General features: G+C 61.5%; 56 protein-coding genes and 7 pseudogenes (1 of these 63 running past the window's edge). 34 read left to right on the forward strand and 29 right to left on the reverse strand.

Annotated features, from left to right (window positions below; genetic code table 11):
• Positions 1-38 precede the first annotated feature (38 nt).
• Both FJ972_RS27980 and FJ972_RS27985 read right to left on the reverse strand, forming a co-directional pair.
• A complete protein-coding gene (locus FJ972_RS27980; protein ID WP_140523095.1) occupies positions 39-632 on the reverse strand; it encodes a type II toxin-antitoxin system VapC family toxin in 594 nt (197 codons plus the stop codon).
• The gene (locus FJ972_RS27985; RefSeq protein ID WP_140523092.1) at positions 622-918 is read right to left on the reverse strand and encodes a hypothetical protein; all 297 of its coding nucleotides are present in this window, start codon (positions 916-918) and stop codon (positions 622-624) included. Before FJ972_RS27985 ends, FJ972_RS27980 begins: the two co-directional genes overlap by 11 nt.
• 246 nt (positions 919-1,164) lie before the next feature.
• Here FJ972_RS27985 and FJ972_RS27990 point away from each other — a divergent pair, with 246 nt between their 5' ends.
• Positions 1,165-2,292, forward strand: coding sequence for a site-specific integrase (locus tag FJ972_RS27990; RefSeq protein ID WP_140523089.1), 1,128 nt, complete (start codon positions 1,165-1,167; stop codon positions 2,290-2,292).
• Between the two features lie 44 nt (positions 2,293-2,336).
• Here the strand turns inward: FJ972_RS27990 and FJ972_RS27995 are convergent, their stop codons facing one another.
• The 5 genes from FJ972_RS27995 to repA form a co-directional block, all read right to left on the reverse strand.
• Positions 2,337-2,855: an RES family NAD+ phosphorylase gene (locus tag FJ972_RS27995; RefSeq protein ID WP_140523085.1), complete on the reverse strand. Its 519-nt coding sequence runs from the start codon at positions 2,853-2,855 to the stop codon at positions 2,337-2,339.
• Positions 2,852-3,241: an MbcA/ParS/Xre antitoxin family protein gene (locus FJ972_RS28000; protein ID WP_140523083.1), complete on the reverse strand. Its 390-nt coding sequence runs from the start codon at positions 3,239-3,241 to the stop codon at positions 2,852-2,854. Before FJ972_RS28000 ends, FJ972_RS27995 begins: the two co-directional genes overlap by 4 nt.
• 413 nt (positions 3,242-3,654) lie before the next feature.
• On the reverse strand, positions 3,655-4,860 hold the full coding sequence (repC, locus tag FJ972_RS28005; protein WP_140523080.1) for a plasmid replication protein RepC: 1,206 nt from the start codon (positions 4,858-4,860) through the stop codon (positions 3,655-3,657).
• Positions 4,861-5,015: 155 nt separating this feature from the next.
• Positions 5,016-5,981, reverse strand: a complete 966-nt coding sequence (repB, locus tag FJ972_RS28010; RefSeq protein WP_140499711.1) for a plasmid partitioning protein RepB — start codon at positions 5,979-5,981, stop codon at positions 5,016-5,018.
• 77 nt (positions 5,982-6,058) lie between these two features.
• Positions 6,059-7,261, reverse strand: coding sequence for a plasmid partitioning protein RepA (gene repA, locus FJ972_RS28015; RefSeq protein ID WP_140499712.1), 1,203 nt, complete (start codon positions 7,259-7,261; stop codon positions 6,059-6,061).
• Positions 7,262-8,212: 951 nt separating this feature from the next.
• Here repA and FJ972_RS28020 point away from each other — a divergent pair.
• Complete coding sequence (locus FJ972_RS28020; protein ID WP_210239470.1) at positions 8,213-8,842, forward strand: HipA domain-containing protein; 630 nt, start codon at positions 8,213-8,215, stop codon at positions 8,840-8,842.
• 490 nt (positions 8,843-9,332) lie between these two features.
• On the opposite strand, the gene FJ972_RS28025 is transcribed toward FJ972_RS28020, so the two are convergent.
• Positions 9,333-10,214 (reverse strand): LysR family transcriptional regulator, encoded by an 882-nt coding sequence (locus FJ972_RS28025; protein WP_140499714.1) that lies wholly within the window; start codon positions 10,212-10,214, stop codon positions 9,333-9,335.
• A gap of 117 nt (positions 10,215-10,331) precedes the next feature.
• Here FJ972_RS28025 and FJ972_RS28030 point away from each other — a divergent pair, with 117 nt between their 5' ends.
• The 3 genes from FJ972_RS28030 to FJ972_RS28040 all read left to right on the forward strand — a co-directional run bounded on the left by FJ972_RS28030 (position 10,332) and on the right by FJ972_RS28040 (position 13,412).
• Positions 10,332-11,078 (forward strand): SDR family NAD(P)-dependent oxidoreductase, encoded by a 747-nt coding sequence (locus FJ972_RS28030; protein WP_140499716.1) that lies wholly within the window; start codon positions 10,332-10,334, stop codon positions 11,076-11,078.
• Positions 11,079-11,166: 88 nt separating this feature from the next.
• Positions 11,167-12,567: a mercuric reductase gene (locus FJ972_RS28035; protein ID WP_140523077.1), complete on the forward strand. Its 1,401-nt coding sequence runs from the start codon at positions 11,167-11,169 to the stop codon at positions 12,565-12,567.
• A gap of 593 nt (positions 12,568-13,160) precedes the next feature.
• Positions 13,161-13,412 (forward strand): helix-turn-helix domain-containing protein, encoded by a 252-nt coding sequence (locus FJ972_RS28040; protein ID WP_224646664.1) that lies wholly within the window; start codon positions 13,161-13,163, stop codon positions 13,410-13,412.
• Positions 13,413-13,875: 463 nt separating this feature from the next.
• Here FJ972_RS28040 and FJ972_RS28045 read toward each other — a convergent pair whose 3' ends face one another.
• The 7 genes and pseudogenes from FJ972_RS28045 to FJ972_RS28075 form a co-directional block, all read right to left on the reverse strand.
• Positions 13,876-14,079, reverse strand: a complete 204-nt coding sequence (locus tag FJ972_RS28045; RefSeq protein ID WP_140499719.1) for a CsbD family protein — start codon at positions 14,077-14,079, stop codon at positions 13,876-13,878.
• Between the two features lie 135 nt (positions 14,080-14,214).
• Positions 14,215-14,505, reverse strand: a complete 291-nt coding sequence (locus FJ972_RS28050; RefSeq protein ID WP_140499721.1) for a hypothetical protein — start codon at positions 14,503-14,505, stop codon at positions 14,215-14,217.
• A gap of 61 nt (positions 14,506-14,566) precedes the next feature.
• Positions 14,567-15,013 (reverse strand): annotated as a pseudogene (locus FJ972_RS28055) (MucR family transcriptional regulator).
• A 633-nt stretch (positions 15,014-15,646) separates the two neighbouring features.
• Positions 15,647-15,868 (reverse strand): hypothetical protein, encoded by a 222-nt coding sequence (locus tag FJ972_RS28060; protein WP_140523075.1) that lies wholly within the window; start codon positions 15,866-15,868, stop codon positions 15,647-15,649.
• A 273-nt stretch (positions 15,869-16,141) separates the two neighbouring features.
• Entirely contained in the window at positions 16,142-16,543 is a 402-nt protein-coding gene (locus FJ972_RS28065; protein ID WP_181165400.1) for a hypothetical protein, read from the reverse strand.
• Between the two features lie 24 nt (positions 16,544-16,567).
• Positions 16,568-17,449, reverse strand: a complete 882-nt coding sequence (locus FJ972_RS28070; RefSeq protein ID WP_140523070.1) for a GHMP kinase — start codon at positions 17,447-17,449, stop codon at positions 16,568-16,570.
• A gap of 225 nt (positions 17,450-17,674) precedes the next feature.
• Entirely contained in the window at positions 17,675-18,376 is a 702-nt protein-coding gene (locus tag FJ972_RS28075; protein WP_140523067.1) for a response regulator transcription factor, read from the reverse strand.
• Positions 18,377-18,890: 514 nt separating this feature from the next.
• On the opposite strand from FJ972_RS28075, the gene FJ972_RS28080 reads away from it, so the two are divergent.
• Positions 18,891-19,028 (forward strand): DUF982 domain-containing protein, encoded by a 138-nt coding sequence (locus FJ972_RS28080; RefSeq protein ID WP_140499769.1) that lies wholly within the window; start codon positions 18,891-18,893, stop codon positions 19,026-19,028.
• A 70-nt stretch (positions 19,029-19,098) separates the two neighbouring features.
• Positions 19,099-19,692: an SOS response-associated peptidase gene (locus FJ972_RS28085; protein ID WP_140523065.1), complete on the forward strand. Its 594-nt coding sequence runs from the start codon at positions 19,099-19,101 to the stop codon at positions 19,690-19,692.
• Positions 19,693-19,712: 20 nt separating this feature from the next.
• On the opposite strand, the gene FJ972_RS28090 is transcribed toward FJ972_RS28085, so the two are convergent.
• The gene (locus FJ972_RS28090; RefSeq protein WP_140523062.1) at positions 19,713-19,976 is read right to left on the reverse strand and encodes a hypothetical protein; all 264 of its coding nucleotides are present in this window, start codon (positions 19,974-19,976) and stop codon (positions 19,713-19,715) included.
• 15 nt (positions 19,977-19,991) lie between these two features.
• The gene (locus tag FJ972_RS28095) at positions 19,992-20,579 is read right to left on the reverse strand and encodes a hypothetical protein (RefSeq protein ID WP_140499772.1); all 588 of its coding nucleotides are present in this window, start codon (positions 20,577-20,579) and stop codon (positions 19,992-19,994) included.
• Positions 20,580-20,700: 121 nt separating this feature from the next.
• Between FJ972_RS28095 and FJ972_RS28100 the strand changes: the two genes are divergently transcribed.
• Together FJ972_RS28100 and FJ972_RS28105 are read left to right on the forward strand one after the other, a co-directional pair.
• Positions 20,701-20,913 (forward strand): hypothetical protein, encoded by a 213-nt coding sequence (locus tag FJ972_RS28100; protein WP_140499774.1) that lies wholly within the window; start codon positions 20,701-20,703, stop codon positions 20,911-20,913.
• Positions 20,910-21,371 (forward strand): hypothetical protein, encoded by a 462-nt coding sequence (locus FJ972_RS28105; RefSeq protein ID WP_140499776.1) that lies wholly within the window; start codon positions 20,910-20,912, stop codon positions 21,369-21,371. Before FJ972_RS28100 ends, FJ972_RS28105 begins: the two co-directional genes overlap by 4 nt.
• A 28-nt stretch (positions 21,372-21,399) precedes the next feature.
• Here FJ972_RS28105 and FJ972_RS28110 read toward each other — a convergent pair whose 3' ends face one another.
• The 3 genes and pseudogenes from FJ972_RS28110 to FJ972_RS28120 form a co-directional block, all read right to left on the reverse strand.
• Positions 21,400-21,891: a thermonuclease family protein gene (locus FJ972_RS28110; RefSeq protein WP_140523060.1), complete on the reverse strand. Its 492-nt coding sequence runs from the start codon at positions 21,889-21,891 to the stop codon at positions 21,400-21,402.
• A gap of 438 nt (positions 21,892-22,329) precedes the next feature.
• Entirely contained in the window at positions 22,330-22,863 is a 534-nt protein-coding gene (locus tag FJ972_RS28115) for a MucR family transcriptional regulator (protein WP_140523057.1), read from the reverse strand.
• 274 nt (positions 22,864-23,137) lie between these two features.
• Positions 23,138-23,353, reverse strand: a pseudogene (locus FJ972_RS28120) (hypothetical protein); the annotation flags it as partial.
• A gap of 561 nt (positions 23,354-23,914) precedes the next feature.
• On the opposite strand from FJ972_RS28120, the pseudogene FJ972_RS28125 reads away from it, so the two are divergent.
• The 4 genes and pseudogenes from FJ972_RS28125 (at position 23,915) to FJ972_RS28140 (ending at position 27,729) form a co-directional block, all read left to right on the forward strand.
• Positions 23,915-24,875: pseudogene (locus FJ972_RS28125) on the forward strand (ArdC family protein).
• A 254-nt stretch (positions 24,876-25,129) separates the two neighbouring features.
• On the forward strand, positions 25,130-25,387 hold the full coding sequence (locus FJ972_RS28130; protein ID WP_140523055.1) for a hypothetical protein: 258 nt from the start codon (positions 25,130-25,132) through the stop codon (positions 25,385-25,387).
• A complete protein-coding gene (locus FJ972_RS28135; protein ID WP_140523052.1) occupies positions 25,387-26,442 on the forward strand; it encodes a toprim domain-containing protein in 1,056 nt (351 codons plus the stop codon). Before FJ972_RS28130 ends, FJ972_RS28135 begins: the two co-directional genes overlap by 1 nt.
• Before the next feature lie 357 nt (positions 26,443-26,799).
• The gene (locus tag FJ972_RS28140; RefSeq protein ID WP_140523050.1) at positions 26,800-27,729 is read left to right on the forward strand and encodes a DUF2493 domain-containing protein; all 930 of its coding nucleotides are present in this window, start codon (positions 26,800-26,802) and stop codon (positions 27,727-27,729) included.
• Between the two features lie 549 nt (positions 27,730-28,278).
• Here FJ972_RS28140 and dinB read toward each other — a convergent pair.
• Positions 28,279-29,379 (reverse strand): DNA polymerase IV, encoded by a 1,101-nt coding sequence (dinB, locus tag FJ972_RS28145; protein ID WP_140523046.1) that lies wholly within the window; start codon positions 29,377-29,379, stop codon positions 28,279-28,281.
• Between the two features lie 48 nt (positions 29,380-29,427).
• Here dinB and FJ972_RS28150 point away from each other — a divergent pair.
• Positions 29,428-29,614 (forward strand): annotated as a pseudogene (locus tag FJ972_RS28150) (hypothetical protein); the annotation flags it as partial.
• A 29-nt stretch (positions 29,615-29,643) separates the two neighbouring features.
• Here FJ972_RS28150 and FJ972_RS28155 read toward each other — a convergent pair.
• From FJ972_RS28155 to FJ972_RS28165, 3 genes are all read right to left on the reverse strand, one after another.
• A complete protein-coding gene (locus FJ972_RS28155; RefSeq protein WP_140523044.1) occupies positions 29,644-31,350 on the reverse strand; it encodes a DNA polymerase/3'-5' exonuclease PolX in 1,707 nt (568 codons plus the stop codon).
• 103 nt (positions 31,351-31,453) lie between these two features.
• Entirely contained in the window at positions 31,454-33,325 is a 1,872-nt protein-coding gene (gene ligD, locus FJ972_RS28160; RefSeq protein ID WP_140523444.1) for a DNA ligase D, read from the reverse strand.
• 83 nt (positions 33,326-33,408) lie between these two features.
• The gene (locus FJ972_RS28165) at positions 33,409-33,594 is read right to left on the reverse strand and encodes a DUF3606 domain-containing protein (RefSeq protein WP_140523042.1); all 186 of its coding nucleotides are present in this window, start codon (positions 33,592-33,594) and stop codon (positions 33,409-33,411) included.
• A gap of 617 nt (positions 33,595-34,211) precedes the next feature.
• Between FJ972_RS28165 and FJ972_RS28170 the strand changes: the two genes are divergently transcribed.
• Positions 34,212-34,538, forward strand: coding sequence for a DUF736 domain-containing protein (locus FJ972_RS28170; protein WP_042643545.1), 327 nt, complete (start codon positions 34,212-34,214; stop codon positions 34,536-34,538).
• Between the two features lie 69 nt (positions 34,539-34,607).
• Here FJ972_RS28170 and FJ972_RS28175 read toward each other — a convergent pair whose 3' ends face one another.
• Positions 34,608-34,868: a helix-turn-helix transcriptional regulator gene (locus FJ972_RS28175; protein ID WP_224656332.1), complete on the reverse strand. Its 261-nt coding sequence runs from the start codon at positions 34,866-34,868 to the stop codon at positions 34,608-34,610.
• A gap of 95 nt (positions 34,869-34,963) precedes the next feature.
• On the opposite strand from FJ972_RS28175, the gene FJ972_RS28180 reads away from it, so the two are divergent.
• The 6 genes from FJ972_RS28180 (at position 34,964) to FJ972_RS28205 (ending at position 39,094) form a co-directional block, all read left to right on the forward strand.
• Positions 34,964-35,644, forward strand: coding sequence for a hypothetical protein (locus tag FJ972_RS28180; RefSeq protein ID WP_224656331.1), 681 nt, complete (start codon positions 34,964-34,966; stop codon positions 35,642-35,644).
• A gap of 127 nt (positions 35,645-35,771) precedes the next feature.
• Complete coding sequence (locus tag FJ972_RS28185) at positions 35,772-35,966, forward strand: transcriptional regulator domain-containing protein (RefSeq protein WP_140523040.1); 195 nt, start codon at positions 35,772-35,774, stop codon at positions 35,964-35,966.
• Between the two features lie 55 nt (positions 35,967-36,021).
• A complete protein-coding gene (locus FJ972_RS28190) occupies positions 36,022-36,522 on the forward strand; it encodes a DUF2285 domain-containing protein (protein WP_140523038.1) in 501 nt (166 codons plus the stop codon).
• 287 nt (positions 36,523-36,809) lie between these two features.
• Positions 36,810-37,175, forward strand: coding sequence for a YybH family protein (locus FJ972_RS28195; protein ID WP_140523036.1), 366 nt, complete (start codon positions 36,810-36,812; stop codon positions 37,173-37,175).
• A gap of 60 nt (positions 37,176-37,235) precedes the next feature.
• Positions 37,236-37,850 carry a 2-hydroxychromene-2-carboxylate isomerase gene (locus FJ972_RS28200; RefSeq protein ID WP_140523034.1) on the forward strand — a complete coding sequence of 205 codons (615 nt, stop codon included), beginning with the start codon at positions 37,236-37,238 and terminating at the stop codon, positions 37,848-37,850.
• 68 nt (positions 37,851-37,918) lie between these two features.
• A complete protein-coding gene (locus tag FJ972_RS28205) occupies positions 37,919-39,094 on the forward strand; it encodes a CynX/NimT family MFS transporter (protein WP_140523020.1) in 1,176 nt (391 codons plus the stop codon).
• Between the two features lie 705 nt (positions 39,095-39,799).
• Here FJ972_RS28205 and FJ972_RS30400 read toward each other — a convergent pair.
• Positions 39,800-40,210: a class I SAM-dependent methyltransferase gene (locus FJ972_RS30400; RefSeq protein WP_411908946.1), complete on the reverse strand. Its 411-nt coding sequence runs from the start codon at positions 40,208-40,210 to the stop codon at positions 39,800-39,802.
• On the opposite strand from FJ972_RS30400, the gene FJ972_RS30215 reads away from it, so the two are divergent.
• Positions 40,121-40,441, forward strand: a complete 321-nt coding sequence (locus FJ972_RS30215) for a hypothetical protein (protein WP_246672802.1) — start codon at positions 40,121-40,123, stop codon at positions 40,439-40,441. The genes FJ972_RS30400 and FJ972_RS30215 overlap by 90 nt on opposite strands.
• 570 nt (positions 40,442-41,011) lie before the next feature.
• On the opposite strand, the pseudogene FJ972_RS28215 reads toward FJ972_RS30215, so the two are convergent.
• A pseudogene (locus FJ972_RS28215) lies at positions 41,012-41,388 on the reverse strand (VOC family protein).
• Positions 41,389-41,440: 52 nt separating this feature from the next.
• Between FJ972_RS28215 and chrA the strand changes: the two are divergent.
• The 3 genes from chrA (at position 41,441) to FJ972_RS28230 (ending at position 44,948) form a co-directional block, all read left to right on the forward strand.
• Positions 41,441-42,667, forward strand: a complete 1,227-nt coding sequence (gene chrA, locus FJ972_RS28220; RefSeq protein WP_140523016.1) for a chromate efflux transporter — start codon at positions 41,441-41,443, stop codon at positions 42,665-42,667.
• A gap of 1,089 nt (positions 42,668-43,756) precedes the next feature.
• Complete coding sequence (locus FJ972_RS28225) at positions 43,757-44,638, forward strand: hypothetical protein (RefSeq protein WP_224656336.1); 882 nt, start codon at positions 43,757-43,759, stop codon at positions 44,636-44,638.
• Positions 44,550-44,948: an invasion associated locus B family protein gene (locus FJ972_RS28230; RefSeq protein WP_224656334.1), complete on the forward strand. Its 399-nt coding sequence runs from the start codon at positions 44,550-44,552 to the stop codon at positions 44,946-44,948. Before FJ972_RS28225 ends, FJ972_RS28230 begins: the two co-directional genes overlap by 89 nt.
• Before the next feature lie 602 nt (positions 44,949-45,550).
• Here the strand turns inward: FJ972_RS28230 and FJ972_RS28235 are convergent.
• Together FJ972_RS28235 and FJ972_RS28240 are read right to left on the reverse strand one after the other, a co-directional pair.
• A pseudogene (locus FJ972_RS28235) lies at positions 45,551-46,743 on the reverse strand (IS91 family transposase).
• Positions 46,744-46,745: 2 nt separating this feature from the next.
• Positions 46,746-47,656, reverse strand: a pseudogene (locus FJ972_RS28240) (site-specific integrase).
• 549 nt (positions 47,657-48,205) lie between these two features.
• Here FJ972_RS28240 and FJ972_RS28245 point away from each other — a divergent pair.
• The 9 genes from FJ972_RS28245 to FJ972_RS28285 all read left to right on the forward strand — a co-directional run.
• Positions 48,206-48,532, forward strand: a complete 327-nt coding sequence (locus FJ972_RS28245) for a DUF736 domain-containing protein (protein WP_140523014.1) — start codon at positions 48,206-48,208, stop codon at positions 48,530-48,532.
• Positions 48,533-48,819: 287 nt separating this feature from the next.
• Positions 48,820-49,101, forward strand: a complete 282-nt coding sequence (locus FJ972_RS28250) for a helix-turn-helix transcriptional regulator (protein WP_140523012.1) — start codon at positions 48,820-48,822, stop codon at positions 49,099-49,101.
• Positions 49,102-49,118: 17 nt separating this feature from the next.
• Entirely contained in the window at positions 49,119-50,174 is a 1,056-nt protein-coding gene (locus tag FJ972_RS28255) for a replication initiator protein A (RefSeq protein ID WP_140523010.1), read from the forward strand.
• A complete protein-coding gene (locus FJ972_RS28260; RefSeq protein ID WP_140523433.1) occupies positions 50,171-50,662 on the forward strand; it encodes a DUF2840 domain-containing protein in 492 nt (163 codons plus the stop codon). Before FJ972_RS28255 ends, FJ972_RS28260 begins: the two co-directional genes overlap by 4 nt.
• Positions 50,659-51,204 (forward strand): S26 family signal peptidase, encoded by a 546-nt coding sequence (locus FJ972_RS28265; protein ID WP_140523008.1) that lies wholly within the window; start codon positions 50,659-50,661, stop codon positions 51,202-51,204. The genes FJ972_RS28260 and FJ972_RS28265 overlap by 4 nt, the downstream gene beginning before the upstream one ends.
• A 35-nt stretch (positions 51,205-51,239) precedes the next feature.
• Positions 51,240-51,569 (forward strand): DUF736 domain-containing protein, encoded by a 330-nt coding sequence (locus tag FJ972_RS28270; RefSeq protein ID WP_140523006.1) that lies wholly within the window; start codon positions 51,240-51,242, stop codon positions 51,567-51,569.
• Positions 51,566-52,342: a lytic transglycosylase domain-containing protein gene (locus FJ972_RS28275; protein WP_140523004.1), complete on the forward strand. Its 777-nt coding sequence runs from the start codon at positions 51,566-51,568 to the stop codon at positions 52,340-52,342. The genes FJ972_RS28270 and FJ972_RS28275 overlap by 4 nt, the downstream gene beginning before the upstream one ends.
• A gap of 243 nt (positions 52,343-52,585) precedes the next feature.
• Positions 52,586-54,325: a relaxase/mobilization nuclease domain-containing protein gene (locus FJ972_RS28280; RefSeq protein WP_140523002.1), complete on the forward strand. Its 1,740-nt coding sequence runs from the start codon at positions 52,586-52,588 to the stop codon at positions 54,323-54,325.
• 21 nt (positions 54,326-54,346) lie between these two features.
• Positions 54,347-55,399: the 5' portion of a conjugal transfer protein TraG gene (locus tag FJ972_RS28285; RefSeq protein WP_140523000.1), read on the forward strand. Its footprint extends 939 nt past the window's final position; the window shows 1,053 of its 1,992 coding nt (coding positions 1-1,053); it begins with the start codon at positions 54,347-54,349; its stop codon lies off the right edge, out of view.

Here is a 55,399-nt window from a genome sequence, read left to right on the forward strand (position 1 = left end):
ACGGCTAACGATAGCGCTGGTGCATCCCACTGACGCTTTTACGCCTGCGGGCGCAAACCTGGCGCTGCCCGGTAGAAGATCACCCGCACCGACGGAACAAGCTGGCTGAGGTAATCGAAATCGCCAACATTGCCGGTCAGGACCGTCGCCCCAAGCATACCGGCCTGGTGAAAGATCAGCGCATCGTTGAGGAAGCGGCGCTCATGCCCCTCCCCTTTCGGCAGATGGTTCAGCCGGAACAACAGGCCGGCCAGCATGCCGGCGCGTTCCCAAGCGTTGGCGTCGGGTGCATGCAGCCGGTGCGCCGGAATATCCTCAATCGTATCTGCAACGGCTCCCGGGACCGACTTTGTCGTCGGGTGCGCCGGATCGAGCCGGCCGAACACATGGCTGAGCTCGGCAAGGCAGACGGCCGAGTGGTGACAGAGCCGATAGGTCAGAAGGTTATCGACCGCTTCGGGCGTGCGTCCCTGCAGGACATCCAGATAGACGCTGGTGTCGAGGAGCAATACGCCGCCGACGGGCGACTGGTCACCTGCCCAGGACAGGGCGGAATCCGGTCGCCGTTCCAGCCCAGCGCTGCGCCGCTGAGGTTTTAGGGACCGCAGTGCGCCGCCTAGATCAAATGCCAAGATCGATGTCCGCGGAGATGCTGCCCTTGCGGCCGACGAGCCGGGCGCCGAAATCATCCTCGAGCGCCAGCCGCGACAAGGCGAGCTCAAGCAGTTCGGTGTCTGAGCTCACATGGGCGCGCTTCTCTGCCGCCTCGATCAATTCCGACGACACCCTGCCGGAAAGGCGGGTGTTCTTGGCCGCGCCAAGCAGGCCGACCGCCCTCGCCTGCTCAAGCACCAGACGGTTGCGGGTGTGGGCGATCCGCTCCTCGCTTGCGGCTGTCGCTGCGCCACGTATGGTCATCTTGGGATCTCCATCTGTTGAACGGAATAGGATGTTGAACATGAAAACAAGGAGAGACCACCCTTGAGAGGCCATCCCTGGATCGGACAGGCCCGTTGCGCTCCCGCTGATGCGATACCAAGACCGGAGCGGACACAATTCCCTCAGCTATTCCGTCACACAGCTCGCGGTGGACAATTCCGGACTTTGGCCGCACCTTCGCTCGCAAGAATCGCATTGCTGCGACATTAGAATGGACGAGGCTGGATGGGCAAAGCCCGTAATTTGATGGTGTCCACCGACGCAATCGACGCCGATGACCTGCCGGACATTGTCGACGTCGTCATGGAGATGGGGCGGTCGGATGAAGGCCCCTCCCCTCTCCCGTCGGTCCTTGACCCGCGACAGACATCGTTGCCTACGCATCTCGAAAAGCTCGCCGACCGTGCGCGCGATTATGTCGAGGCAGCAAGTTCGGCGAACACCCGTCGCGCCTACGCAGCCGACTGGAAGCATTTTTGCGCCTGGTGCCGGCGCCAGTCTTTTGATCCATCGCGGCCGGACCCGCAGACCGTCGGCCTCTATATCACCGCGCAGGCTTCGGGCACTGGAAGGGACAAAAAGGCGGTAGCGACGATCGAGCGCCGCCTGTCATCCCTGACCTGGAACTACACGCAGCGCGGCCAGCCGCTGGACCGCAAGGATCGGCACATCGCCACCGTGATGGCCGGCATCCGCAACAAGCACGCCGCCCCGCCCCGGCAGAAGGAGGCGATCCTTCCCGAGGATCTGACCGCTATGCTAGAAACACTCGACCGCGGAACCTTGCGCGGCCTGCGCGACCGCGCCATGCTGCTCTTGGGTTTCGCCGGCGGCCTGCGGCGCTCCGAGATCGTGGCTTTGGACGTCGGCCGCGACCAGACTGAGGACGGCCGCGGCTGGATCGATATCCTCGACAAGGGCATGCTGGTTTCGCTTCGCGGCAAGACCGGCTGGCGGGAGGTTGAAGTCGGGCGCGGGTCGTCCGATGCCACCTGCCCGGTTGTCGCGGTGCAGACCTGGCTCAAGCTCGCCCGTATCGCGCACGGTCCCCTCTTCAGGCGCGTCACCAAGCAGGGCAAGGCGGTCGGCGCCGATCGGCTCAACGATCAGGAGGTCGCGCGCCTGGTCAAGCGCACTGCGCTGGCGGCCGGCGTGCGCGGCGATCTGTCGGAAGGTGAACGAGCAAAGCTCTTTGCCGGACATTCGCTACGCGCTGGCCTCGCCTCCTCGGCCGAAGTCGATGAGCGCTATGTGCAAAAGCAGCTCGGCCATGCCTCGGCTGAAATGACTCGCCGCTATCAGCGCCGACGCGATCGCTTCCGTGTCAACCTCACAAAGGCGAGCGGACTATAGGCCGGGCTCGCCCCTCCCCTGCCCTTCGGATGCGGAAAAGTGCGTTATCTCCAGGACAGCTGGTCCTTCGGCAACCGGCCGCTTGGGTCGAATACGGCTACCTTGTGCGGCAGACCCGGACCCCAGTCCCAAAGGACCAGGTTACGATCCTCCTTCTCGGCGCTCGGCGCGAAACTTGGGACCACAATGCCGGCAATATTCCGAGGCCGCAGCCTGTCGTAGACGGACCAGGACGCCGGGCGCTCTCCGTCGCTAAGCGCCGTCGCCCAGGCGCAGGCCATGTCCTCGAGCGCGATAGAAAATTCTCCCCTCGCCTCGTCCGTTGTCAAATCCACGATGTCATCGAAGTCGATCTCATAGGAACACAGCACGCAAGGATCGATCCGGTGCGCGAACCCCTGGTTGGCTTCCTTGACCGCTGTCATGATGGTCAGCGCCAAATAGAGCGCCGGCACGCCTTTGGGATTTAATCGCGCACCTCTGATCGCCGCCCCTTCGCCGGAAGTCGGCTTGAATGCCCAACGTGGATCGTGTGCCCGGTAGCAGGTTCCAACGAACCTCAAGCGAAACCACCGACGGCCATATGATCGAGATAATCACGGACCGCTGCGGCCTTGCCATCCTTCACCAGCGCCTCAGCGGTGCGTCCGCCAAATGCTGGAAGCGGCTGAGCCCGATACCAAGCCATCGCCTGCTCCTTGCCACCCGCCCAATCCGTCACGCGACTGATGATCTCGAGCATTTCCCGCAGACGCCCCTGTGTCTTTACCGCAGCGCTGCGCTCTGAGCGATAAAGGGTCTCGCGCGCAAGACCGGCGGTCTGGGCCAACTGGCCCTTGGACATGCCAAAACCGTCCGCGACCTGCTCGATCGCAATCTTCCCGTTCCGGTCCATATAGGACAAGATGAGAGGTCCATTCTGCTCGAGGATCTTGAATGCAGGGGCCACAGAATTCGTCCTACCATATTGAGAGGCATATTTCTTGTGCAAAAGATATGGCAGTTCTCGGCAGCTTTCAAGCCCGGGCTGCTGCCACCGCCCGAGTACGGACGCCGATCGAGCCGACCGTGCGCGCGAGCATGTCGAGGTAGCGAGTTCGGCAAACACCCGTCGCGCCTCTGCCGCCGGCTGGAGCATTTTTGAGCCCGGTGGCTTCAGGACTGTAACGCCCCTCCCCTGCCCTGATCAGGAGCCAAACAGCCGCGGCCCAGTAAAAAACGGCATAAGCTGGGTTGATCAGAATGTTGCCCGGTCGTGCGATGACATGCAGGGGGCAAGGTCTCACACGACAAAGTCGGCTAAGCATCTACAGGCAGAGCGGTCGTTTGGTCGAGCGCCCGCACAAATTGTGGTGCTCATCATCATCCGGTCATTCTTGCTGTTGCCCCATTGGCCTTCAGGGCTGCCATGAGCATCGGTCCGACCGAAAACTCTCCCGCCCTCGCCTTGTCGGTCAGCACACGCAAGTAGCCGCCGGCCGAATTGATGTGCTGCGCCCTTTGCAGGATGCACGCAATCACGATCGCGGCAACCTCCTGGCCCATCACATGGCAGGCCTCCTCGTAAGCTGAGGGCGAAACGCCAAGGTATCCCCGCACCTGGGCGGCAGTCATCATCAGATCGCGCCAGTTTCCGATCCCGTTAACGGCATAGTCCGCAATTTCGGGACAAGCGCGCAGCACCAGTCCAATTGGGTAGCCTTTCGGCTTCTCAGCCGGAGGAGATGCTGGCTCGGCCGCCGCCCTGCTTTTTTCGAAAGCTGGTTCAAATACAAAAGTAGAGTCTGTGTTTGAATCAGATTGCTGCCGCTCATTATGGGATTCATTGGCGCTAGGATTCGTGGAATTCATAAAGCTTTCCAACATCCTATCCACTTCATCGTGGAGCTCGGCGAGATCTGCAACGATGCTCTCCAGATCGGACAGGCCGGCCCTGCGCGGTATTGCCTCCACGATAGCCCTAAACCGTCTCCAGACCGCCCCCCAATCGCCCGCGGCGCCCTCCTCGATCGCGGCCTCGACAAGCTTTTGAATATCGCGTCGATGGAGCGTGATCCGTTCGCGCATCAACTTGAGCGCCAGAGCGTCGGACCGGACCTGCTCCGCCGCTCGCTGGAATTCCGCTGCCCGTGTCAGCAGCGGCGCCAGCGAGAACCCAAATGCCTCCGCAATATTCCCGCCATGCCCCTTGCGAGCAAACCTTTTGCCGTTCGGACTGTCGCGGCGGACAATCAGCCCGCAACTCACCAGCTCGGCCAGATTCCTCCGAAGCGTGGACTCGGCCATGCCGTGCGCGCGCAGCGACAACTGTGCGTTCGACGGAAAAACCATCAAGCCGTTTTCTTCACTGACCTGGTCATCCGGGTAGAAGGACAACAGCCCGTTCAGCACTGCCAGGGCGCGGTCACCCACGCCGATGATGGACTTACCTTCACATAGCCAACGGTAGACTTGCCATTTTTCGACAGCAGATCCTTGCGGGATCTCCCGTGATGCCGCATTCGCCTGCACCAGCGCAAGCGTCATCGGCCGCCGCCCAAAGGGCGTCGTCGCGTACCCACTCTCCATTTCCCTCACCTTTCAATCAGGCAAAAGAAATCTGCTCGCCGAAACGGCGCCACGACTCTTGACAGTGATTCGGGGAAATGCGATTCTCAGCTTGCTACAGACGTGAGAAGGGCTTCCGCGACGGTGACGTTCGGGGGCCTTTTTCTTTTGCGGTCTTAGTCTCCTGTTTTCTTCGCCATTTCCGACTCCCGAAATGCCTCGAAAAGCTCATCGAGTTTGCCGGCAATGAATGTACCGAAGGGCAATGCTTCCTTGGACTTAAAGGCAAGCGTAAACACTTTTCCCGTGTCGGTGATCTTGGCCTGAACGGATTTGTCCTGGGGCATCCACGCCCGCTCCTTGGGCTTCGCTGCTGCGCGTGGGCGCTTTTCTAAGGCGCTCACAAGGTCGAACAGACGGGCAAAACGGGCCTCACTGCCTTGCTGCGCGAAATCGGCGCGGCTCACGCACTCCATGGCCTTCGCCGCCGCACCAGGATGTTCCATAAGCTTGGCAAGCTGCCACCAGCGGTCTCGGCCAACGCCTTTGGCAGCCCCTACCGCCAAAATGACCTGTTCTGGAATGGTGCTGGTCACGGAGCGCATCTTCGAGAAGGTCGTATCGTCGAGCGCGAGGGCCGACTTCACCGTATCAGGCGAATGGCCCCGCTTGAGGATGCGGTCGGCAAAAAGCGTCCGTTCGATGAAGGACAGATCAGCTCTGGCGGCGTTCTCCTGGCCTTGGGCGATGACATGGTCCCTATCGTCCATCTTCTTGACGACGGCGCGCACAGGCCGTTCCAGCTGCCGGGCAACCCTGACGCGCCTGTGGCCAAAGACAGTTTGAAAACGTCCCGAAATGTCAGGGTGGGGCCTGACCAGCACAGGAGAATCCTGGCCACGTTCCCGAATTGCAACCAGCAGCTCCTGAAACGCTTCATCGTCATCGTCGATACGGTCCGACACGAATGAGGTGTCGACCAAATCCGGATCGAGATCGACGACTGAGCCCTTCGAGAGCTCCTGGAACGACTGTATGATCGACCGTGATGCACCACGAACGGCGTAGCTCGAGACGTCCTGGGCATCGGCGACTGCCGATGCGGGACCCATGACACTTCCGAAAATGTCCTTGCGTGCCATTCAATCGCTCCGATTCGCGGCTAATGGACTGAATTCACGGCAAAAATTGCCACTATTTACTGCCGTAAACCGCGTCGTCATGTCCGTCCCCAGGCGCGGTGAATAAGTGTCGTGATCTCCGAATTCACCGCGTCGAGCGATTCAATCGCCCGGTCATAGGTTGAGCGGGTAAAAGACGACTTCTCCACCTCATAGAGCGTCTGTTTCGTCAGGCCCGCATCCGAGATCGCTGTCGATTTGAGCATGGGATTTTCGAGGATCTGGCCAGCAAGCATGGACTGCATGAAGCCGACCATCTGGGCTTGCGGAATGTCTGTCGGTTCGTACCGCGTGATCAGATAGCGGAACCAATCGAGTTCGATCGCCGCGCCAGCGGCTTTGATGGTCTTCAAGATGCCGCCGAGCATCAAAAGGAACTGGCTCATCGACATCAGGTCGAGCATTTGGGGATGAACGGTGATCAGAACGGACGTCGCCGCCGACATGGCCGTTAGAGTCAGATAGCCAAGTTGCGGAGGACAGTCGACGACGACCACGTCATAGCGGTCGTCCACCTCGGACAAGGCGTTTGCAATCCTGACGAAGAACTGCCGGCCGGCAGCGGAGGATTTGTCCTGCATAGCGAGCGGCGTGTCATACTCGTACTCTTGCAGCTCGAGATTGGCCGGAATGATATCCAGGCCAGGAAAATTCGTCGGCACGATCACATCGGAGATCGGCCGGCGCTCGTCATCGTAACGGATCGCCTCATAGAGCGAGAGGTTGCGGTCGAGTTCCGGTTGAAATCCATGCAGAGCAGACAGCGAGGCTTGCGGGTCGAGATCGATCGCGAGGACCCGGTGACCTGTCAGAGCCAAGTGCTGGGCAAGGTGGGCGGCAGTCGTTGTCTTGCCGCTGCCCCCTTTGAAATTGACGACCGCAACGACCTGGAGCTTGTCGCCGGGTTTGCGGTGCGGGACATACTTCTTGACCTCGGTCCTGCCATGCTGGTCCAGAAAATGGCGAAGTTCGAGTATCTGCGCGGCCGTGTAGGAGCGGCGCCCGGAAGGCATCTGTTCCGGCAAAGGACCCTTGCGCTCAAGGTGTAGCCGCTTCAGATTGTTTTGCGACACACCGAGATAGTGGGCGACTTCTGCCATCGAAAATGAACGCAGCGTCTTGGTCGCGTTGGGTGGAAATTTCTCCATGCGCAACTGATTGAGGCGTCGCGATATCTCAGCACCCTGCTCGAGGATTTTGTCATCGAACTCGAAGCGTGGTAGCCGCATGGCGATATTCATTCTTGTCGAAACCTGAATTGGCGCTTTTTGCGAAGAAACTATTCAACAAGCGCCATTAAGCTCCGATTCGGACAGCCCGGCAAGAAGTTTTGGGTTAACAGAAGGTTAACGCCACCAGCAGGCGTCTTACTGCCGAATAGCGAGATCATAGCGGCTGCTTGTCGTCTGAACCCAGGACTCTGCCGCTGCGTGGCTAAATGCATGTTTTCTCTGCGACAAGGGCAAGTTTTTACCGCAGTAAAGATCGCGCCAGTCAAAGGTCGAGGGTGGCACAAGCGGACCGGTGCCTGGCAGGGCGGTTCCAACCCGCCCAGCGCTGACGGACGCCATCCGCCAAGCGCTGCTCAAACCGCACAGGGGCGCTGCAATTTTTGATCCTCATTGGCGCGCCCGATTGCGATCGATCCACGGGAATCCAGTTTTACATGTCGTAAAGGGCTCTGTCGGAAATCGAGCCACTGAGATCATTGGGCAGCTCACATTGCAGCGATCCTGGTAGGGCAGGGCGGCTGCCCTTGCGACTTCAGCGATGCCGGTCGAGTCTGCCTGCCATTGCCGACCGCAAACCCGGATGGCGACGCAGGCGCAAGGGCGCCGTGACAAGCAACTTCAAGAGGCCGCAATCGTCGATCGCGGCGCGACCGGTGTTGCGTTGAGAGAAGGAGTTGAACGGCTGCGTTGAGCAGCCTGCACTCTAGACGTGCCGATATGAATGGCTCTCGAATTGGCAGAGGATAGCGAGGTGGGGTTGCCCCGCCGGTGGAGCACTCTGCGTCTGCCTGCCGAGACTGCGCTGGATCGGTACGAGAAGCCAAGTCAGGGCTGGACCACGGATCGGGCACCGCCGCCCGCCTTGCAAACATGCCTCGGCGTTTTCGAATGCGCGCACGACCAATTGAAACGGCCCATGCCACAGCTGTACGTCAGAGGAGCCAAGTTTCTGAAGGCCTCGTGAAGTCGCACGATGCCCATCTGCGCTCGCAAGCAGGCGAATTGGTTCAGCTCGTTCGCGGTATCTATGTCGATGCTGCCGATGACATCGAGACCACGATCCTGAACCATGCCGTTCGGATCGCACGTTATCTCTATCCAACGGCGTATCTGTCATCGGCAAGTGCGATTCTGCTCGGACCTACGCCGGACGGGCGGCTTTTTATCAGCGGGCGACGCAACCAGCGCACCCGCCTACGCACCCTCGAGATTATTCAAAATGAGGCGCCAGCCCACCCGTCGACGATGGGCGTTGTTGTTGGAGATGACATGGGGGAGTTGCGCACCGATGCTTCGTCCCCACGACAGGGGTTTTTGGAAGCGTTCCGGCTGCGCGGCGACCATGCGAGTGCGATACCCGGGCAGATGCGGGCACAACTTGCTGTGCGTCTCATCGGTGAGTTTGGATCGCCGCAAGCAGCCGCGGACGCGGTTTGGGCGCTCGCCCGTGAGAACAGCTGGTGTCGGGAAGGGCAGGGGCAGAACGCTATCTTTCGGCGCGGGCCGACGCCGGCAAATCGCCGGCAACAAGTCCGCATTGGAGTTTCTCGTTGCCTGGCACGGGATCTCGCTTGGACAGCTGATCCATGACGGTTTCGAGAGGCGGTGGAAGCCTGCTCACCGAACAGGCGGCACGCTGCTCATTCGCGAGACGATCCCAGGCAACTTGCCACCGTTCATCGTGTCGCTCTTGCCGGAGGAGTGGCTCGCCCACATTGCGTCAGCGCGATGGAGCGCGACGTCCTCAGAAAGCGCTGAATGTCCAAAAAACTGAAGGACCGTGCGGAGCTTGCCGATCTTCGTCGAGACACCGCAGGGCGAGCTTCTGGCCTTCTTGAAGGCCGGCCTGTTCACCGGTTCCTATGCAGGCCGGCGAGGAGGTCTCGCTGGGTCAGTAGCGGCCGTGAAGTGCCGCCAAGAGGAGTTCAGCGTTTCGGCCGGTTGACCTCGATTTATCATGAAGGCGCCGGATCTGCTCCTAGGCTCCAGCGCGTGCTGAACGCGCGCCAGAAGCGGCTCTCAATGGCGGCAAAGTGCCAGGCGAACAGTCGATCTCAGCGTAGCGGCTGCACTCTGCCTTTTAGCGCAGTGCCTGCTCCAGATAGTCGCTGAAGGCGCGGGCTTTCTGCGAAGGGCGTCGCCCGGCGGGGAACACGACAAAGGCGGTCACCGGCTCGAGGCTGTAGTCAGGAAGGATTTCAACCAGAGCTCCCGAGACAAGCTCGTCCGCGCACATCCACCTCGATGCGATCGCAATACCGAGGCCGGCGCTCGCACAAGCGATAGCACCTGCGGCAGAGCGGGTTCGCACGCGCGGGCTGACGGGCTGAACCTCGGTAACGCCTTCGCGATGGGCGGTCCAATTCTGATCGCCCGTATCACTGGGACCGCCAATGAGATGGTGCTGACTAAGCTCGGCGAGTTTTGTCGGTGTGCCGCGTCGTGCGAGATAGGTAGACGCGGCCACGAACAAACGGCGGCTAGCGGCAAGTTTACGCGCCACGAAACTGGAGTCCGGCTGGTTGCCCAGGCGGAGCGCCATGTCTGCGCCTTCTGCGACGAGATTCTCGTAGCGGTCGGACATCATGAGATCGACCTTGAGCAAAGGATGCCGCTCCAAGAAACCATGCAGCAGCGGTACGATCTGCCGCACCCCATAAGTCGCCGGCAGAGCCACCCGCAATATCCCCGACAACTGATCCGCCCCACGCGCTGCGCTCTCCGCCTCTTCGATCCCAGCAAGTGCCTCGCGCGCCCGGGAAAGCAGCGCCTCGCCGGCATCAGTTAGCGAAAGTTCGCGGGTCGTACGCGTGAGTAGCTTGACGCCCAGCCGTTCTTCCAGCGCCGCGACCGTCCGCGAGACGGAGGGTTGCGACAATCCGAACTCTCGGGCCACTTTCGAGAAGCTGCCGGTTTCCACCGTGCGAACGAACATCGCGAGTTGCTGGAGCCGATCATTCATACGGAATACGTATACATTATATGAGATCGGCAGCGCTACTCGCCGATTTGCGCATGATTTAACTCCTGAGCAACACGCCACTCAACGGCGGTTCACAAAGCTGAAAGGAGTAAGACCATGGACAATCTCAGGGGCAAAGTAGCAATAGTGACCGGCGCATCGAAGGGCATAGGCGCGGAAATCGCCCGGCAGTTCGCCGAGGCGGGCGCGGCCGTTGTCGTCAACTACGCGTCGAACAAGAGCGATGCCGACAAGGTGGTGGGCGAGATCCTGGGCGGCCACGGCAAGGCCGTTGCGATCCAGGCGGACGTAAGCAAGAGCGCCGACGTTAAGCGGCTGTTCGCCGAAACGAAGACCGCGTTCGGAAGGCCCAGTATCCTCGTCAACAATGCGGGCGTGTACCGCTTCGCCCCTTTGGAGGAGGTGACGGAAGCAGAATTCCATCGCCAGTTCGACACCAACGTGCTGAGCATCCTCCTAACGACGCAGGAAGCCGTAAACGCCTTTGGCCCTGCCGGCGGCAGCGTAATCAATCTTAGTACGATTTCGAGCACCAATCCTGTGCCGAATTCGGTCATCTATTCCGCCTCGAAGAGCGCGGTGGATACAATCACCAAGGCGCTCGCCAACGAGCTCGTGGGCCGCAATATCCGCGTCAACGCGATCGCACCCGGCATGACCGAGACCGAGGGTCTGGCGGTGGCAGGCATCGAAGGTGAGACTGCCAGAAATATCGGAGCAACCTTGCCGATGGGCCGACTGGGACGGCCCGATGACATTGCGCGCGTCGCAATCTTCCTCGCTTCGGACCAATCCGCCTGGCTGACAGGCGAACGCATCACGGCCTCCGGCGGCCAGCGTTAGGCGGCCGGCCTTTCTTCGACGGCACTGCGGGAGCGTCTTGGAGTCGGCCTCCCTCATATCCTTCATCCAGAACTGACGGAGAGAACTCATGTCTGAGCCCGAACAATATGACGTGGTGATCCTCGGCAGCGGCCAAGGCGGCAAGCTGCTCGCATGGCACCTGGCCCGCGCGGGAAAGAAGGTTGCGGTCGTGGAACGCCGATGGATCGGCGGCTCCTGTCCAGCCGTCGCTTGCCTGCCGAGTAAGAATGAACTCTGGAGCGCGCGGGTCGCACACCTCACCCGTCACGCCGCGGAGTTCGGAACGGTCATCGGACCCGCTGTGACCGACATGGCGCAGGTCCGCCGCCGCAAGCAGGACATGATCGACCGGGAGGTCGCCTTCCATCTCAACGCCTACGAAACCAGCGGCGCGGAGCTAATCATGGGGAGCGGCCGTTTTGTGGCGCCAAAGACGCTCGAAGTGGCTTTGAACGGCGGCGGCACGCGACTGCTCGTTGGTGATAAAGTCGCAATCAATGTCGGGACGCATGCGGCCATTCCGAGCATTCCCGGCCTTGAGGCGGCACGACCGCTTACACACATCGAAGCCCTGGAGCTCGATGTCTTGCCACCGCATCTGATCGTGCTCGGCGGCGGCTATGTCGGCCTTGAGCTGGCGCAGGCCTACCGCCGTTTCGGCAGCCGCGTGACCGTAATAGAAGCCGGTCCTCAACTCGTCGGCCGCGAAGATCCTGACGCCGCCGATGAGATGCGTCGGCTTCTTGCTGGCGAAGGTATCGAGTTCCTTATAGGGGCGGAGCCTCTCAATGTGCATGGCCGCTCTGGCGAAGGCATCAGCGTGGCCGTGCGCACCTCATCAGGCGAGCCGACGTTGGAGGGCAGCCATCTCCTTGTTGCGGCGGGGCGCGTGCCGAACACTGCCGGAATTGGTCTCGAAAAACTTGGCGTCGAAATCGACGGACGCGGCTACATTCGGGTCAACGAGCGGCTGGAGACGAGCGCGCCTGATGTTCTGGCGCTAGGCGAATGCGCCGGCAGCCCGCAGTTCACGCATGTCTCCGTCGACGACTTCCGCATCGTCAGGGACAATCTGGCAGGCGGCAACCGCAGCACGCGCGATCGGCTGGTGCCCTACACGATGTTCACCGACCCGCCGCTTGCCCGTGTCGGGCTAAGCGAAGGCGAAGCACAACGCCAGGATGTCAGCGTGCGCGTCGCAAAGTTGCCGATGAGCAGCGTCTTGCGCACCGAAGCAACTGAGGAAACCCAGGGGTTCATGAAGGCTGTCGTGGGCGGGGATGATGACCGTATCCTAGGGTTCACGATGATCGGTTCCGAAGCCGGCGAGGTCTTGGCTGCCATCCAGACTGCCATGCTGGCGAAGCTGCCGTACCCGAAGCTTCGCGATGCCGTCATCACGCACCTGACGATCGCAGAGGGACTAGGAGCTCTCTTCTCCAACGTGCCGCCTAGGTCGAATCAATAGCGATGAAAACATCACAGGCAGGTCCAGTTGATATGACGGGATCTGCCTGCGTCTGACCTGCACATTAAAAATTGACGCTCGAGCGACGCAGCCAACGGTCTGCATCGGATCGGTCCCGACTATGCAACCGGGCACCTCAACGTTCTCCCCGGACTGATCTGTATTTCGAAGCTGCGGGTTCGTTCTCCGGTGCGGTCCTTGAACGGTTCTGTAATCAGAAGCAGCCCGGCCACGAGACTTTTCCTGCAAAGAAACGTCGGAGGGCCATAGCGACAACAACGCAGAGGGAAAGATCGCCTATCGTAACGGCCGAGGTACCGTTGCAAGCATCTGGATCTTGGATGTGAGGCGGTCGATATCTCTTCGACCTGATTTCGAGAAGGCTACCGCGCGGGGTTCTCTGGATCGCCAATGTGCGTATGCTATGCGCGGACTATCGAACAATAACGAATTGTTTTTCGTGAGGGAGCTGAGAGGCGCCACAGGGTGTTCCCACCGGGAGGTAACAAGGTCGAAGATGCGGCGCAATGATGATTTTCCGGAATGGATTTCCGTAACTGATGCAGCGCCGCATCCACAGATGAACGAAAAAGGTGGGCTTTCTGCCCGCAATGCCCGGGGTGCAGGAATTCCTGAGCGCGAACTTCTCGCGCAAATTAGCGCTTGCCGATATGGCCGCGGTTTGCGGGCTTTCATCCTCTCATTTTGTGCGGGCTTTCTCCAGGACAGTCGGGGCGCCGCCGCATCACTACGTTCTCAATCTGCGGCTCGACTTGGCGGAGAGACTGCTTGCCGACAAGCGCATGGCCATTGCGGAGATCGCCCATGTGAGCGGGGTTCTCTAGCCAAAGCCACTTTACGACCGTCATGAAGAAATGCCGGCATCTAACGCCGGCGCAGGCGCGGGTGGGCAAGGTTATACGCGAAGCTTAGGCTGCATGCTGGAAGGCGGCTGGGCGCGAGGAGATGGAGGACGGCGTGTCGAGCGTTAACATAAGCGTCGGGCCATTGCACGTCGCTCGATGCGTGACTGGATGCGGGCTTCCGCTGGCTGGCTGAAATTTGGTTGGCCTTTACCGCCGCAAGGCGCGCCGCAAGCTTGGCAGGGGCGCAGGAAGAACCAACCCATTGGGATCTCCAGAGCTTCAGCTTCGGCGGAGGCAAAGGGTCGACGTGGTGCGCGGCTCGACGCACCGTACAGGGCCAGCAGCGGCATGCGGCGAAGCGCAGGCCAGTCTCCCTGGTTCGATCCCGGAAGTCCATCTAGATCGATTGAGACAAGCGGAACCTAATTCCATAACCTGGTATCTACCAGCCCTGCCGACCATACCAGTCATCGACATCTCGGCGTACGCGATCCTTCTCGATGCCGTAGCGTTCCTGGATCAGGCCCTCGAGCTGATCGCGTTTGCCGCCAATGCGGTCGATATCATCATCAGTGAGCTTGCCCCACTGTTCCTTGACTTTACCTTTGACCTGCTTCCAATTTCCTTCGACGCGGTTCCAATCCATCGTGGCTTCTCCTTCGAATCACACATCGGAAGAACGGACAAATCGCCCTCGAGTTCCGCTATAATCGGGAGAGGCGGGCTGGGAAGATGGTGGCGCACGTTGGTTTGATCGGCGCGATGATCATTGCGGAAGTTTCTAAGCGCTCCCATCCGTTTCGCTATCCTCATCGATTTGGCGCACCGGCAGGTAGGCGTTGGTTTCCAGCCACTCGCGCAACACAATCTGAATGAGATCTGACCGGCCGATCTTCATCTCTCCGGCGATCGAGTTCAGCGCGTCTTCTGTTGCCGGCTCCAGGGGAACGCCAGCGACGTTTCGCAGCATCAAGGCGGCGCGGCGAAGGATAACTTGAAGATCCGGCCGCGGCATGTCCGCGATGCGGTCGGCGGCACGCTCAAGCTCTTCGGCAATGGATGCGCGGGTCATGGCTCCATTTTTGCCACACCGGCGGTGGCCTGCCCAGTACAAGGGCAGGATTTAGTTCGCGTCAGGCGACTTTGGCCGTGGGTTTGGCAGGAGGTTTCTTCCGAGGGACCGGCTTCCGCCCCAGACCCGACGCCTTTGCCAAAGCGGACCGCTGTTCCGCATAGTTCGGCGCCACCATCGGGTAGTCGGCTGGCAATTTTCACTTGGCACGGTATTCATCGGCCGTCATGCCAAGGTAACGAAGGTGGCGTTTCAGCGATTTGAACTTCTTGCCGTCGTCAAGACAGATGATGAAGTCCGCAGTAACCGACTTCTTTGGATTGACCGCGGGGACCTGCATCTCAACTGCCGGCGCGGCAGGCTTGCTCAGACCAGGCAGGGAAGCGTGTAGAGACGCAATGAGGTTTGGCAGTTCGCCGGCCGGCACGGGGTTGTTGCTGACATATGCGGCGACAACACCCGCGGTTAGCTCGACAATCTCAGTGACACTATTGGTCCGCTCCGGCAATTATTGGAACTCCTATTGCTTCGGCACCTTCTACTTGGGATTTGCCTCTTCGCAATTCGCGAAAGAGCAAAACGTTCTGCGGTTGTAGATTGGCGCGATCGTATACGACCGCGCTGGCGGGTGTCCCGGTGTTTCATACTCTCAAGATGATGCAAAGCCAGGCGACCAGAAGATCGCGCCAAAGCCTCGAAATTGCGGCCTAATTCGGCTTCACGTCGCGGTGCAGGCAGTCCTGCACTTCAATCGACGTTCAGGGGCCGCATCTCGAACGCTGGCGACGCGGATGTCCGTCGCGCGCTCCACGATGCTGACGGCGGCGAACCGCCGGTCCGCATTTCGCGGCAGGAGCGGCGCAGCCCGGTTGCCGTGCTGTTTCATCATATTCGGTCATCAGCGAAAGTCGCTGACCTGACCTTGGTCGTGTGTGACGCGTATCGACATCATACCGGGTTGGCGTCCGGTCGTCACCGTCGACCCTTCGATGAGGACGCCGCCTGAATGGCGCTTGGCGCCCCAATCTTGTCAACTCCTCCACGACAAATTCGGCCATCGATGGCTCCTGAAAGCCCGCCCAGCGCGTCAGCCGTATCCCGCGGTTTTCTGGATCCAGTGCTCGGCCTCTAGTGCTGCAAATTATTCTGGAGACTTGAGGTTCCGGTAACTTGCGAATTCGAACTCACTGATCTTGCGCGTGCCGAGATCGGTGACGCGCACCCAGGGTTTGCCGGATGTTCGCCCGGGCTTCAGTGGTCGCTGGACGACCTTCACAACGGCATGAACATGGCTGTGGGCTTCCACTGTGGTGGTGCTGATCACCTTCGTGCCGTTCATCGCCTCAACTTTGAAACTTGCCATCGGCCCGATCTCTCCGAGGCGATCCTAGCCAAGTCCGAATTCGAACGGAACTGTCGTGGCTGTTGCTGGTGAACAGGAATTGCTTGCTAAGGTGCTGGTGCACGAAGGCGGCTATTCGAAAGATGGGCGGCCTTGTTCGCTTAGATGCAACTGATGGTTTGGGGAGCGTTGCTACCCTTGGCCAGCATCGTCCTCCGCTGGCCGGCTCCGATGAAGCCCGTCACTGTTTCCGCAGTGGCGGGCTTTTTAACATCCGCTGACTGTGCGTGACGCCTATCCCGCCATTGCCGCCATTGCCGCCCGTGGTGGGAGCCGCATTGTCGTTGCCACCGCTGCCGCCATTGCCGCCGGTGATCGTCCCGAGGTTAGTGAATGTGGCTCCGGAGACAAGCGAAACGCCGGCGCTTCCATTGCCGCCATGACCGCCGAGCACCGGGATCGTTTGCGTCGAGCAGCAGCCGACGTTGTTGCCGCCGTTGCCGCCGTTCCCGACGAGGATTCGCAGATCGTGGCTTCAGGCTTCAACTGATCGCGTTCCACAGCCCGCTCGAGCATGAACCGGGCTGGCAGCAGCTTCATCAGGAAGAAGCTGGCGCCGAAAAGAGCTCCGCCGAGCGCCACAAGGCGCGGGCCCTCGAAATCTTCCAGCTTTCGCATCAGCGCACGGGTCGACATGGGTTACTCCTGCGTGCCAGGCGTTCAATGGCGAAAGATCGTCGGCTCGAAATTGGACTGACGCAGAGCGCCTGCCGCGCGATCGATGTTTACGGATGCATTCTGGTCTCTAGCGTCGAACATCAGTCCGACGACCGTGCCGCTGTGAGCGACCTGAACGCCAATGGCGCCGAAGCGGTCACCGACGGTTTCGATCTCTCTCAGCCGTGGTTTGGCAAGAAACCGCTCGTTGATCCGCGCGCTCGCCGTCGCAACCCTGCCCAGCATGCGGGCGTCCGCATTCTTGATGGCTGTTCGCAACAGGCTTCGAAGCGGCCGAAAGGTCTCGATCTCCAGGTGACCGTAACGCGCCGGCTCGAATTCAAGCGTATCGACCGTGAGCTGGGGGGTGGTATCGATGCTGATGAAGTCGATCGGCGGCAGCGGCTTGCGGAATGCCTCCATCACGATGCCGTCCCGGTGCGCAAACAGCACCGCTTGCTGCCTGAACAAAGTGGAGTCACAGGCCGTTTCCGCGCTGACCGCGAGCTGCATGACCTCATCCGACGCCGCATCGATCTCCAACCAATTCAATACCGCCAGGATGCTTGCCAGAACGTCGGCGGTGGAGGAGCCCATGCCACGGCCAATGGGGATGTTGCTATCCATCGAGAGATGGCCGCCGCTGCCGGGCCGGCCGAATGCATTGATGGTCAACTCGGCCGCGCGTCGAGCCTTCTCCCGCGAGGCTGGCCAGACAGTCACGTGATCGCTATCGTTTGCGCTGAACCTGGCTTTGGACCTCAGATGACGACAGGGCAGCGAGACCAGCGCGCGTCGCAACCGCGCGCCCTCATCCTCGAAAACGCCTTGAACCAGTTCCCCGTGATGGCCAATGGCTTCAGCGTATCCCGAGCCCTCAGACATGGGCATTCCTCCATATACTTTAGCAACCACTTAAGTTACTCGGTGAATACTTTCGCAGGCCGGATCGTCTACAGCAACAACCAAGTTGATAATCTTTTGTATTCCAAAACGTTGCGAGTACATGACGCGCATTTATTTCCTCTTACATATTGGTCACAAATGTAGAGCCCGACCAGGCGGGCAGGGGCGGCTGCCGGCGTTCCTCGATATGTGCTGCGGGAATGATCAGGCCGACTGGTCTTCGAGCGCGTATCCGGCGAGCCTTACAGTGCGAATGGCAACGCTTCGTGATGACCGCCTGAGTAACTTTCGCAACTGGCTCATGTGAACATCGACCACGCGCGTGCTTACACTGGCGCTATTTGTCCAGGCCACGGCGATCAGCTCATCGCGGCTGAGCACCTTTTCCGGATTTTCCAGCATGTGGCGCAGCAACTTGAACTCGATTGGCCCGAGCGATATCTCCTTGCCGGCGCAGCGCACGCGATGGGTATCAAGCTGCATCTCGATATCGCTATATGCCAGCGACTTGCCACGCCGGGATCCCTGTTCCGATGCTTGGCCCACCGCCAGCCTGGCCCGCAGGTATTCGAGCAGCTTGGCCGGGGCAAACGGCCGGACAAAGCATTCGTCAATGCCAGACCTCAGCAGCTGAATGTGCTGAGCTTCCGCGCCGGGCGACACCAGAGCGACACAGGGGAGGGCGCCTGTGCGAGCATCCTGCTTGAGCCCGGCACTTTTGGCCCCCAGCTGGTTGTCCGGTCGACAATCCAGCACCACGGCCCGAACCGGCATGCCCGCTGCAAGCTCCAGCACTTCATCGATGGAACCGGCCAGCGTACTGGCGAAGCCGTCGACCTCGAGAATGTGGCTGAGGAGCAGATAAAATTCCGCGTCCTTCGAGCAGATCACTATCAATGGCTTCATATGCGCAGCGTTAGGATCTTTCAGCTGCCATCAAGACGGGCTGGCTATATTCGAATCCCGCATTCCCAAAGGCCAGCATGCCAGAACAAGCCACCCAAAACAACAAAGCCCAAAAACGAGCTTGGCGTCGCAGCAAACATGCCGGCGGCCGGTCCGTGCTTCCCTCTACGGCAAATTCGAGTCCAGCGGCGGCCGCCGCCAAAAAAGACAAAGGGCGTATAAACCGAAATCCCGCGCGCGTCCGCAACGGCGGACAAGCCTCGCGCGTGGGATGGAGGAATTCCGCCTCGGCCGCGGTGGTGAACGGGACAGCCTAAGGAGCGTCAGCATAGCGACGGCTGAAAGCCTGGACGCGGGACTGACTGTCCCCGCCAAGGCGGTCCGCACACTGCACGATGGTCGAGGTAGGCCGTGGTATCTGTCATCGGCATCCCGCCGCAACGGATCTCGCCGGCGAACCGGAACCTATCGCCTGATCATTAATCTACTCCCAGGGGGAGCCCGATGGCCGGCGATGACCAGTTCGAAAGATGTTGCGGCCCGGAAAGCCTTACCGCGTGTTCTCGAAGGGCTGAAAGAGGCCCATCACGCCCGCAGGCTATTCATTGAGGCCGCGACGAAGGGGATATTCTGGCTAAATGGGGCCCGCTGAGTTGAGCGGCAGCCGCCTTTTCATCGAGAGCCAGATAGGCTTACTCTAAGAAGGTCGCCCGGAGCCTTCCATGTGCAACGATTATGAACAGCATGTCCTGTGGGGTGAATACTGTCGGATGATGGCGTCGCTGGCGCTCAAAATCCCGGCGCACCAAACCGAACTCGATTTGCCGCAGGCGGATGACATCCGCATTAATGACCCGGCGCCAATAATGCGCGGCGCCGGCGATGCGATTGAATTGGCATCGATGACGTTCGGATTTCCGCCGGCGGGCCCAAAGGGGGGACCGGTGTTCAACTTTCGCTCCGAAGGGAGGCAATTCGCAAACAGCAATCGATGCCTCATTCCGGCCTCCGGGTTCTTCGAGTTCACTGGTGCGAAATATCCGAAGGCGAAACATCGCTTTACGCTCAACGGCTCTCCATTTATGGCCATCGCAGGGCTTTGGCGTGAGGCCGCCGGCAACAAGCCGCCTACCTTCACCATGCTGACGACTGATCCCGGGCCCGATGTCGCACCATTTCATAATCGGCAGGTCGTTGTTCTTCAGCCGCAGAATTGGGCTGCCTGGATCAACCTGACGAAGCCCGAATCTGAACTCTTGCGGCCGCTTCCGGCGGGGTCGCTTAGAGTGGAAACGGTGCGCCCGCAAAGCGCGTAACACGAGGCCGATCCTGACGATCATTCCATGTCGGGTACGTCACCGCTGACGAAAAGCGTTGTAGGCGGGCCGTAGTCCCCAAGCGCTGGATCGGCATCGCGGCTCCATGCGATGACGCCGACATGCCTGGTAGCCAGCGCCTTGGCTATGCGAACTGCCCTTTCCTCGCTTTGCTGATCCGCCGGGCCGTAGGCGGCAAACAGATCGCCCTCGTTGCCGCGATCAAAGGCAATGACGACGATCAGCTTTGGCTTCTTCTGGCCAGGCAGGACATGGTCGGACATCATCTCTCCTTCGCATCAGCGCGAGGCCTGCTTTTCCGTCGCCGCTTCAAGCGCGTTTATTGCATCACAGACGGCTTGGCGCTTGGGTTCGACCGGCTCGTCAGGGTGGAAATGAGAAAGCGAAAGAGTGGTGAAGACGACGGTTAGGTCGCCGATGAGGTCTCGCATTTTGAACCGATCTTCGACATCGGCCGCAATGCGCCAGGCCAAGATGGAATCCCTTCCGCTAAGCGTGTCTTTGCCGCCTCGCTCAACATCTGCACGAAGCATCGCCAACGCGGTGACGCGGTCGACGAGTTGGGTTTCCGGATCGATCAGTAGCTCCAGATCCACGCTTAGAGGCTTGCGTTCTTCAGGCCAGCCGGCACAGCACGCCTCCAGGGCGGCGGTATGGGCTTGGCCCCAGGCTTGTGCGCAGGCGCCGGCTCGACCGTCCAATCCATCTTCCGGAAAGCCGTTTATATCCCAGCCTTCGAGTGCAAAGGCGCCTTGTGCCGCTTCCTCGGCTGTGAAACCGGCGCGCTCCAAAGCCGTCTCGGCGGCCGCGATGCCGCGCGAAATCTCCTCAGGCGATGCGCCTGGGACGGTCAAAACCAGGTCCATGTCTGTCTCCGGTAACTATTTTAGCTACAGTGAACGAAAAGAGAACATTGAGTCAAGACTGCTCTTGACGAGGAAGGAATATGTTCCTTATTCCTGAATGACATCTGAGCAGGAAAGAGGCATGGGAACGCGCCAGAACGCGCCGGCCGGCGAAGCTATGTCCGAACTGGAAGAGGTGGCTGAGCAGGCCATAGCCGCAGCCGGCGGCGATGTCTTGGTCGCGTTGCTGAATGTCCTTGCCAGGAACAACGACCTTGAACGGGAACTGGGCTTGTCGCGGGCCGCAGTCTCGAACGGCTATTCTCGCGGCTGGCATAAGGCGCGGGTTCAATGACCGAGACGGCGGAAGACAATTTCCGGATCGAAGTCTGGGATCGAGAGGAGAAAACCCATCTAGAAACCATATGCCGATCTCCGGACGCGGTGGTCAGCCAGGCAGCTTGGCAGGCGGCCATTCGGCGTCGGCCCGGAATGCTGCTGATTCACTACAACAGCCGCCATGTCATGGAGAAGATTATCACTCCGGGCGAGGTGAAGGTTCCACCGCAGACTGTCATCAACGGCAGCATTCATGCCGGGTTGGACGTTTCACTTGGCGATCTGCGCGAATGGCACACGTTGCGAGCTTGGTGCAAACGCTGCTCGCACTATGCCGAGGTGAAGCCAGCCGCGCTTATTCGGCGATACGGCAAGGACGCGCTGTTCAGCTCCGTTGAGAGGGCGCTTGTCTGCACGAGCTGCGATCGAGGCGGTCCGGTGAGACTGGAGATTCACAAGCTGCCGCGGAATTGAACCGGCTCCTGAGGGAACGGCGAAGGTCCTAGTGTTGCCTGCGCCAATTCCAGGGCTTGTCGAATGAGCCGGCCCACAGGCCGCGCTTTGCGGTCCTGGCTTCCTGCTCGGCTCCAACGTAGAAGCCGGCACTGTATTTCGGCCAATCAAGCGCATAGCCCTGCCTGACCATCCATTCGCCGATATCGACGCCTGCGGCGGTGCAGACAGCGACCATGCGCCTGTAGCGATCGCGGTCGACTCCAATGCACGATGTTGGGCGATGCGCATCGAGGAAATCCGCCAACACCAGAGACGCCTGCTGGCCGCAACGGTACTTCTTGCCAGAGGCGATGGCGCAGATCTGAGCACTCTCCGGCGCGTCCATGCCATTGAGGCGAATCCGCTGTCCATGAATTTCGATCGTGTCGCCGTCCACGACTGATGGAATGCCCACCAGTGGTTCGGCCACGGAAGGCAAGGTGAGGCAGAGCAAGGCGGCCGACAAGCGGCAGACGCCAAGGGCGGGAAATCGCGGCATCTCAGCCATCGCACGCGCAGCCGGGCGCTTTGTGGCATCGCTTCTCTCGCGAGATGCAGCTATCGCCACATGCCTGACCGGCCGAACAAGTCTTGCAACATCCCTCGACATAAACCGTCGACCAGGGCACCGGCGCCTGTGGGCGCCGCACGACCGACGCAGGATCCACCGGCATGAAAACGCCGCCGATCGCCAATGCGGCGATAATCCGAAACATAACTGCGCCTCCCTACGACACCCCGGCTCCGTGCCAGCGACCTCGGTGATCCAAGACCCAGGTCCTTAGTTCTCTTCTTTACCTTCTTGGTCGGGGCAGTTCTTCCCTCATCCGGTTCCGCTGTGCCGCAGACTGAACCGACATGCAACTGAGCCCCGCCACGCGGCGGGGCTTCATCAAGGTCAGGCCGCTACAGCCTGGCACCTTGCCAGGGCAGTCCCTCAGGCTTTGACGGATGCCTTGCGCGTCTTCTTCAGCGGTGACTTGATTGACGCCGCAGGTGTTCTTGCGGCTGCTAAGCGCGCTGGTTTTTTTGTTTTCTCGTTCGCGGTTGGTGCGGGCACCACCGCCTTTCGTCCAAGGCCTGCTGATTTCGCCAATGCCGAGCGCGTGGCCGTATAGTTCGGCGCGACCATAGGATAGTCGACTGGAAGGTTCCACTTCAGGCGATACTCATTAGGGCTCAGATTGTAGTGAACTCGGATATGGCGCTTGAGCGATTTGAACTTCTTCCCATTCTCAAGGCAGATAATAAAGTCTGGCGTCACCGACTTTCTGATCGATATTGCCGGTTCCTGCTTGACCACAGGCTCTATCGCCGTCGTGCCGATGCCTTTCAGAGCGGCATGAATATCGCCAATCAGCTTCGGCAACTCGCCAACCGGCAGCGGATTGTTCGAGACATACGCGGCGACGATGTCGGCCGCTATCGACACAGTATCCAGTTGGCCGTCATGTTCGAGAGCAGTGGTCATATAGTTTCCTCTTACCGTATCGGACGAATTGATCGAGCTTTGATTTGCCATACCGCCAGCGAGACAAATAGTTTATTTCCCTCTACAAGCCACATGTTTTTTCCCAAAACATGCCGAAAATACTACACCTAGGCGAGTCAACCTAGCCAAGCAGAGCCGGCAAGGCTGCCATGAACGAAACGCCGAGAGGTCGGTGTAAGAGGAGAGGCCGGGACATTTGTCGATCATGGCGGAATGAATCTATTCCCTGCGGTGATTCCCTTGCAAACAGGAAGTCGACGATATTCTCGTCATCGTCTCCAGGTAGTTCGGTAAACGCCGCTTCGAGTTTAAGGCGATCCCAAATCACGCGGCCGTCAACTTTCTTCGGCTTCGGCATGCGCCGGTCAGCAACCATCTGGTCGAATTTTGTCATGGCCGCGCCAACATATCGGGCAGCTTCTTCGCGTGAGAGACCCCGAGAAGGATAGGAAAGGGAGTCGCTTTTCATAACCTCGCCCCGGTATGTGTCCGCCCTTGTGCGTGGGCTTCCCATTCATGGATCAAGATCTGGATTGTATAGCCACTGCCGGAAGGGATCCGATCAAACGGTGCGGTGAATTGCGGTCAGGGCGTGTAAATAGGATGGTTTGCTGGTTGAGCGCCGAGTTGGTGTACTGGAAATAGACCGTCGGAATCACGCGACGACCGGTAAAAACGGTGCCCCCTTCTTCGAAGAGTGTCTTATTTTACGCAGGCATGGCACCAATCGTTTTTGATCCGGCGCCCTTCGCCGGGGGCGGTCGGTCCCGCATCCCGCCTGGCGGCGGCGCTATGCTGATGCTCCTTCGGCCGCCTCTGTTGAACCGGTCTCAGGGCCACGAACTTGCTCCAGCACCGAACTGACTTGGTCGCAATGACGGACATTTCGGTGCCTCCGCCTTGTACGCCGTTTTTCATTTGGTCGGGAAAGCAGAGCTCTCCCGACGGAGAGTTAGAGGATGGGAGGGGTTTTTCGCGACGGGTTGAAAGCGGAAGGAGAGGCCTTCGGCGCCCGTCGCGGAGAACCGCGATGTATGTCCGGACCAAACGAACCCACGCCGCCGACCGGTCGAACCTCTACGACGAGATCACCGGCAAGATAATTGCCGAGCTGGAAGGGGGTCGTTTTCCCTGGGTTCAGCCATGGGGAACTTCCGCCGCAAACGCGTCGCTTTCCCTGCCGAAGAATGCCAGGACGCATCGCGCGTATAGCGGGATCAACGTGCTTATTCTCTGGGGCGCGGTCGTTGAATGCGGGTTCCCAACGCAGAGTTGGATAACTTATCGACAGGCTTTCGCGCTCGGCGGGAATGTCCGTAGAGGCGAGCGCGGGACAACGGTCGTTTATGCCGATCGTTTTGTCCCGGGATCACGAGAAGAAGCGCGCTCGCGAGACGGGTGAGGATGCTCAAGCCATCCCGTTCCTCAAGCGCTTCACCGTTTTCAACATTGAACAATGTAAAGGGCTACCTGACGAAATCGCAGCTTCGGCTGTACTGCCGGTGGCTAGCCCGATCGAACCGCGTGTCGAGGCGCTGATCAAGGCCACCGGCATCGACTTTCGTATCGGCGGCGATAGGGCGTTTTACGTGCCGGCCCACGATTATATACAGGTGCCTCCGCCCCAAGCCTACTTCGAGCCGATCAATTGGCATCGGACAGCCTTGCATGAGCTCGGTCATGCCACCGGCCACAGTTCACGTCTCGATCGCAAATTATCCGGCTCTACCGCCTCCAGGAAGTATGCGTTCGAGGAACTCGTGGCAGAAATCAACGCGGCCTTCTGCTGCGCCGCCTTGGGCATAGTGCCCACGGTTCGGCATGCCGACTACATCGGCTCATGGCTGGAGGTTTTGCGCGAGGACAATCGCGCCATCGTTCGCGCCGCCAGCCTGGCCAGCAAGGCGGCCGATTGGCTTCTTGGCCACGTGCCGGTGGAGGCCGAAGCATCCATCGGGCTGAGCGCAGGCAACGACAAATGGGCGGCATAATTTCGCTGACCCGAACAGCGCATGCACCGTTCCGCCGATCGGCATAGGTATCAAGTGCCAGCCGCACTTCGTCTGTCCGCTCCAACCATCGGCTCACGCGGAGACAACGTACAGGCCGACATGCGTGCGCGCTCGGCAGTCGAGCAACGGTGTGCCGGATTGTGCAGGCAGGAGAGGGAGAGGGTTGGAGGGATCTTGTGACGGGTTCAAGGCTGAGAGAGAGGCTCTCGGCGGCCCGTCGCGGAGACCTTCAAATGACCACTGCCGTTCAAAAGATCACGCTGTCGTCCTCGCGCGATATCCCTTTCAACAAGCTGGTGCTCGGCCAGTCCAATGTGCGTCGCATCACCGATACCATGCGCGAGCGGCTCACCGCCTACGGACTCTTCCATGAAATCATATCCTGGAAGCTGCGCATGTTTGTGCCGGCGGACGCCAGCGGGCCTGCGGTGCCGGCCAAGGTTATCGAGTGTTGGCCAGTGCAGCGCATCAGTGAGAGGGAGGCCCGCTGATGCTGCCTCGCGATGCATCCGAACTGGCAAGCCATCTTGCTCGGCAGGCTGAGGCTGTTTGCCGCCGTTACCTTTCCAACGGTCGCCGTGAGGGCCGCTACTGGCTGGTTGGCGACGCCCGCAATGCGCCGGGGCGCTCGATGTTTGTGCGTCTCAAGGGACCGGATTGCGGCAAGGGTGCCGCCGGGAAATGGACCGACGCCGCCACCGGCGAGCACGGCGACCTTCTGGACGTCATCCGTGAATCGCTTGGCCTGACGGACTTCAAGGATGTGTCCGGCGAGGCGCGCAGCTTTCTGTCCATGCCGCCCACGAACGAACCAAAGGGCCAGTGGGAGCAAGCCGTTCCCGCTGCCGGCGGTTCCCCTGAAGCGGCGCGGCGGCTGGTCTCCATGTCGCAGCCGATACGGGGAACTCTTGTGGAGACGTATTTGCGCGCACGCGCGATTACAGCCGTGCATGAGACTGGGAGCCTACGGTTTCATCCTCGCTGCTACTACCGTTCAGACCGCGGCCGGACTGAAACCTGGCCGGCAATGGTCGCGGCGGTCACCGACCTCAAAGGCAAGCTTACCGGGGCCCACCGCACCTGGCTCGATCCGGGCGGATTTAGCGAAGCCCATCTCGGCCGCGCTCCGCTCGAGACACCGAGACGGGCCATGGGCGAACTGCTCGGACACGCTGTCCGCTTCGGCTGCTGCTGCGATGTCATGGCCGCCGGTGAGGGCATCGAGACCATGCTGTCGCAACGCACTGTCCTGCCCGCCATGCCGGCACTCGCAGCCTTGTCGGCGGCGCATCTGTCCGCAATCCTGTTTCCTGACACATTGCGGCGCCTCTACATCGCCCGTGACAATGATCCGGCAGGCGACGCAGCAGTGGCAACCCTGATTGAACGCACCAGCGCGGCCGGTATCGAGGCCATGGTTCTGACGCCGAAACTTGGCGACCTCAACGAGGATCTGCGTCTACTCGGCGTCAATGCGCTGAGGGGGATCCTGCGGGTTCAGATCGCGCCACAGGATGTCGAGCGCTTCGTGAAGCTGGCGGCCTGACCGGAAGGGGAAGGGAGGGGTGGCATTTGCTAGGCGTACCTCGGTGCGCAGGGGGGCCTTCGCTGAGGCGAGGGCCGGCCCACCGGCCTTCCAGAGGGCGATCGGGCACCAGCCGGTCCGGACAGGCAATGGCTGCGCCCCGTTATTTTCCGGCGGCCCTTGCCACCCCGTGCGGCGAGCCGCCCGGGACCTCGTCTTCGGGCCTTTCCATCGCGAACCAAAATAGCCGGGCTTCGCCATCCTTCACTCCCGTTCCGGCCCTGCGCTGGCGCTTCGGGTGCAAGTCCGGATCGTCCATCGCCTTCGTCGCCATGAAGGCCGCGATGGGCGCGGCCGGTCCCACGAAGGCAAGCCGCCATGAGCACCGAGCACGATACCGACTTCGAGCCGCAACCCGCATCATCATCCATCGACCACATCCTGCACGAGCTTCAGCTCTACGGCTACCGTCCCTTCGACGATGAACCCGATCCGCGCCCGCTTCCCGAAGGCCGGGTCATAGCCGCCAGCATCGCCGACATCTTCGACGCTCTCCTGGTGGCGATGGCCGACACACGCCTTGAGCCCGACCTCGAGGAGTTGCTGTGGGGGACGGTCAATCTGTTCCATCGCGCGACCAAGCGGATCGAACGCGAGCTCGATGAAAACGAGCTTGGCCAGCAACGGCTACAGCGCGAACAAGACGGATCCGAGGTCAAGTCGGTCGAGCTCGAGCGCCTCATCGCCCAAGGTCAGACGCTGCTCGAACGCCGCAACGCCTTCGAATTGATGCGCGATCAGGCCGCCGAGCATTACGAGCGCCACACACACTCGATCTGGCGCCCGCGTTCGGGCTCTGTCGTCAACCATCGCAACCTGACCGCGGCTCTGATCGACAGCCGGGACTTCGTTGCCGCGAGGAAGCATACAGACAGTCAGGTGCTGTTGCCTCCGGGCCCGAAAGTCGCCTTCACCGGCGGGCTCGATTTCAACGATCATTGGCTGATCTGGGCCAAGCTCGACCAGGTCCATGGCAAGCATCCGGACATGGTCCTGCTGCACGGCGGGTCACCCAAAGGTGCCGAGTTGATCGCGGCCAAATGGGCTCACAGCCGCAAGGTGCCACAGATTGCCTTCAAGCCGGACTGGACCAAACATGGCAAGGCCGCGCCCTTCAAGCGCAACGACGCCATGCTCGACACCTTGCCGATTGGCGTCATTCATTTCCCCGGCTCAGGCATTCAGGACAACCTCGCCGACAAGGCCCGCAGGCTCGGCATTCCGGTGATGAGGTTCGGCGCCACATGACGGCGCCACAAGGCCAGTCGCCTCCAGTCATTCGCTTTGTTTTTCGTCGCTCCCGGCGCGTTGATCGAACGATCGCTCCTGCCGATTTGGCGGCGGTGAATGCGAAGTGGCGAACCATGAGGTTCACATCCCATCCCGTCCTGGAATGGAGAACAGGGACCCTATCCCCGCGTTTGTCGGCGCAATTCCTTGGTCCGGTCCGAGGGCCTGATGCCATCAATCCATAAAGGGTCGGACTACGCAAAGCGTGCCGCCGTTTCGGCTTTGCCTTCACGGTGATTGCGGCCCTCGGCCGGATACATCGGGCGTCTGTCACGCGGGGATCGCTCCCCGCTTCCAGAACAGGAGCCGGGAAAATGTCCCTCGTCGAAGCCAACGCCTTCGCCTTCAGCCTCGCCACCAGGCGCCGGCGACGGTACACTCACGGTCGTGCGGCCGACGAATATGAAGGAGAGGTTTCCCAGATCGTCCGCGACGATCGATCCACCCGAGCGATGATCCGGACAAGATGCGGCCGGACGTCCTTTCCGTCCTGGCCCCAGGGCAGTGCTAAAGCTCGAAGCGCAGTTGACGTTGATCCGGCGGCAACACATCGCCTAGGGAGGAAAGCGTGACGCCCAACAGGCGGATTCCCTTCCGCACCGGAAACACCGATTGAAGGAGATCGGCTGCGAGATGTTCGAAATCCGGAAGTTCGATCGGCACCGCCACCGTGCGGCTGCGCGTGATCTGCTGGAAGTCGGCGAACTTGATCTTCAGCGTGACGGTCCGGCCCCGAACGCCTTTGCCCTCACAGTAGCCCCGGACCTTGGCGACCAGCGGCTTGAGTTCGGCGATTGATGCATTGAGGTCGAATATGTCGACTGCGAACGTGTCCTCGGCGCCGATTGATTTGCGCGGCCGATCTGGTTCGACCTTGCGTTCGTCGATGGCGCGCGCGATTTGATAGTACCAGAGCCCCGCCTTTCCGAAATGCTGCTGCAGGAAAGGGAGCGACTTGCCCTTGAGATCGGCGCCGGTCTCAATTCCGAGCGCCTCCATCTTCGCGGCGGTCGCAGGACCGACACCATGAAATTTCTTGACCGGCAAACCCTCGACAAACGCCGGCCCATGGCGTGGCGTGATGACGAACTGGCCGTTCGGTTTGTTCTGGTCGGACGCCATCTTGGCGAGAAATTTGTTGTACGAGATTCCGGCGGAAGCGGTGAGACCGGTCACCATCAGGATCTTTGTCCTGATCGTCTCGGCGATCGTCGTGGCCGACGAAATATTGAGCCGGTTCTGCGTCACGTCGAGATAAGCCTCGTCGAGCGAGAGCGGTTCGATGAGATCGGTATGTTCGGCGAACACCTCGCGGATCTGAGCCGAGACTGCCCGGTAGACGTCAAAACGAGGCGGCACAAAGATGAGTTGGGGGCATTTGCGCTTTGCCGTGACCGAAGGCATGGCGGAGCGAACGCCGAAGGCGCGGGCCTCGTAGCTTGCGGCAGCCACCACGCCGCGGGCGGCCGCTCCACCGACGGCAAGCGGCTTGCCGCGGAGTTCTGGATTGTCGCGCTGTTCGACCGACGCGTAGAACGCATCCATGTCGACATGGATTATCTTGCGCGGGTCAGCGCCGCGGCAGGGGCCATTTGCCTGCAATGTCATTCCGCCAGGATATAAGCTTCGTGCTGCCGGATCCTACAATCTTCAGTTCCGGACATCGCCCCTTATCATGACCGTCAAATCGTCATTCAAGGATTGGGCCGCGTGGCTCGATCCGTCGGTCTCCGCCAAATCATTGACCAGACCGTTGCCGGCAGGGACATTGTCGGTCGAACAGCTCGGTCAGCTGGACCGTTGGCTCGATTCCAATATCATATACGCAGCGTGCACCTGTTGAAGGAGGCCGCACCAGACCAGCCAATTGAATTACAGCATAGCGTCCCTCGCCATCAGGCGTGGTCGACCGATCCTCTTGGATGCGCGCTTGCGCTTTTCCAGATAGGAAAGCAGAGCCGGCAGGCGCATCGCATTGAGGACTCGCTGCGCAGGGACGCCGCCCTTGCGCGACATCTCAACGCCCCAGTGCATGTGATCGAGCTCGCGAATTGAATGAGCATCCGGATTGACACTGAAGATGCAGCCGTATTCGAGTGCCTCCTGATGCCAGCGCCAGTCGAGATCGAGACGCCATGGATGTGCGTTGACTTCGACGGCGACGCCAAATTTGGCGCAGGCCCGAAGAACTTTGGCGATGTCGAGATCGTAGCCCGGGCGCCGCAACAGCTGGCGGCCTGTCATGTGGCCGATGATCGTCGTCCGGGGGTTGCCGATCGCCTCGATGATGCGCTCAGTCTGCTCCTTCCTGGGCAGTTTGAAGCGGCTGTGCACGCTGGCGACGACGAAGTCGAACTGCTCCAGGACATGATCCGGATAGTCGAGCGAGCCGTCCGCCAGAATGTCAGCCTCAATGCCTTTCAGGATACGGAATCTCCCACCATACCGCCGGTTCAACCGGTCGGCCTCGCGATGCTGTTCAGTTATCTCCTGCAGCGAAAGGCCACCCGCATAGTGAGCGGACTGCGAATGATCGGCGACACCATAATATTCGAACCCGCGCTTGCGCGTGGCTTCGGCCATCGTCTCGAGCGTCTCGGTGCCGTCGGACGCTGTCGTATGGGAGTGCAGGATGCCACACAGATCTTGGTCTCGAACAAGTGCGGGCAGCTCGTGGCTGGCCGCCCGTCTGATCTCATCCCTGCCTTCGCGCAGTTCGGGCTCGACGAACTGCAGGCCTATGGTCTCGTAGATATCCTCTTCTGTCGCTGAGGCGACCAGCTTTCGGCCGCGATAGAGCCCGTCACCCTTCAGGACAAATCCCTTGACGGCCGCGAGCGTCTTCAGCTGCTTGAGGTGATCTGCCGAACCGGTCGCGTCGAGGAGCCTGGCGCCAAAGTGCTTCTTGTCGGTGATGACAACCCGCAGGGTCGCATCCGCGAGCTCGGCCTGCTCCGTGCCTTGCGCTACCAGCGCGAAAGCGGAAACGAGCTCGCACCCGCGCCGGAAGTCACCGGCGATCTCGACGCGGGAGAACTCCGGATGTTCTTGCTGCAACGATGCCATTGCATGCTCCAGGAGAGCAGCAGCCTTGTGGAGATGAAGCTGCATCTGACCGCTTCGCGCGATAGCCAGGTTCTCCAGGATCTTCGTCTGAAGCGCGGCACCAAGCCCCTTGACCGGCCTGATGCGATCTTCCTTCGCCGCGGTTTTGAGCTCCGCCAGCGAACTCACGCCGAGCGCCTGGTGAAGCTTCAATATCTTGTCGGGCCGAAGACCAGGGATTGCAAACAGCTCCATCACGCCTGCCGGCACCTCTTCCCGCAGTTTGTCGAGGCTTGGGTGCGTGCCGGTCTGATGGAGCTTCGTCACGATGTCCGCGATGGCGTCCCCGATCCCCGGGATACTGGTGAGGGCGCCGGCGGCGATGATGCGATCAAGTGGTTGGGAGAGTGCCGCCAGGCTGTCAGCGGCACGTAGATACGCCTTTGCGCGATAGGGATTACCGCCGCGCAGGGATGTCCTATGCGCGTATTCCCTCAGAAGATTGGCGATGGTCCTCGTGTCGGTTTTTGCCATGGCTTCAGGCAAACGAGGCCGGTCTTGGCAGGTTCCAAAGAATCCTGGCGGGCCATGGCGCCGGGTTGGAAAAACGGCGTGGCTTCTCCTCTGCCCGCTGGCGCTACAGATGTGGCAGGGATTGATCAGCGCGCCCCCAGCCCGCCAGAGCCTTGGAAGCCGCTCGTTTCTTCAATTCGGGAGCGTCGCCGACATGGAAATGCGAGGGTGCATTGATGGTCTTCATCTCCGCCCAGGTGATCGGCGCCGCCACCGGAGCACTCGGCCGGGTTCTCGCGCTGTACGGCATGATCGCGGTCGCTCCGCGCTGGTTGCGCAGATAGTCTACGAATATGCGACCCTTGCGGCGGGCCTTCGACAACGCGGCGGTAAAATGGGCCGGATCGCTCTGGGCGACCGCCTGAGCCAGGCGGGACGCGAAATCCTTTACCTCCGGCCATTCTGCCTGTGGGGTCAGCGGAGCGATCACATGCACCCCCTTGCCGCCCGTCAGCATCGGGAAAGTCGTCAGTCCCAACGATTTGAGGATGTCGCGGAATTGAAAGGCAGCCGCGCGGACGGCTTCAAAATCCAAGCCCTCGTCCGGGTCCAGATCGAACACCAACCGGTCGGCCTTTTCGACGTCCTCGATGCGGGCTCCCCATCCATGCAGCTCAATCGTTCCCATCTGGACGCAGGTCATCAGCCCGTCGGCATCGTCCACATAGAGGTAAGGCTCCTCGTGTCCGTCCTTCTCGGTGATCCCGACGTGATGGACCTTGTCGCCAAAGCTGCCGGCGTCGTGTTTTTGGAAAAAGCACTTCTTCGCGCGGCCCTGCGGGCAGCGGACCAGACTGATCGGCCTGTTGCCGACCCACGGAAGCATGATGTCGGCGACCTCGGCGTAATGATCGGCTAGCTGTCCCTTGGTGATGTTGGATTCCGGGTAGATGACGCGGCCGCGATTGCTGATCGCAATCGTGCTGATTGCCGGTGACGGCAGGGTTGCTGTGCGGTGTTCCGTCTCGAGCACGACGGCCTCCGGCTTCTTGTCCTCGCGCAGGCCAAGATAGCTTGGATGACGCAGCGTTCCTTCGTTGGTCATCTCGGTAAAGGCGATCTCGGCTACAAGTTTGGGACGCAGCCAGTGGGCGCCGCGAACCTCCGCGCGCGGCGCCTCGACCGTGGCGGCTTTCTGCTCGAGCGGCGCCATGATCTTCATCAGCCGGGCCATCTCGGCGGTATCGAAACCGGTCCCGACCTTGCCGGCATAGCGCAGCTTTCCGCCATCATTGAAAACAAGAATCAGCGATCGAAACGCGCGATCCTTGTCTGACGGCGTCCAGCCGACGAGCACGAATTCCTGACGTTTGATGCACTTGATCTTCAGCCAGCTGCCGTCCCGGGCGCCGACATAGTCGGAATCCGCGAGCTTCGAGATTACCCCTTCCAGGCCGGCGTCGCAGAAGCGGTTCAGCAATTCCTCTCCACGGCCCTGGATATGATCGGAGTAGCGAAAGATGGGGTTCCTGGCCGGCAGAATTGCCTCCAGTTTCTTCTTGCGCTCCAGGAGCGGAAGCCTGGTCAGGTCTTCGCCATCGAGCTGCAGCAGGTCGAAGGCGAAATAGTCAATGCTCGCCGGAGCACCCTTCAATGCGTTCTGAAGCGCCTGGAAACTGGATCGTCCCTCGGTGTCGGTGACGACGGCCTCTCCATCGATGAGCGCCGAGCGAATCTTGAGCTTGCGTGCCTCGGACAGGATCGAGGGAAAACGGTCGGACCAGTCCAGACCGGAGCGCGTATAGGCGCGCGCCTCTCCGCCACCCACAGCGACGAGGATGCGGTAGCCATCGTATTTCATCTCGTGAATCCAGCGATCGCCGGGGGGAACTGTGTCCACCAGTTTTGCGAGCTGGACCGGCCGGAAGGCAGGTGGCGCGAGTTTGGCCGCGCGTCGCGAGGCTGGCTTCGTAGGGGGAGTTGAAGATCCTCTGATTGTGAGGCGACGCGACGCTGACTTGCTCACAGAATTTACTCTCACCAAACCGAATTGTCCGACGCGCCATTCCGGCGCGCGGCCTATTTCTTTAGTTTCTGCGCGGCGGCATTGAGCTTGTCGCGGTCGTTGCCGACCCGCTTTATCAGCGCCTCGGCCTGCTCTTTGCTGATGCCGTGCTTGCGGGCAAAGTAATTGACCTCGTAGCCTTCACCGCCGGAGACTTGCCGACGGTCGGCGGCGCCTCGCTTCGACTTGTTGTCTGCCATTATCGTCTTCCTTCTTGCCAGGGCGCGGAGTCACGGTGTCGACGTGTAACGCCTCGGGTCGTCTTGCGATCCTGAGCCGGGCAAGAAATTCGATTCACCTGAACTCCCGCCGTCTTGACCTTAATGTTGTCAATATGCAGACCCGGGATGTAGATGTCGCGGCTTGCGCAGTTCCTTGGGCGGCAGTTCGCGCGGATCGGGTCCCGAGCCGCCACTGCGGACGAGGTGGCGGTCGCCTCATGCCGACGTGATAAGGGCTTGATACAGCCCATGCCAAGCCGATCGAGAGACATCTTGGAGACCCGGTGGCTTGGTCTTCTAATCGCATGTGCCGCCATTTCCTCCCTCTTCATTTCACAGAGTGCACCAACGACCTCTCGAGCCGGCTGATCTGGCCGAAGGACGGCTGAAGCCTCGACCGCCTATGCCGCAAGGGCGCGTTGCGCGTTTCTTCCCCTGGGCAAAGCCCATTCCTCGCGGAACCAAGAAACGCGCGCCTCCGCCATCCTCCGCTTTTGCTGCGGTCGCAAGCGATGCGGCGGCGGTCGCCTCCGGCCCCGCGATCGCCATCGAGGCCGCATGGTGCGGGCTCGGAAACGAAGAAACGGAGACTGAAAATGGCTACCATCGGCACTTTCAAGAAGACCAATGCGAACGAGTTCACCGGCGAGATCGTCACCCTCAGCGTCCAGGCCAAGGGCGTGCGCATCGTCCCCGACACCCGGGCCAACGGCGAGAACGCTCCAAGCCACCGCGTGGTGGTCGGCAAGGCCGAAATCGGCGCCGCCTGGTCCAAGCGCTCCAACGAGGGCCGCGACTATCTCGGGCTCAAGCTCGACGATCCGAGCTTCACCGCCCCGATCTACGCCAACCTCTTCGCCGACGAGGAAGGCGAGGGCCACAGCCTCATCTGGTCCCGCCCCAACCGCCGCAACGGCGAGTAACTCTCAATCGAGCCCGTTCGACCCCGGTCGGACGGGCTTTCGCATTCGACGGTGGTCCAGAAATCGCGATCAGCTGCTCTTACGCAAGAGGATCCCATTGTTGGGAAGTACTTCAATGCCTGCTCTTTCAAGCGCATTCACGATCGCTAATATATTATTTGCAATCGGAGTCCGCGCGCCGCGTTCGAAATCAGCGATTGTCTGCCGTGCGACGGTGGCCGCGCGGGCCAGATCATCTTGGCTCCAACCCAACATTGCACGTGCGCCGCGGCACTGCTCGGCGCTGAAATTCGCCGCCTTGTCTCCAATATTATGATTGACCTCAATCAATTTGTATATTACCCCTGTCTCGAACTTGCGGTCGAAGAGGGTGCGCGAACACCCTTTTCGACCTGACCAAAGCCAAGCTGTGTGGAGCTCGGATCATGGCTGATTCCGACAATACCACGACTTTGCCTCCCGTCACGCTGGGACGGGAGAGGCAATCGCCATGCACCAAAGAACACCCTAAGCGTTCGGCCGACCATGCGGTCGTAGACCCGCCGTCGGCCGATCCAGCACTCGTCCTGTCCCTTGCCTGGATCGACGCTCATGTTGGAATGCTAGCCTCCTGTGTCAGGCAGCAGCAGGCCGAGGAGGGGCTCTTGGAGCGCGGCGCGCTCTTCTCCGTCGGCGAAGTCCCTGGGCGCGGGGAGGGCGCTGACGCCGACCGCTATCTCGATGCCCGGACGGCGGAGCAGAGCGAGGCTGAAAAGGCCGATGCCTTGTTGGATAAGATTGCAGTGACGTCTGCCCAATCGCTGGCGGGCGTTATCGCCAAGCTTGCAGTCATCGTTCGAGAAGCGGCTGACAACACAGACCTGTGCGAATTTCCGTTGCCCCACATCCGCTCGGCCCTGGCCGATCTGCGGCGCCTCACGCCTGAAGCGATAAACAGCGAGCCTGCCGGCTGGCCTGCAGGCGACCAGTCGATCGGCGCGCTGTTCGAGCAGTCTGCATCCTCTTTCGCCGCCTGGCGCGCCTTCAGCGCGTGGAGCCAGGGCGATGAGGAGGCCTATCGCGCCTGGACGGACACATTCAAGACACTGGAAGGGGCCAGCCAGTAGGCATCGCAAAGTCTCGGCCTGATGCTCGGCGCCGAGATCTCTCTCGTTCATTCGTCAATGACGGAATCCAAGGATTTCGCTCAACGCTGCGTCTCCGTATCAAATCCATGAGAAGGGAAGGATACGGATGAAGCCCGATACATCGCAGTGGTGTGACCCACAGGCATACGCGTTCGTTAAAGGCGCCGCGGCCGATGAGATTGCCTGGGAGTTCCTGCGACGAAATCCCCAGTATCAGCGGGACTTCGCGGCCTCCCGCTCGGCTAAAGCGATGCGTGCGCTGCGCAAGCGCTGGGGCTTGCAGTTTCGCCGCCAGGCCTGATCAGTCCGCGGTCGAGCAGCCGGTCTATTGGGCGCCTCAGATCGACCCTGGGGTCGTGAACCTGGTCGAGGTTCCGGCGGATATGCTCGCGCGGGAAGACAGCGCCCGCGATGTTCGGTTGGCCGCGGGAAAGCGTGACGAAGTCGGCCTTCACGTGCGATCTTCGCCGGCCGGCGTGCAGTTGGCGCTTCTCGGCGGCGCGCGACCAGGCGAGCCGCTGGCTGCCATAATTCCACTCGATGACATGGCGCATGACAGGCTACAGGCGATCGAGAGATTCGTCCGCTCGATCCACAGGCAACACCTTCCCGATGCCCGCTTGACCTCGGCCCAGCGGCGGCGTCTTGGCCATATGCTGCAGTGCCTTGACGGCCGTGAGGAGCAGGCATCTCATTTCGAAGTCGCGACGGCCTTGTTTGGTCGGAAGTTGGTCAGTGCCACTGACTGGCAGGACTCGCCTTTCCGCTACCAGACGTATCGCCTCGTGCGCGACGGCCTGAAGATGGTCGAGCGCGGCTACCGCCAATTGCTGCGCGCACGAAGGCGCCTCTCCTGAAGGGGGTCCGTCCGGCGCCTGGTCCACTTATGCGCTGTCGGCAGATTCTGGAGTGAACGGCTGCTCTTCGCCTTCAACTCCGACGTAGAGCCCGCCTTTGCGATATCCCATAAGCGCACCCGTGCGCGCGGTGTGAGATCGCATACTACCTGAAGCGGAGACCGACCCCCGGGGTCACCGCGATAACGGCTAGGTGGGAAGATGGCCAGCGGCGGACCAGCATTGGAGAATTGTCGTACATCTAAGAAACCGCTAATATAGCAAACTGGCTTCCGGAGGGCCGTCCGATGTCGATTCACGAGGAACTGCAGGTTTTCTGGAATTCCTATGTGGCTGCCTATCGTGCTGGCGACGCCAAAACATGCGGCGCCATGTTTACGGCCGATGCCGAATTACTTTCGCCCTACGCGCCTCCTGCTCGGGGCCGGGATGCTATCGAAGCTCTCCATACAGCCTGGACGCACGGCCACGACGAGGCGCCTGAAAAGAAGATGACAGTGATACACGCGGGCAGATCTGGTGACCTGGCTTGGTGTCTGGCGACGTATACCGAGGGCCTGGAGGTTGGCAGCGGTACGTCTGTCAACGTCTTCGAGCAGCAGGCCGGCGGATCATGGCTGATACGGATGTGCAGCCTTAACAGCACCGACTGAGGCATAGGTTTGTTGCCGAGTTGGCTGAGTGTCGGCATCCATGGATGGGAGGCGACGGGAATGCAGCAACTCGACTTCTTCTATTTCTTCGGAAGCGGCTACTCGTATCTGTCCGTGATGCGCGTTGATGCGGTGTCAAAACGGTCGGGTGTTGCCGTTCGATGGCGGCCCTTCAATGTCCGCACCGTCATGGCCGAGAACAACATCGCCCTCCGCACCCAGGCGGCAAAGGTGAAGTACATGTGGCGCGATGTGGAGCGACGCGCGGCGACGCACGGGGTGCCTTATGTCAGGCCACCCATCTGGCCGACCGATCCGGACCTTGTGGCCAACCGAGTCGCCATGGTGGCGGCCGAAGAGGGCTGGTGCGAGGCTTATACCGTCGCAAGCTTCAGGGCGTGGTACCTAGAAGGCATGGATCTGGGTAGCCGTGCCCATCTGGAGCATGTGCTAGCCCCCCTCGGTCAAGATGTCGGTCGTGCGATTGCAAGGGCCGATGAGCCCGGTGCCCATGAGCGTCTCAAGGCTGAAACCGACGCGGCCCGCAACTACGGCATTTTCGGCTCTCCAGCGTTCGTCGTGGATGGCGAGACGTTTTGGGGTGACGACAGGCTCGAAGAGGCGCTTGCCTGGGCCGCTGGCCGACATGATCTGCAAGCGCTGAGACATCATTGATAGGACTGAGTGCGCCAGGCATTTGGTGAAAACCATGCGCGGATTGTCAGTCCCACGGGAGGACTCAAGTGCCAAGCCGCTGGACCATTCTTGCTGTCTTGTTTGTCGCTCGCACCGCCTTCGCATTTCAGTTCGGGAGCGTAGGGGCCGTCGCACCACAGCTTAGCCAAAGCGTCGATGCGAGCCTGGCCGACATCGGTATCCTTATAGGAGTTTACTTTGCGCCCGGCGTCCTGCTTGCTCTGCCCGGTGGCACGATCGGACGCCGCTATGGCGACAAGGCGACCGTCCTCGGGGGGCTCCTGGCGATGCTGGCCGGCGAATTGCTTATGACTACGTCGGCATTATGGAGCGTGCAGATCGCGGGCCGACTGATTGCGGGCACTGGCGGCATTCTCTTGAGCGTCCTGATGACCAAGATGGTGGCCGACTGGTTCACTGGTCGCGAAATCGCAACCGCGATGGCCATTTTCGTCAACTCGTGGCCGGTGGGCATCGCAATCTCGCTCATGCTCCTGCCATGGATCGGAGCGAGGTTCGGGCTTCATCTCGTCAACCTTGCCGTCGCGGGGTGGATTCTGATCGGCTTCGGCCTCATGGCTTTCGTCTACCGCGCGCCGGAGGCGACGGTCTCTCTTGAAGGCGAACGAGGCAGTCTGACCTCGGAAACGGTCTATGCAGTCGTTGCCGCTAGCTCAATCTGGTGTCTCTACAATCTCGGTTTGTCGATGATCTTCAGTTTCGGGCCATCGATGCTGGTTGAGCGAGGATGGTCCATGGCTGCGGCTGGATCGACGATCAGCATCGTCCTCTGGCTCGCGGCGATTTCGGTTCCCTTTGGTGGCTTCCTCGCTGATCAGACCAAACGCGGCGAAGCCATCATTGTCGCAGGCAGCATCGCCTTTGCCCTGCTAACGGTTCTCCTGTCGCGAAGCGGCCACGTGCTTCCCATCGTCATTGCCGTCGGTGCCGTCTGCGGCCTCCCCGCCGGTGCGATCATGAGCCTTCCAGCACGTGTGCTCGAGCGGAAAACGCGGGCGATCGGAATGGGAATATTCTATACGGCTTTCTATGCCGGGAGCCCGGTTGGAGCGGCGATCGGCGGAAAGCTTTCCACCTCGATCGGCTCCGCCAGCGCCGCGCTGGACTTCGGGGCCGTCGTGCTCCTGGTTTGCCCAGCCATTCTGTGGTTCTTCCGCCGTATCGTTGCTGGCCAGAAGCGGCTGGCGCTTCCCTCGACGTAGAACGCGCAAGCAAACCTTGGTGATACCCCGGGACATGGTGTCGTTGCGTGGCACGGTAGTCATCAACGCTTTATTCTAGGCGTGGGTGTCGAAGCCAATCGTCCTGCTGCTTCTCTCGTCAGTGAGGGCCATTCGACGAGCGTCGGGACGTTGTCCGGTCGGCCACACTCGACCTGGGCTCAGATCGCTCCTCGGCGATACGGCTGGAATGAGGCGACCGCGGGTCACCCGTCCCAACCCCACAAGCATTCCCCGCTTGCGCCGGAGAGTCTCGGAGAGGTGATTCCAGAAGGTAGTCGGGATGCGGACCTCGGGTCCGATTCGAGAACCCGCGTGACACGATGCAGCGCGACGACCATGTCTCTTCGCTTTCAGCCGAAATGATGGGCAGCAATGCGCCCAATTCCGGCCGTTGAAGTTAGCGCTGCTGCTCACCAAAGCGGACTTGCACGGGGCGGGCGCGTTAGTTCAATTCCTGACCCGAAGCAGACATTGCGTTTCCCGCCAGAATCAGTTGAAATCGACAACAGATATTACCGCCTTCGGGCAATAATCTCGACCGGCCCAATCAGGCCGGCTGAAATACTTTCGCTCATGTTTCGGACCATCTGGGGCCGCCGCGCTCCCATGAGAGTTTGCACGCCCAGTACTGCCCGCCCCATGGCCACTTGGGCGCGCTGCCGTGCGAAGTACTCGAGCGCAGCATCACGCCGCTGGCGTTCCGACAAGATCTCGAACCCTGCCGCGGAAAGTGTGTCGCGGTACTGCTCTGGAGCGGCGATCGCGTTCGTATCTGCCGTACTCGCCCATGGCAGCGGATAAGACAGTTCGCCGGGTCCAGTGCGCATGACGTCGAAGACACCGAAACGCGCCCCGGGGCATAGGACCCGCGCAATGTCCGAAAAATAGTGCGCTCTTGTCGGCGATATTCATTCCGACATGCAACATGTATGCGGCAGTAAACGATCCATCTGGGAAGGGCAGCCGCAAAGCATCGCCCTGCTGCAACGAGACGCGCTCCCCTAGATGGAGCCAGCCGGAAAGGACATTGCCGGCTTCGACGTAGTCGCGAGTGAGATCGATGCCGGTGAGGTGGCAGCCATACTTCGCTGCGATCTGTCGCGCTGGTCCACCGAGGCCGCAGCCGATGTCGAGCACTCGATCCGCAGCGGTGAGCGCAAGTTGCCCTGCCAACTCTCCCGTGGCGGCGCGGCCGCCAATGTGAAACTCGTCTACGGGCGAGAGGTCCTCGGCGGTGACCGTGCTTTCGGTCTTCCCCATGGCGGCAAGACCATCGCGAATACCTGCGACCAGGCTGCCTCGCGCGTAGTGGTCAGCAATCTGTGAATGCGGCGCTGCTTCCATCATCATCGCCCCTTTGGTGCAGCCTCCGGATCATCTCCGCCTACGGACCGCTTGCGTCCGCGAATGGGTCTCCGAACTCTGTCGATCCGACGGTCATAGCATTTGCACTTCGTTCAAGCCATATTATGCCGGACGTTGAATCCAAATGTTTGGATGTCGCACACCTGCTTTGTTTTATTGCCGTCGCCGAGTAAGGCTACATTGCGCTCCCGCCGGAGCGGCCCGGCATGCAGCCCGTCTGTCAATAGGGAGGCGAGTTAGAAGTACAGCTCTTCCGCCACGGCGCACGCGGCTCCGAGTGACTAAGCGGGGGTTCCAAGTTTCCGACGATGCGCGTTCAACCCCATGCGCAGCTTGATGGTGCCGTATTCTGTTAGCCTGAGGAATGGGCGGCATTTAGGCCCGCCGCCTGGCCCTGAAAGCCTCGTGTCGGAAGACGGCGCCTATACACGCCGTCAGAACTCCGACCATGTCTACGGCCGCTTGCACCGATTCGGCCGTTCCGACGAGCTTCAAACCTCGGTCAGTTCCAAAAGCAAGGTTGAGAACCTGTCAGTGAGCGGCGGGCTGGAACAGTTCGATCACGTTCCCCGACGGTCTTCGAGCAGGATTTGCGAGCCACCGACTCCACTGATGACCTCATTGCGAAATGGCAACCCGGCGCCTTTCAGCCGTTCGACTTCCTCTTTCAGATCTTCGACAAGCAGCAGGATGCGGTTCCACCCGCCGGGCACTGGACGGCGACCGTCCGGCATCGGCCGTGCGCCGGAGCTTGCAGCGCCACTCAACATCAGCCGCAAGGGACCACGGGTCACCGACGCAAACGCTGGCCGTGCGTCCTGCTCGATGGTGAACCCAAGGTGCTGCGTGTGGAAGGCGACGGAGATTGCGACATCGTTGACAATGTACCGAACACTGGCTGGCGTCATTATGGATCACCTTTCAAACGACCCCCGGCAAGTTTATTAGAAGCGATTTCGTATGGGCAACGCAATGGACCAACAGCTAGGCGCGCCGATACGCGGGTCCGCAGGCGAAGTCTTTCGTGTATTCCTGAGGCTTGGCCTCACATCGTTTGGCGGACCCATCGCGCATCTCGGTTACTATCGCAACGAACTGGTGTTGCGTCGCAAATGGCTCGATGAGCAAGCGTATGGCGATCTCGTCGCCCTTTGCCAGTTTCTTCCTGGTCCGGCGTCCAGCCAGGTGGCCTTCGCCCTCGGCGTATTCAGAGGTGGTGGCCTGGCAGGTGGCCTTACAGCATGGCTCGCCTTCACCCTGCCATCGGCACTGATCATTGTGGCCTTCGCTTTTGGTGCGGCAGGGCTTCATGGCCCAGTCGCGGACGGCGTATTTCACGGGCTCAAGCTCGTGGCTGTTGCCGTGGTAGCACAAGCAATCTGGGGCATGGCGCGAACGCTAACGCCCGACAAGCAGCGCGCCGCCATTGCGATACTCGCGATTGCGGTTGTCGTCGTCGTCGGCGGGTCGTTCGCGCAAATAGCTTCGATCGTCCTTGGAACCCTCGCCGGGCTATGGCTTTGCCCTGGCGAGGAAACCAAGGTGCCTGGACATTTGAGTTTTCCCGTTTCGGCTCGCGGCGGCGCTGTTTCGCTAGCACTCTTTGCTGTCCTCCTTGTCGTTCCGTCGCTGACGGAACGGGCCACGGGTAGTCACGCTATCGCATTCTTTGACGCCTTCTACCGCTCTGGGGCCTTGGTATTCGGCGGAGGCCATGTGGTGCTGCCGCTGCTGCAAACGGAGGTCGTCAACACGGGCTGGGTGACGAACGAAGCCTTCCTGCAGGGCTATGGACTGGCGCAGGCAGTGCCGGGGCCGCTCTTCACGTTCGCTGCCTATCTGGGGAGCGTGGCAAGCCCCGTTCCAAACGGCCTGGCCGGCGCGGCGATCGCGCTTATCGCCATCTTCCTGCCCGGTACGCTGCTTGTTTACGGCATGTTGCCGTTTTGGGACGCCCTGCGCTCGCGTCCAGGCGCCCAGGCTGCGATGAGCGGTGCGAATGCGGCTGTGGTCGGCATCCTTGGGATGGCTCTCTACGATCCGGTATGGAAGAGCGCAGTCGTCACGCCAGGGGATTTTGCTCTGGCTGTAACCGGGTTCCTGCTTCTGGTCGTATGGCGGATGCCGTCGTGGGTTGTTGTGGCGTTGCTTGCCGCTGCTGGCGCGCTTCGCGCCGCGATGATTTGACAATGGCCTTTGCGATGGCGCGCCTGAATCCTGGCGTCGGCGAAGCAGCCGCGGACATTTGGCTGCATTCCCGTGAACCACAGACCCGGCCGCGTCGGATCATGATCGCCGCCGTTAAAAAGCGGAACGCCCTGCCGTCCAGAACGCCAAGCTTGCCCACCATCGATTCGAGGCCCGTACTATAGCCGTCGCCGCGATCACGATGTCGGGACCGATCAGATTGCGGTTAGCCAGGATCACGCCCCGAGGGGTACCCGCGTTTCTCCGGTGGCCAATCATGGCCGAAGGAGAAACGGAATGGGACACTCGTATTACAACCTCGCCGCCTCCGATCGCTGCGCATGGAATGCAGGATCGTGCTCCCCAAAGCTTATTTTTCGCGAGCGGACCACTCGGCGGTCGCCGGCGGTTCCTAGAGATCAGTCACTTCAGCGCAGAGATGCAGCGCTCCAGGCGTTGAAGTCGCAACTTGCGGGAATGGATGTGATAGCCGAGCTCCGCGAGCCTTCTTAGTTTGAATGACTCTCTTTCCGTAAGTAGTTCCATTTCGAACTGGGCGATTTGCTTTCTGAGCTGTTGAGCGTCAGCAAGCCGCAGTTCCCGAATCCAGCCTCGGCCCCGCATTCCCATGCACTCCGAATAGTCTGGTCACAAGGCTCCGAGGCCGCTGCTGCTCTGTGGAAGATCGATTGGGCGAAGTTCGGGATTTTTCAATGTTCCGTCACCATCATCAAGGTTGTGGCCCGCGCACCCAGCGAACCGCAGTGCATCCCCGCGACCCGATATGCGCCCCCGTGAGTGCATGGCAACCCTTCGAGCTCACTTTTTTGCGGTTGGGGTCTGGTCAATGACAAGCCGCTCAACTCTGGTCCACAACCGCTGCGGGTGTGGCACACGACCCTTGTTCCATTGTTGAGTTGAATCAAAAGCGAATGATCGGGAACCGGTTCATTCGGGGGATAGTTTACATTCCAGGGACGTCTGACGGCGCTCACTAAGGTGAATGGGAGTGTTCGTCTTCTAAATTAGGATTCACTAATTGAAACGTGAATGTCTTCCTGCCTCGCGCTGTGACACAGGCCGACTGATATGACTTCTTCTGAGCACGATCTGGATGCCGGCTTCGATCCACCCGAACTGGACTTGCAATCTGTTTCTTCGACAACCGATGAGCGGACGATAGCGACTCAGCGGGGCAGGGCGTCTTGTTCCGTCATGGCACCTGGTCTACACACCTTCGAGGCAAGTGATCACGTTGTCTATGTCGGTCTCGAGGCCGCACCAGGCGTGTGTGCCTCCCTCGGGGGAGCCAAGGCTGAGCGCTACGACGCGGCGGCAGGGAGCATCATCGTCAAGCCGGCACATCTTGAAGCTCGCTTGCGGCTGTCGAAGGCGCGGGAGAGCGCAATTATCGTCTACCCGGACGACAGCCTGAAGGAACTGGCCAGGCAGCAATTCGGCCCGGTGGAGACGGAGTTGATGCCTCCGCCCCTTGGCACGCGGGACTTTAATGCGTTGCGCATCGCCAAACTGCTCAAGGCGGAGCTTACGAAGAAGGAGGGCGTCAGCCACGTCCATATCGAGCAGCTGATCGCAATCATGGGCATTCACGTGCTTTACGCCTATGCCTCACGAACCAGCCGACCGGAGCAGTTCAAGGGCGGCCTTTCCAGGCAGTCCGCGCGAAAGCTGCAGGAGTTCCTGAGCATAAATCTCACCCGCAAGAAAGGTGATCGAATTGCGCATGTGGAAATTCCCGCTGGCCAGTGCAGCGGCGACGCTCGGCTTGATGGTGATGGGCACCGCGGCTTTGTCTCAAGATGTGACTTCAAAGCTGCCAGGCGGCGCGACTTCGCTCCAGGAAAGCTATCAAGACTGGAGCCTGACCTGTCAAAGCAGCACATCAACGGTAACGTGCGGTGTCTCCCAGCAACAGACGCAGCAGAACGGCCAGCGGGTCCTGGCTGTTGAGCTTAGGCGAAACAGCGACGCCACGCTCGCGGGCAATGTCGTGCTTCCGTTTGGGCTTATGCTCGACGCCGGCGCCGCATTGCAGATCGATGACAGCCAGCCCCTTGAGGCGCTGCGCTTCTCAACCTGCTTGCCGGCCGGCTGCATCGTGCCGCTCACCCTCGATGAAGGAACAGTAGCCGCATTGCGGGCGGGTTCGGTGCTGAAGATCAAGGTCAGAAGCACCGACCAGAAGGACATCGCTTTGTCCGTATCTTGCTGGAGCGTGAGACAGACAGCTGGTGGGCTGATCGGGAAGCCGCGCTACTGAAGGCCCCCGAGGAATGGTCCAGTGCTGTAATTATGATATTAAGATACTGGCTCGACGCGCTACGTCATCGGGATTGAAGCGAGAGGAGCTTAAACCCGCGCGGTTGGCTTACCTTGGGAGAATCTACAGGGCGCGCGTGGGATTTCGACAGCCCTAGACGTAAAGGCTGCTCCCGGCGAGCGGACCTATTCTCTTCAATTTCTCGATTTCGCTGTTCGCGTTCGGATCAGTTCAGCTGAGGCGCACAGACCTCCTGTTAAGTCCGCTTCTGATGATCTGAGCCTAGAAGCCAGCCGTCCGATTCCGTGAAGAGTTTCGGGCGCCGGCAGGCGTACGAAAGTCTCCGAAGAAGGAACCCTCGAGCCACAGGCGAGGGGTTATGGGGATTTCGATTTTTGGCTGGTGTCGGGGATAGCGCGACCGCCGGCGAGAAGCGGCGGGATTGATGCACGGACCGCCTTGTCTTCCGGCCGTGCGGCCTCCTCGGCTCGGCGTGCGGTCGGACTTAGCCCTGTCGAGGCCGATGATCTCCATGGACGCGCGTGGGTTCGTCGCCGGAGGCTGAGCGCCTGTGGCTGAAGGCTGGACTTCGCCATGCCGCGTCATGGGACGCTCTCCCGGTTCGTCGCCGACGCGTCCGGCGGCCCGCGCGGCTGCCTCCACGTTCGAACACGTCGATGATGATCATCCGTCCGCCGCAGCACGGGCATGGCGGGCGGAAGTCAGTCGGTTCTTCCGGAGTGCCGTCTTCGGGCAGCGGCGCGACGCTCAACAGTTTGCGCGCGAGTGCGAGGCTGGCTTTGTGGGAGCCGCCGGCGAGCAGGTCGTAGTGCCGGATGCGGTGGAAGCCACGCGGCAGGATGTGGAGCAGGAATCGGCGGATGAACTCGTCGGTGGCGAGCGTCATGATCTGCTGCCGGTCTGTGCCGTCGCGACGATAGTCCTTGTAGCGGAACGTGACCTCGGCCTCATCGAATCGGATGAGGCGGCGGTTCGAGATCGCAAAGCGGTGGGTGTAGCGGGACAGATAGGCAAGTACGGCTTGAGGCCCGGCGAAGGGCGCCTTGGCATAAACCACCCAGCGCTTCTTCCGGACCGGCGCCAGGTGCCGCAGGAATGCTCGCCGGTCGGTGAAGTGCGCCATCGATCCGAAGAAGGTGAGCCGGCCGGCATCGTGCAGCGCAACCAACCGAGAGAGGAACAGGCGGCGGAACAGCTTGCCGAGCACGCGCACCGGCAGCAGGAAGGCCGGGCGCGACGATATCCACCGGCTTCCGTCTGGCGCGATGCCGCCGCCCGGCACGATCATGTGCACATGCGGATGGTGCGACATTTCCGAGCCCCAAGTTTGAAGGACGGCGGTGATGCCGATGCGCGCGCCGAGATGCTTCGGATCCGCAGCGATCGTCAGCATCGTCTCCGATGCCGCCTTGAACAGCAGGTCGTCGACCGCCGCCTTGTTGTGGAAGGCGATGTCGGCGACCTCGGCCGGCAGCGTGAACACGACGTGGAAGTAGCCGACCGGCAGCAGGTCGGCCTCGCGCTCGGCAAGCCATGTCCGCGCCGCGGCACCCTGGCACTTCGGACAGTGCCGGTTGCGGCAGGAGTTGTAGGCGATGCGCCACTGGCCGCAGTCCTCGCAGGCCTCCACGTGACCGCCAAGGGCGGCGGTGCGGCAGTGCTCGATCGCCGACATGACCTTGAGTTGCTGCAGTGTCAGATGCCCTGCATGGACGGCCCGGTAGGCGGGCCCGGCAGTGCGGAAGATGTCGGCAACCTCAATCGAGGCGCGCACGCTCAGCCGTCGGGCGAGATCTCTTCCAGCTTGAAGAGGCCAAGCTTGTCGAGCGGGCTCGTGACGGTGCGCACCGTGAGGGTTGCAACCTTGGTGTAGAAGGCGGTGCTATTTAGCTTGGCGCGCCCGAGCAAGACCTGGATGATCCGGAATGTCGGTGCCGTCCTCCAGCAGGTGGGTGGCGAAGCTGTGACGCAGCATGTGCGGCCCGACCCGCTTGGCGATGTCGGCCGCCTGCGCTGCCTCGACGACCACGCGATAGAGCTGCCGCGTGCTGATGGGCTTCATCGCATGCTGCCCAGGAAACAGCCAGCCGTCGCGATGCATCACCCCCCTGCTGGCGTCCGCCCTTCCACCACTGGCGCAGCAACAAGAGCAGGTCTTGCGACAGCATGGCGTTGCGGTATCGCCCGTCCTTGCCGCGCTCGACGCGCAACAGCATGCGCTGGCTGTCGATGTCAGCAACCTTCAGCGTCGCCACCGCCGCCACGCGCAGGCCCGCGCCATAAGCGACCGACAGCGCGGCCTGGTGCTTGAGGCAGGTGGTGGCGTTGAGTAGCCGGGCGACCTCGTCGCGGCTCAGCACCACCGGCAGCTTGCGCGGGTGCGCCAGACGAACGAGCTTGCGCGCCAGATCGGGGCGATCGACCGTATGTGTGAAGAAGAAGCGCAGCGCCGACACGATGCTGTTCATCGTCGGCACGGGAACGCCGTCGTCCTGCTGCTCGATCTGGAATCGGCGCAGGTCGTCAGTGGTCGCTGTATCCGGCGACCGGCCGAGGAACGTCGCCAGGCGTCCGATGTCGCGGAGATAGTTGCGCTGCGTCTCCTGTGAGAAACGCCGCATATTCATGTCGTCGATCAGCCGCTGACGAACTGGACTGATAGGTGCATCAAGAACAGGACAGGGCATGGTCAGGCTCCTTGTTGAAGAAGCCTGTGATGCTCTGCCGCTGCCGAACCACCCTCAAATGCGAGCGCGACGTCCGGTTCGTGATCTCTACCTCATCCCAGCGCGCCCATCCCGCGCAGCGGGTTCGTTCTTCGGCCCAAACAGGACATTCGCAGTGTGCCGTCGCGTGCGCTTGGCACAACGGGGCAAGCCTTTGATGCGGGTCAACATTGTGGGCGGACCTCCTGGCCAACCAATCCGCTTCGTCGCCGAGCTACCGATGCCGCGATTGCCTCCCTCCTTCATTTCGCAGAGCGCACCAACGACCTCTCGAGCCGGCTGATCTGGCCGAAGGACGGCTGAAGCCTCGACCGCCTATGCCGCAAGGGCGCGTTGCGCGTTTCTTCCCCTGGGCAAAGCCCATTCCTCGCGGAACCAAGAAACGCGCGCCTCCGCCATCCTCCGCTTTTGCTGCGGTCGCAAGCGATGCGGCGGCGGTCGCCTCCGGCCCTGTGATCGCTATCGAGGCCGCATGGTGCGGGCTCGGAAACGAAGAAACGGAGACTGAAAATGGCTACCATCGGCACTTTCAAGAAGACCAATGCGAACGAGTTCACCGGCGAGATCATCACCCTCAGCGTCCAGGCCAAGGGCGTGCGCATCGTCCCCGACACCCGGGCCAGCGGCGAGAACGCTGCAAGCCACCGCGTGGTGGTCGGCAAGGCCGAAATCGGCGCCGCCTGGTCCAAGCGCTCCAACGAGGGCCGCGACTATCTCGGGCTCAAGCTCGACGATCCGAGCTTCACCGCCCCGATCTACGCCAACCTCTTCGCCGACGAGGAAGGCGAGGGCCATAGCCTCATCTGGTCCCGCCCCAACCGCCGCAACGGCGAGTGAACTGGCAGACGCCTCGCCCGGTGTCGGGCGAGGCGCCTTCTGCCGGTGCCGCGGAAGCTTTCCGCGCCGCCGGCTGCCATTACCGGCTTCCTGTCGTCTGATGCGCGACGCCGTGGAGATGGTCGAGCGCGGCTGTTCTCAATGGCTGCGCGCCGGCGCCACTGCCTGAAGGCCTCTTGGCGGTGCGAAATAGCGCCCCTCAATTGCGCACCTGATCACCGTCTCCACACTCTTCCATCCTGGCCATCGATCGCCGTTCAATCTCGACGGCCGCAAGGAGACACCCGATGAATGCCGACGCCGCGCCATTGCCGCCGCGCTACCTGCGCACTTCGGAAGCTGCGCATTTCCTCAGTCTTTCGGCGCGTACGCTGGAGAAACACCGCACCTACGGCACCGGGCCTGCCTATCGAAAACTCGGCGGCCGCGTCGTCTACGCCGTCGACGACCTCCAGGCCTGGGTGCAGCGCGGCGCGATGACGTCGACATCCGATCCGCAAGGCTCGGTGCTGCCCGCCAAGCCTCAAGCCGCCCGCCTGATCGCCTATGCCGGGCGCGAAAGGCGCTGACACGGCTGATCTCCCCTATGTCGGCACGACCACGCCAACCATCGGAACGCGGACAGCTTGATCTGTTCCACGCGCTGCCCGGTGTTGTCGCGCCACGCGATGCGCAGGACCTCATGGCCTATCCCTTCTTTTCCCTCGCCAAATCCAGGCGCATCGCGCCCATCGACTTTCGCGCCGGCGATGTGGCTATCCGTGTCGAAGCGATGCCCGACCACGGCATGGCGACGATCTGGGATGCCGATATCCTGATCTGGGCCGCAAGCCAGATCGTCAATGCGCGGGACGCCGGATTGCGCACTTCGCGCCTGATGGCCGCGACGCCATACGAAATGCTCACCTTCGTCGGCCGCGGTGTCTCGAAGCGAGACTATCTGCGCCTCAAGGCGGCGCTCGATCGCCTGCAGTCGACAAGCGTCGTCACCTCCATTCGCCAACGCGCCGAAGGCCGGCGCCATCGCTTCTCGTGGATCAACGAGTGGCAGGAGCGCTTCGATCGAAACGGCCACCCGCTCGGCGTCGAATTGATTTTGCCGGATTGGTTCTACCGCGCTGTTATGGACGATGCGCTCATCCTGACGATCGACCGCGCCTATTTCCGCCTGACGGGCGGTCTGGAGCGCTGGCTCTATCGGCTGGTGCGCAAGCATGGCGGTCGCCAGCACTCCGGCTGGCGTTTTGACATCAGCCACCTGCATCGCAAGTCCGGCAGCCTCTCGCCGCTCAAGCGCTTCGCCTTCGAACTGCGTGGCATCGTGCGCCGCCAACCTTTGCCGGGATACCTTCTGTTCACGGAGGTCGAAGCCAGCGGCCGTGTGCTGTTGGCTTTCGAGCCGGCGCCCGGATCAGTGGACAGGGTCGTGCCATCAGGAACCCGGACTATCGTGCCATCGGGAACCGGATCCTCGTGCTTTCGGGAACCGCGATCGGCCCTAAGCGGCGGGGTCGACACGGAAAATCGCGCTCTTAACTTAGAGTCTAACTCTCAATCTAACAGTCTTGCGCGCAAGCCGTCGACTGGCAGTGAGGGGCAGAAGCGGCGGTGCGCTGGCTGGCGCAAGGGAGACGACACATGACGTCGTCTACCCAATCGACGCCGCGCGACGACCTCACGACGGTCGAGCTGATCTGGATCGAGAATCGGATTGAGCATCGCATCCGCTTCGGACGTCCTGCCCATGAGACGATCATCGACAAGCGGCGCCGCGTCGTCGGATTTGCGCCAGGCAGTGTTTTTGCGTTCGTGCGCTGGGCGGCGAATGACTTTGGCACTGTTGTTTCGCGCATCGACATCGTGCGCGCGGTCTTGCCCGCTGAAGCGTATCAGACTCTGCCTTACATCCGGCCAGGCGGCGAGATCCTGCTCAAGATCGCAGGTTGGGACAAGGTCGAGCGGGTTCTCCAACTGATCGATGCGGTCGAGGCGATCGGCCTCGATCCGGTCGAGGCCGCACCGGGCTATTGGCGTCAGACCCACAACCGTCTGATTGCGGGCGGAAGGCCGCGTGCCTATTCGCTCGAGCAGCACCGCGCCTTTCTGTTGCGCAAGCGGGTGACTTCATGAGCCGCACCGCCTGCATAGCCGCGGCACTTGCAGCCGTCACCGCGACGGTCGCTCCCGCTGTCGTGGAGATGCCGCAGCTGCTGCTGTGGAACGCGTCGGCCAGCGCGCCACTCGGGCTTTATGCGATCAGGAACATGGCCGTCCCCACGGCCGGCGCGCTCGTTGTCATCGAACCGCCAGACAAGGTCGCTCGGTTCGCCGCCGAGCGTGGCTACCTTCCGCTCGGCGTGCCGATGCTGAAGCACATCGAAGGGCTTCCTGGGCAGCAAGTCTGCCGTCTCGGCCGCCTCGTCACGGTGAACGGGCTTGCGCTGGGTGCTGCACTGGAGCGCGACCGCAAGGGGCGCGCGCTGCCGGAATGGCAGGGCTGCCGCATCATCGCCGCCGCCGAAATCTTCGTCATGAACCGGAAGGTCGGGGAGAGTCTCGATGGCCGCTATTTCGGCCCGTTCCCGGCGAGCTCGATCGTCGGGGCCGCGCTGCCGCTTTGGACCGACGAGAGGGGCGATGGCCACTACACCTGGCTCGCTCCGGCGAACTGAAATTCAGTCCAGCCAACAAGAGAAGGAGATAATCCATGGCCGAGATCGGCGTCTTCCAGAAAACAGATTCGGGTTACTGCGGGCGGGTTCGAACGCTGCTCGTGGATGCCGAGCTGGTGCTTGTGCCGACCACAATATCTGACGGCAAAGCGCCGGATTTTCGTATCCACATCGGTGACGGCGGCGGCCCCGAGGTGGGTGCGGCCTGGAAGGAAACCGGACAGACGGTTGGCGACTATCTGTCGTGCCGGTTGGAGGACCCGCTGTTTGGCCGGCGCTTTCGCGCCGGTCTCTTCCGAACCGACGACGGCTCCTGGTCTCTGCGCTGGATCCGGCCGAAATCGCGGCCGGAGCGTGCTCGATGAGTGGGCCATCGGCGCCGAAACGTGCGGACGGAAGCCGCCCCGTCAGTCGGTTGCCTGGTCGGCGAGAGGCACTCTGGCTGATCGGTGGCATGCTGATCGTCTGTCACGCGATGACGGGGGCGCTGGCACAATCCGCGCCGGCCTCCCGCAAATCCGCGGACGATCCCTATGCCGCGCCTATTGCCGAGGCGTCGCATCGCTTCCGCGTTCCTCAGCGCTGGATACGGGCAATCATGCACGTCGAAAGCGCCCGCGACCCGCGCGCCGTGTCGCGAAAGGGCGCCTTGGGCTTGATGCAGATCATGCCCGCAACCTTTGCCGAGCTGCGCCTTCGTCACCAGCTCGGCCGCGATCCCTATGATCCGCGCGACAACATCCTTGCCGGCACCGCCTATCTTCGCGAGCTGTATGATCGATACGGTTCACCGGGCTTTCTCGCCGCCTACAACGCCGGGCCAGGGCGTTACGAAGCCTCCTTGAAGGGCCGTCCGCTGCCGGCTGAGACCCGGGCCTATGTTGTCACGCTTCGCCCTTTCTGGGGCGGCGGTGATGCGCCCGGCGCACTCACCGCCGGCCATGCCAAGGCCGTCAGCTGGACGGTTGCGCCGCTGTTCATAGTCCCGTCCGGGTCAATGGCCGCTTCCGGTCTTCCGGCTGGCGAAGACATTTCCGTCGAGGTTTCGTCGTCACCGTTGGTGCGCAAACTTTTCGCGGCCGGTTCGCGGCCGCGCCAGCTGTTCACAGGGTCCGACGTCCGGACATCGCAGCGATGACGAAGTCTCCGTCAGGTCGCCCCCTGGGGTCTCGTTTGACGTCGCAGCCAATGAGGCGAGTCGGGCACGAGGTAACAACCGAGGGATGGCAGGATAAAAGGGCGCACATTGCGCGGCGGTCTGGTGGTTGTTCTTGCTTGATTTTCTGGCGCGTTCCGCACATTGCCGGCCATCGGCGCAATGTGTATGAAGCAGCCAGCATATTGTATTTGCTTTTCTTTTTCCACATTGCGGTGCCGCGCCATGGCTGATGAGCGCGAGTTTCGCATTCGACCCGGGCGCATCCGCTCCACGCGCGCCCAGCAGGCCCGGCCCTTCATCGCGCAGGTGTTGGCCGCGGCGAAAAAGGCCGGCGGCGGTATTTCGCGCTCGGGCCGGATTGTACAAGCAAGCCGCTCCCGCTTTGGTCACGGTCAGCGCGCCAGCATCCAGGCCAACCGCCTCATCACCTCGCGATCGCGCGGCGCCGTCGTCAAGGCGCGAGTCGTCCGTCATTCCGTGCGCGCCGCTCCACTTGGCACTCACCTCAACTATCTGCGCCGCGAGGGTGTCAGCCGGGACGGGGAGAAGGGGAAGCTGTTCGGGCCGGGAACGGAGAATGCCGATGGCGCTTCCTTCGCCGCTTGCGCCAAGGACGATCGTCACCATTTCCGCTTCATCGTCTCGCCGGACGACGCTCTCGATATGGCGGACCTCAACGCCTTCACCCGCGATCTGGTGGGGCAGATGGAGAAGGACCTCGACACGCGGCTCGACTGGGTGGCGGTCGATCACTGGAACACCGAGCATCCCCACATTCACCTGATCGTGCGTGGGGTTCGCGACGATGGCCAGGATCTGGTCATCGCGCGTGACTACATCAAGGAAGGCATGCGCGACCGGGCTCGCGATCTGGTTACCCAGGAACTGGGTCCGCGCACCGAGCTCGATATCCGCCACTCGCTCGAAAGCCACATCCAGTCCGAGCGGTGGACGCAACTTGATCGGCAGTTGCTTCGCGACAGCCGTGACAGCGGGATCATCGATCTCGCGCCATCTCCCCAAAGTCAACCGGACGAGTATCACGCTCTGAAAATCGGTCGCCTGCGCAAGCTCGAGACCCTTGGTCTTGCCCAACAGGCCGGGCCTGGCCAATGGGCAATCGACGAACGGGCCGAAGCAACACTGCGCGAGCTAGGCGAGCGCGGCGACATCATCAAGCGCATCCACCGCGCGATGAGTGCGGCTGACATCGAGCGTGGCTCAGCCAATTATGTCCTGGCCGCGGAGAGCCTGGAGACGCCGGTTGTCGGCCGGCTGGTCGATCGTGGGCTCGATGACGAACTGATCGGCACGGCCTATGCCGTGGTCGACGGCGTCGACGGACGCACCCATCACATCAAGCTCTCCGATCTGGAGGCCGCTGGCGACAGCGCACCGGGATCGATCGTCGAGCTGCGAAAATTCGATGATGCGCGCGGGCAGCGGCGAGCCGCGCTCGCCGTGCGCTCCGACCTTGGAGTGGATCAGCAGATCACGGCATCGGGTGCGACCTGGCTCGACCGTCAGGCAATCGCGCGCGAACCGGCCGCCCTGGCCGAGGCCGGCTTCGGCGCCGAGGTTCGCGACGCCCTCGACCGGCGCGCCGAACATCTTGTCAAACAGGGGTTCGCGGAGCGCCAAGGCAGACGGGTCGTCTTCACCCGGAACCTGCTCGACACGCTGCGACGTGCGGAACTGGAGACGCTGGGCGACAGGCTCGCCGCCGACACCGGAAAACCCTTCAAGCGCGCCGCCAGCGGAGACTTTGTTGCCGGCACCTATCGCCAGCGCTTGGCGCTCGCCTCCGGCCGTTTCGCCATGATCGACGACGGACTAGGCTTCCAGCTCGTCCCCTGGACGCCCTCACTCGAAAAGCATCTCGGCCAGCACGTCTCCGGTGTCGCACGTGGCGACGGCGGCATCGACTGGAGCTTTGGCCGCAAGAAGGGTCTCGGCCTCTGACACTGGAAGAAAGGAACAACCATGTCCGCCACGAAAATCCTGTGGGGCCAGATCCTCACGGTCTTCCTGATCGTCCTCTTGACGACCTGGGCGGCGACACAATGGACCGCATGGCAACTCGGTTTCCAGATGGGGCTCGGTCCGCCCTGGTTCGAGATCGCCGGGTTGCCTGTCTACTATCCGCCCGCTCTGTTCTGGTGGTGGTATTTCTACGACGCCTACGCCCCGTCTATCTTCGGGAAAGGCGGATTGATCGCCGTGTCCGGTGGCTTCCTCTCGATCATTGTTGCCATCGGCATGTCGGTGTGGCGGGCGCGCGAAGCCAAGACTGTCCAGACCTACGGGTCGGCGCGCTGGGCCGAGAAGCGAGAGGTGGAGGCAGCCGGCCTAATCGATAACGATGGTGTCGTGCTCGGGCGCTATGACCGCCATTATCTGCGTCACGACGGGCCAGAGCATGTGTTGTGCTTCGCCCCGACCCGGTCCGGCAAAGGCGTCGGCCTGGTGGTGCCTTCGCTTCTGACCTGGCCGGGCTCGGCGATCGTCCACGACATCAAGGGCGAGAACTGGCAGCTCACCGCGGGCTTTCGCGCTCTGCACGGTCGCGTGCTGCTTTTCGATCCGACCAATTCGAGATCGTCAGCCTACAACCCGCTTCTGGAAGTCCGCCGCGGCGAATGGGAGGTTCGCGACGTGCAGAACATCGCCGACATTCTCGTCGATCCGGAAGGGAGCCTGGAGAAGAGGAACCATTGGGAGAAGACCAGTCACGCGCTGCTGGTCGGCGCGATCCTCCATGTTCTCTACGCCGAGCAGGACAAGACGCTCGCCGGCGTCGCGGCCTTCCTCTCCGATCCCAAGCGCCCGATAGAATCGACGCTTGCCGCGATGATGAAGACCGCGCACCTGGGAGATGCCGGCCCGCATCCGGTTATCGCCAGTGCGGCGCGCGAGCTGCTCAACAAATCCGACAATGAACGCTCGGGTGTGCTCTCCACCGCGATGTCCTTCCTCGGTCTTTACCGCGATCCGGTTGTCGCCGGCGTGACCCGGCGCTGTGACTGGCGAATTTCC

This window comes from Mesorhizobium sp. B2-1-1, assembly GCF_006442975.2.
Classification (GTDB): domain Bacteria; phylum Pseudomonadota; class Alphaproteobacteria; order Rhizobiales; family Rhizobiaceae; genus Mesorhizobium.

Bases quoted from the DNA above. Each gene is read 5' to 3' on its own strand.
- FJ972_RS28180 (WP_224656331.1), top strand. From the start codon at position 34,964: ATGGCTGATTCCGACAATACCACGACTTTGCCTCCCGTCACGCTGGGA.
- FJ972_RS28085 (WP_140523065.1), top strand. From the start codon at position 19,099: ATGTGCAACGATTATGAACAGCATGTCCTGTGGGGTGAATACTGTCGG.
- FJ972_RS28280 (WP_140523002.1), top strand. From the start codon at position 52,586: ATGGCTGATGAGCGCGAGTTTCGCATTCGACCCGGGCGCATCCGCTCC.
- FJ972_RS27990 (WP_140523089.1), top strand. From the start codon at position 1,165: ATGGGCAAAGCCCGTAATTTGATGGTGTCCACCGACGCAATCGACGCC.
- FJ972_RS28265 (WP_140523008.1), top strand. From the start codon at position 50,659: ATGAGCCGCACCGCCTGCATAGCCGCGGCACTTGCAGCCGTCACCGCG.
- FJ972_RS28075 (WP_140523067.1), bottom strand. From the start codon at position 18,376: ATGAAGCCATTGATAGTGATCTGCTCGAAGGACGCGGAATTTTATCTG.
- FJ972_RS28045 (WP_140499719.1), bottom strand. From the start codon at position 14,079: ATGGATTGGAACCGCGTCGAAGGAAATTGGAAGCAGGTCAAAGGTAAA.
- FJ972_RS28135 (WP_140523052.1), top strand. From the start codon at position 25,387: ATGCTGCCTCGCGATGCATCCGAACTGGCAAGCCATCTTGCTCGGCAG.
- FJ972_RS28195 (WP_140523036.1), top strand. From the start codon at position 36,810: ATGTCGATTCACGAGGAACTGCAGGTTTTCTGGAATTCCTATGTGGCT.
- FJ972_RS28260 (WP_140523433.1), top strand. From the start codon at position 50,171: ATGACGTCGTCTACCCAATCGACGCCGCGCGACGACCTCACGACGGTC.
- FJ972_RS28165 (WP_140523042.1), bottom strand. From the start codon at position 33,594: ATGGCAGACAACAAGTCGAAGCGAGGCGCCGCCGACCGTCGGCAAGTC.
- FJ972_RS28170 (WP_042643545.1), top strand. From the start codon at position 34,212: ATGGCTACCATCGGCACTTTCAAGAAGACCAATGCGAACGAGTTCACC.
- repC (WP_140523080.1), bottom strand. From the start codon at position 4,860: ATGGAGAGTGGGTACGCGACGACGCCCTTTGGGCGGCGGCCGATGACG.
- FJ972_RS28255 (WP_140523010.1), top strand. From the start codon at position 49,119: ATGTCGGCACGACCACGCCAACCATCGGAACGCGGACAGCTTGATCTG.
- FJ972_RS30215 (WP_246672802.1), top strand. From the start codon at position 40,121: ATGGAGCCAGCCGGAAAGGACATTGCCGGCTTCGACGTAGTCGCGAGT.
- FJ972_RS28200 (WP_140523034.1), top strand. From the start codon at position 37,236: ATGCAGCAACTCGACTTCTTCTATTTCTTCGGAAGCGGCTACTCGTAT.
- FJ972_RS28250 (WP_140523012.1), top strand. From the start codon at position 48,820: ATGAATGCCGACGCCGCGCCATTGCCGCCGCGCTACCTGCGCACTTCG.
- FJ972_RS28065 (WP_181165400.1), bottom strand. From the start codon at position 16,543: ATGTCGACCCGTGCGCTGATGCGAAAGCTGGAAGATTTCGAGGGCCCG.
- FJ972_RS28275 (WP_140523004.1), top strand. From the start codon at position 51,566: ATGAGTGGGCCATCGGCGCCGAAACGTGCGGACGGAAGCCGCCCCGTC.
- FJ972_RS28105 (WP_140499776.1), top strand. From the start codon at position 20,910: ATGACCGAGACGGCGGAAGACAATTTCCGGATCGAAGTCTGGGATCGA.
- FJ972_RS28060 (WP_140523075.1), bottom strand. From the start codon at position 15,868: ATGGCAAGTTTCAAAGTTGAGGCGATGAACGGCACGAAGGTGATCAGC.
- FJ972_RS28100 (WP_140499774.1), top strand. From the start codon at position 20,701: ATGGGAACGCGCCAGAACGCGCCGGCCGGCGAAGCTATGTCCGAACTG.
- FJ972_RS28070 (WP_140523070.1), bottom strand. From the start codon at position 17,449: ATGTCTGAGGGCTCGGGATACGCTGAAGCCATTGGCCATCACGGGGAA.
- FJ972_RS28225 (WP_224656336.1), top strand. From the start codon at position 43,757: ATGACTTCTTCTGAGCACGATCTGGATGCCGGCTTCGATCCACCCGAA.
- FJ972_RS27985 (WP_140523092.1), bottom strand. From the start codon at position 918: ATGACCATACGTGGCGCAGCGACAGCCGCAAGCGAGGAGCGGATCGCC.
- chrA (WP_140523016.1), top strand. From the start codon at position 41,441: ATGGGCAACGCAATGGACCAACAGCTAGGCGCGCCGATACGCGGGTCC.
- FJ972_RS28155 (WP_140523044.1), bottom strand. From the start codon at position 31,350: ATGGCAAAAACCGACACGAGGACCATCGCCAATCTTCTGAGGGAATAC.
- FJ972_RS28130 (WP_140523055.1), top strand. From the start codon at position 25,130: ATGACCACTGCCGTTCAAAAGATCACGCTGTCGTCCTCGCGCGATATC.
- FJ972_RS28140 (WP_140523050.1), top strand. From the start codon at position 26,800: ATGAGCACCGAGCACGATACCGACTTCGAGCCGCAACCCGCATCATCA.
- FJ972_RS28185 (WP_140523040.1), top strand. From the start codon at position 35,772: ATGAAGCCCGATACATCGCAGTGGTGTGACCCACAGGCATACGCGTTC.
- FJ972_RS28270 (WP_140523006.1), top strand. From the start codon at position 51,240: ATGGCCGAGATCGGCGTCTTCCAGAAAACAGATTCGGGTTACTGCGGG.
- FJ972_RS28050 (WP_140499721.1), bottom strand. From the start codon at position 14,505: ATGACCCGCGCATCCATTGCCGAAGAGCTTGAGCGTGCCGCCGACCGC.
- repB (WP_140499711.1), bottom strand. From the start codon at position 5,981: ATGGCACGCAAGGACATTTTCGGAAGTGTCATGGGTCCCGCATCGGCA.
- repA (WP_140499712.1), bottom strand. From the start codon at position 7,261: ATGAATATCGCCATGCGGCTACCACGCTTCGAGTTCGATGACAAAATC.
- dinB (WP_140523046.1), bottom strand. From the start codon at position 29,379: ATGACATTGCAGGCAAATGGCCCCTGCCGCGGCGCTGACCCGCGCAAG.
- FJ972_RS28245 (WP_140523014.1), top strand. From the start codon at position 48,206: ATGGCTACCATCGGCACTTTCAAGAAGACCAATGCGAACGAGTTCACC.
- FJ972_RS28095 (WP_140499772.1), bottom strand. From the start codon at position 20,579: ATGGACCTGGTTTTGACCGTCCCAGGCGCATCGCCTGAGGAGATTTCG.
- FJ972_RS28115 (WP_140523057.1), bottom strand. From the start codon at position 22,863: ATGACCACTGCTCTCGAACATGACGGCCAACTGGATACTGTGTCGATA.
- FJ972_RS28025 (WP_140499714.1), bottom strand. From the start codon at position 10,214: ATGAATGATCGGCTCCAGCAACTCGCGATGTTCGTTCGCACGGTGGAA.
- FJ972_RS28110 (WP_140523060.1), bottom strand. From the start codon at position 21,891: ATGCCGCGATTTCCCGCCCTTGGCGTCTGCCGCTTGTCGGCCGCCTTG.
- FJ972_RS28035 (WP_140523077.1), top strand. From the start codon at position 11,167: ATGTCTGAGCCCGAACAATATGACGTGGTGATCCTCGGCAGCGGCCAA.
- FJ972_RS28080 (WP_140499769.1), top strand. From the start codon at position 18,891: ATGACCAGTTCGAAAGATGTTGCGGCCCGGAAAGCCTTACCGCGTGTT.
- FJ972_RS28090 (WP_140523062.1), bottom strand. From the start codon at position 19,976: ATGTCCGACCATGTCCTGCCTGGCCAGAAGAAGCCAAAGCTGATCGTC.
- FJ972_RS28030 (WP_140499716.1), top strand. From the start codon at position 10,332: ATGGACAATCTCAGGGGCAAAGTAGCAATAGTGACCGGCGCATCGAAG.